The sequence below is a fragment of the Nocardioides maradonensis genome (assembly GCF_054777115.1).
On the sequence record NZ_BAAHAZ010000010.1, the window covers coordinates 112,078 to 169,748 of the forward strand.

49 protein-coding genes (1 of these 49 running past the window's edge) are annotated in these 57,671 nt (G+C 72.0%); 30 read left to right on the plus strand and 19 right to left on the minus strand.

Annotated elements, in window-relative coordinates; translation table 11 throughout:
* On the plus strand, positions 1-1,021 hold the 3' portion of the coding sequence (locus ACYVAQ_RS13700) for an MFS transporter (protein WP_460790447.1). 419 nt of this gene lie to the left of the window's left edge; only the last 1,021 of its 1,440 coding nucleotides appear in the window; the start codon falls outside the window, past its left edge; the stop codon is at positions 1,019-1,021.
* 10 nt (positions 1,022-1,031) lie between these two features.
* Here ACYVAQ_RS13700 and ACYVAQ_RS13705 read toward each other — a convergent pair whose 3' ends face one another.
* Entirely contained in the window at positions 1,032-2,279 is a 1,248-nt protein-coding gene (locus ACYVAQ_RS13705) for a glutamate-5-semialdehyde dehydrogenase (protein ID WP_460790449.1), read from the minus strand.
* A 113-nt stretch (positions 2,280-2,392) separates the two neighbouring features.
* On the opposite strand from ACYVAQ_RS13705, the gene ACYVAQ_RS13710 reads away from it, so the two are divergent.
* On the plus strand, positions 2,393-3,961 hold the full coding sequence (locus tag ACYVAQ_RS13710) for a hypothetical protein (protein WP_460790451.1): 1,569 nt from the start codon (positions 2,393-2,395) through the stop codon (positions 3,959-3,961).
* Between the two features lie 53 nt (positions 3,962-4,014).
* Here the strand turns inward: ACYVAQ_RS13710 and ACYVAQ_RS13715 are convergent, their stop codons facing one another.
* The 5 genes from ACYVAQ_RS13715 to ACYVAQ_RS13735 all read right to left on the minus strand — a co-directional run bounded on the left by ACYVAQ_RS13715 (position 4,015) and on the right by ACYVAQ_RS13735 (position 8,662).
* Entirely contained in the window at positions 4,015-5,445 is a 1,431-nt protein-coding gene (locus tag ACYVAQ_RS13715; protein WP_460790453.1) for an MFS transporter, read from the minus strand.
* Positions 5,446-5,579: 134 nt separating this feature from the next.
* Positions 5,580-6,533 carry an electron transfer flavoprotein subunit alpha/FixB family protein gene (locus ACYVAQ_RS13720; protein ID WP_460790455.1) on the minus strand — a complete coding sequence of 318 codons (954 nt, stop codon included), beginning with the start codon at positions 6,531-6,533 and terminating at the stop codon, positions 5,580-5,582.
* 11 nt (positions 6,534-6,544) lie between these two features.
* A complete protein-coding gene (locus ACYVAQ_RS13725) occupies positions 6,545-7,336 on the minus strand; it encodes an electron transfer flavoprotein subunit beta/FixA family protein (RefSeq protein ID WP_460790457.1) in 792 nt (263 codons plus the stop codon).
* A 125-nt stretch (positions 7,337-7,461) separates the two neighbouring features.
* On the minus strand, positions 7,462-7,851 hold the full coding sequence (locus tag ACYVAQ_RS13730) for a hypothetical protein (RefSeq protein WP_460790459.1): 390 nt from the start codon (positions 7,849-7,851) through the stop codon (positions 7,462-7,464).
* A 31-nt stretch (positions 7,852-7,882) separates the two neighbouring features.
* Positions 7,883-8,662: an enoyl-CoA hydratase/isomerase family protein gene (locus ACYVAQ_RS13735; RefSeq protein ID WP_460790460.1), complete on the minus strand. Its 780-nt coding sequence runs from the start codon at positions 8,660-8,662 to the stop codon at positions 7,883-7,885.
* A gap of 101 nt (positions 8,663-8,763) precedes the next feature.
* On the opposite strand from ACYVAQ_RS13735, the gene glgX reads away from it, so the two are divergent.
* The gene (gene glgX, locus ACYVAQ_RS13740; protein WP_460790462.1) at positions 8,764-10,854 is read left to right on the plus strand and encodes a glycogen debranching protein GlgX; all 2,091 of its coding nucleotides are present in this window, start codon (positions 8,764-8,766) and stop codon (positions 10,852-10,854) included.
* Positions 10,855-10,867: 13 nt separating this feature from the next.
* Here the strand turns inward: glgX and glgP are convergent, their stop codons facing one another.
* Positions 10,868-13,381: an alpha-glucan family phosphorylase gene (gene glgP / locus ACYVAQ_RS13745; RefSeq protein WP_460790464.1), complete on the minus strand. Its 2,514-nt coding sequence runs from the start codon at positions 13,379-13,381 to the stop codon at positions 10,868-10,870.
* A gap of 303 nt (positions 13,382-13,684) precedes the next feature.
* Between glgP and ACYVAQ_RS13750 the strand changes: the two genes are divergently transcribed.
* The 6 genes from ACYVAQ_RS13750 (at position 13,685) to ACYVAQ_RS13775 (ending at position 22,726) form a co-directional block, all read left to right on the plus strand.
* Positions 13,685-14,893, plus strand: coding sequence for a molybdopterin molybdotransferase MoeA (locus ACYVAQ_RS13750; RefSeq protein WP_460790466.1), 1,209 nt, complete (start codon positions 13,685-13,687; stop codon positions 14,891-14,893).
* 69 nt (positions 14,894-14,962) lie between these two features.
* A complete protein-coding gene (locus ACYVAQ_RS13755; protein ID WP_460790468.1) occupies positions 14,963-16,963 on the plus strand; it encodes a maltotransferase domain-containing protein in 2,001 nt (666 codons plus the stop codon).
* Entirely contained in the window at positions 16,960-18,645 is a 1,686-nt protein-coding gene (gene treS / locus ACYVAQ_RS13760; RefSeq protein WP_460790471.1) for a maltose alpha-D-glucosyltransferase, read from the plus strand. The genes ACYVAQ_RS13755 and treS overlap by 4 nt, the downstream gene beginning before the upstream one ends.
* A complete protein-coding gene (locus tag ACYVAQ_RS13765; protein WP_460790473.1) occupies positions 18,642-19,997 on the plus strand; it encodes a maltokinase N-terminal cap-like domain-containing protein in 1,356 nt (451 codons plus the stop codon). Before treS ends, ACYVAQ_RS13765 begins: the two co-directional genes overlap by 4 nt.
* Complete coding sequence (glgB, locus tag ACYVAQ_RS13770; protein WP_460790475.1) at positions 19,990-21,918, plus strand: 1,4-alpha-glucan branching protein GlgB; 1,929 nt, start codon at positions 19,990-19,992, stop codon at positions 21,916-21,918. Before ACYVAQ_RS13765 ends, glgB begins: the two co-directional genes overlap by 8 nt.
* Positions 21,919-21,940: 22 nt before the next feature.
* Positions 21,941-22,726, plus strand: a complete 786-nt coding sequence (locus tag ACYVAQ_RS13775; protein ID WP_460790477.1) for an NUDIX domain-containing protein — start codon at positions 21,941-21,943, stop codon at positions 22,724-22,726.
* On the opposite strand, the gene ACYVAQ_RS13780 is transcribed toward ACYVAQ_RS13775, so the two are convergent.
* Positions 22,644-23,561 carry an EamA family transporter gene (locus tag ACYVAQ_RS13780; protein WP_460790480.1) on the minus strand — a complete coding sequence of 306 codons (918 nt, stop codon included), beginning with the start codon at positions 23,559-23,561 and terminating at the stop codon, positions 22,644-22,646. The genes ACYVAQ_RS13775 and ACYVAQ_RS13780 overlap by 83 nt on opposite strands.
* A gap of 73 nt (positions 23,562-23,634) precedes the next feature.
* Here ACYVAQ_RS13780 and ACYVAQ_RS13785 point away from each other — a divergent pair, with 73 nt between their 5' ends.
* Positions 23,635-24,528: a LysR family transcriptional regulator gene (locus tag ACYVAQ_RS13785; protein WP_460790482.1), complete on the plus strand. Its 894-nt coding sequence runs from the start codon at positions 23,635-23,637 to the stop codon at positions 24,526-24,528.
* Between the two features lie 82 nt (positions 24,529-24,610).
* Here the strand turns inward: ACYVAQ_RS13785 and ACYVAQ_RS13790 are convergent, their stop codons facing one another.
* The 5 genes from ACYVAQ_RS13790 to ACYVAQ_RS13810 are packed head-to-tail and all read right to left on the minus strand — an operon-like array spanning position 24,611 to position 28,473.
* Entirely contained in the window at positions 24,611-25,345 is a 735-nt protein-coding gene (locus tag ACYVAQ_RS13790; protein ID WP_460790484.1) for an EI24 domain-containing protein, read from the minus strand.
* 5 nt (positions 25,346-25,350) lie between these two features.
* The gene (locus ACYVAQ_RS13795; protein ID WP_460790486.1) at positions 25,351-26,286 is read right to left on the minus strand and encodes a co-chaperone YbbN; all 936 of its coding nucleotides are present in this window, start codon (positions 26,284-26,286) and stop codon (positions 25,351-25,353) included.
* A gap of 24 nt (positions 26,287-26,310) precedes the next feature.
* Positions 26,311-26,835 carry a PH domain-containing protein gene (locus ACYVAQ_RS13800; RefSeq protein WP_460790488.1) on the minus strand — a complete coding sequence of 175 codons (525 nt, stop codon included), beginning with the start codon at positions 26,833-26,835 and terminating at the stop codon, positions 26,311-26,313.
* Positions 26,836-26,846: 11 nt separating this feature from the next.
* Positions 26,847-27,023 carry a hypothetical protein gene (locus ACYVAQ_RS13805; protein WP_460790490.1) on the minus strand — a complete coding sequence of 59 codons (177 nt, stop codon included), beginning with the start codon at positions 27,021-27,023 and terminating at the stop codon, positions 26,847-26,849.
* Between the two features lie 46 nt (positions 27,024-27,069).
* Entirely contained in the window at positions 27,070-28,473 is a 1,404-nt protein-coding gene (locus ACYVAQ_RS13810) for a M1 family metallopeptidase (RefSeq protein WP_460790492.1), read from the minus strand.
* Positions 28,474-28,496: 23 nt separating this feature from the next.
* Here ACYVAQ_RS13810 and ACYVAQ_RS13815 point away from each other — a divergent pair, with 23 nt between their 5' ends.
* On the plus strand, positions 28,497-29,432 hold the full coding sequence (locus tag ACYVAQ_RS13815; RefSeq protein WP_460790494.1) for an LOG family protein: 936 nt from the start codon (positions 28,497-28,499) through the stop codon (positions 29,430-29,432).
* Here ACYVAQ_RS13815 and ACYVAQ_RS13820 read toward each other — a convergent pair.
* The gene (locus ACYVAQ_RS13820; protein WP_460790496.1) at positions 29,408-30,529 is read right to left on the minus strand and encodes a glycosyltransferase family 4 protein; all 1,122 of its coding nucleotides are present in this window, start codon (positions 30,527-30,529) and stop codon (positions 29,408-29,410) included. The genes ACYVAQ_RS13815 and ACYVAQ_RS13820 overlap by 25 nt on opposite strands.
* Before the next feature lie 134 nt (positions 30,530-30,663).
* Between ACYVAQ_RS13820 and ACYVAQ_RS13825 the strand changes: the two genes are divergently transcribed.
* From ACYVAQ_RS13825 to ACYVAQ_RS13850, 6 genes are all read left to right on the plus strand, one after another.
* Positions 30,664-32,364: a TIGR03767 family metallophosphoesterase gene (locus ACYVAQ_RS13825; RefSeq protein ID WP_460790498.1), complete on the plus strand. Its 1,701-nt coding sequence runs from the start codon at positions 30,664-30,666 to the stop codon at positions 32,362-32,364.
* A gap of 236 nt (positions 32,365-32,600) precedes the next feature.
* Entirely contained in the window at positions 32,601-34,874 is a 2,274-nt protein-coding gene (locus ACYVAQ_RS13830) for a chemotaxis protein CheA (protein ID WP_460790500.1), read from the plus strand.
* Positions 34,871-35,347 (plus strand): chemotaxis protein CheW, encoded by a 477-nt coding sequence (locus ACYVAQ_RS13835; protein ID WP_460790501.1) that lies wholly within the window; start codon positions 34,871-34,873, stop codon positions 35,345-35,347. Before ACYVAQ_RS13830 ends, ACYVAQ_RS13835 begins: the two co-directional genes overlap by 4 nt.
* A complete protein-coding gene (locus ACYVAQ_RS13840; RefSeq protein ID WP_460790503.1) occupies positions 35,344-37,644 on the plus strand; it encodes a methyl-accepting chemotaxis protein in 2,301 nt (766 codons plus the stop codon). The genes ACYVAQ_RS13835 and ACYVAQ_RS13840 overlap by 4 nt, the downstream gene beginning before the upstream one ends.
* Before the next feature lie 167 nt (positions 37,645-37,811).
* Entirely contained in the window at positions 37,812-38,063 is a 252-nt protein-coding gene (locus ACYVAQ_RS13845; protein ID WP_460790505.1) for a hypothetical protein, read from the plus strand.
* Positions 38,064-38,127: 64 nt separating this feature from the next.
* Positions 38,128-38,379 (plus strand): hypothetical protein, encoded by a 252-nt coding sequence (locus ACYVAQ_RS13850; protein ID WP_460790507.1) that lies wholly within the window; start codon positions 38,128-38,130, stop codon positions 38,377-38,379.
* Positions 38,380-38,385: 6 nt separating this feature from the next.
* Here the strand turns inward: ACYVAQ_RS13850 and ACYVAQ_RS13855 are convergent, their stop codons facing one another.
* The 3 genes from ACYVAQ_RS13855 to ACYVAQ_RS13865 all read right to left on the minus strand — a co-directional run bounded on the left by ACYVAQ_RS13855 (position 38,386) and on the right by ACYVAQ_RS13865 (position 41,593).
* Complete coding sequence (locus ACYVAQ_RS13855) at positions 38,386-39,087, minus strand: response regulator (protein ID WP_460790509.1); 702 nt, start codon at positions 39,085-39,087, stop codon at positions 38,386-38,388.
* A gap of 144 nt (positions 39,088-39,231) precedes the next feature.
* A complete protein-coding gene (locus ACYVAQ_RS13860) occupies positions 39,232-39,591 on the minus strand; it encodes a hypothetical protein (protein WP_460790512.1) in 360 nt (119 codons plus the stop codon).
* Positions 39,592-39,739: 148 nt separating this feature from the next.
* Positions 39,740-41,593 carry a dolichyl-phosphate-mannose--protein mannosyltransferase gene (locus tag ACYVAQ_RS13865; protein WP_460790514.1) on the minus strand — a complete coding sequence of 618 codons (1,854 nt, stop codon included), beginning with the start codon at positions 41,591-41,593 and terminating at the stop codon, positions 39,740-39,742.
* 137 nt (positions 41,594-41,730) lie between these two features.
* On the opposite strand from ACYVAQ_RS13865, the gene ACYVAQ_RS13870 reads away from it, so the two are divergent.
* From ACYVAQ_RS13870 to ACYVAQ_RS13915, 10 genes are all read left to right on the plus strand, one after another.
* Entirely contained in the window at positions 41,731-42,816 is a 1,086-nt protein-coding gene (locus ACYVAQ_RS13870) for a ferredoxin reductase (RefSeq protein ID WP_460790517.1), read from the plus strand.
* Positions 42,817-42,866: 50 nt separating this feature from the next.
* Positions 42,867-44,057 (plus strand): fatty acid desaturase family protein, encoded by a 1,191-nt coding sequence (locus tag ACYVAQ_RS13875; RefSeq protein ID WP_460790521.1) that lies wholly within the window; start codon positions 42,867-42,869, stop codon positions 44,055-44,057.
* Complete coding sequence (locus tag ACYVAQ_RS13880; protein ID WP_460790524.1) at positions 44,054-44,401, plus strand: hypothetical protein; 348 nt, start codon at positions 44,054-44,056, stop codon at positions 44,399-44,401. Before ACYVAQ_RS13875 ends, ACYVAQ_RS13880 begins: the two co-directional genes overlap by 4 nt.
* A 7-nt stretch (positions 44,402-44,408) precedes the next feature.
* Entirely contained in the window at positions 44,409-45,233 is an 825-nt protein-coding gene (gene rsmI, locus ACYVAQ_RS13885; RefSeq protein ID WP_460790526.1) for a 16S rRNA (cytidine(1402)-2'-O)-methyltransferase, read from the plus strand.
* Positions 45,226-46,071 carry an alpha/beta fold hydrolase gene (locus tag ACYVAQ_RS13890; protein ID WP_460790528.1) on the plus strand — a complete coding sequence of 282 codons (846 nt, stop codon included), beginning with the start codon at positions 45,226-45,228 and terminating at the stop codon, positions 46,069-46,071. Before rsmI ends, ACYVAQ_RS13890 begins: the two co-directional genes overlap by 8 nt.
* Complete coding sequence (locus ACYVAQ_RS13895) at positions 46,068-46,907, plus strand: TatD family hydrolase (protein WP_460790530.1); 840 nt, start codon at positions 46,068-46,070, stop codon at positions 46,905-46,907. The genes ACYVAQ_RS13890 and ACYVAQ_RS13895 overlap by 4 nt, the downstream gene beginning before the upstream one ends.
* 255 nt (positions 46,908-47,162) lie before the next feature.
* Positions 47,163-48,323, plus strand: a complete 1,161-nt coding sequence (locus ACYVAQ_RS13900) for a transglycosylase family protein (protein ID WP_460790533.1) — start codon at positions 47,163-47,165, stop codon at positions 48,321-48,323.
* A gap of 135 nt (positions 48,324-48,458) precedes the next feature.
* Positions 48,459-49,310 (plus strand): 16S rRNA (adenine(1518)-N(6)/adenine(1519)-N(6))-dimethyltransferase RsmA, encoded by an 852-nt coding sequence (gene rsmA / locus ACYVAQ_RS13905; protein WP_460790536.1) that lies wholly within the window; start codon positions 48,459-48,461, stop codon positions 49,308-49,310.
* On the plus strand, positions 49,307-50,227 hold the full coding sequence (locus ACYVAQ_RS13910; RefSeq protein WP_460790539.1) for a 4-(cytidine 5'-diphospho)-2-C-methyl-D-erythritol kinase: 921 nt from the start codon (positions 49,307-49,309) through the stop codon (positions 50,225-50,227). The genes rsmA and ACYVAQ_RS13910 overlap by 4 nt, the downstream gene beginning before the upstream one ends.
* Positions 50,220-52,037, plus strand: coding sequence for an ABC-F family ATP-binding cassette domain-containing protein (locus ACYVAQ_RS13915; protein ID WP_460790541.1), 1,818 nt, complete (start codon positions 50,220-50,222; stop codon positions 52,035-52,037). Before ACYVAQ_RS13910 ends, ACYVAQ_RS13915 begins: the two co-directional genes overlap by 8 nt.
* 1 nt (position 52,038) lies before the next feature.
* Here ACYVAQ_RS13915 and ACYVAQ_RS13920 read toward each other — a convergent pair whose 3' ends face one another.
* A complete protein-coding gene (locus ACYVAQ_RS13920) occupies positions 52,039-52,527 on the minus strand; it encodes a MarR family winged helix-turn-helix transcriptional regulator (RefSeq protein WP_460790544.1) in 489 nt (162 codons plus the stop codon).
* 65 nt (positions 52,528-52,592) lie between these two features.
* On the opposite strand from ACYVAQ_RS13920, the gene ACYVAQ_RS13925 reads away from it, so the two are divergent.
* Positions 52,593-53,495 (plus strand): alpha/beta fold hydrolase, encoded by a 903-nt coding sequence (locus ACYVAQ_RS13925; RefSeq protein WP_460790546.1) that lies wholly within the window; start codon positions 52,593-52,595, stop codon positions 53,493-53,495.
* Positions 53,496-53,549: 54 nt separating this feature from the next.
* Here the strand turns inward: ACYVAQ_RS13925 and ACYVAQ_RS13930 are convergent, their stop codons facing one another.
* Entirely contained in the window at positions 53,550-54,440 is an 891-nt protein-coding gene (locus ACYVAQ_RS13930; protein ID WP_460790548.1) for a hypothetical protein, read from the minus strand.
* Between the two features lie 157 nt (positions 54,441-54,597).
* On the opposite strand from ACYVAQ_RS13930, the gene ACYVAQ_RS13935 reads away from it, so the two are divergent.
* On the plus strand, positions 54,598-56,250 hold the full coding sequence (locus ACYVAQ_RS13935; RefSeq protein WP_460790550.1) for a sigma-70 family RNA polymerase sigma factor: 1,653 nt from the start codon (positions 54,598-54,600) through the stop codon (positions 56,248-56,250).
* A 40-nt stretch (positions 56,251-56,290) separates the two neighbouring features.
* Complete coding sequence (mptB, locus tag ACYVAQ_RS13940) at positions 56,291-57,664, plus strand: polyprenol phosphomannose-dependent alpha 1,6 mannosyltransferase MptB (protein WP_460790552.1); 1,374 nt, start codon at positions 56,291-56,293, stop codon at positions 57,662-57,664.
* The last annotated feature ends 7 nt before the right edge of the window (positions 57,665-57,671 follow it).

A 57,671-nucleotide genomic window follows, 5' to 3' on the forward strand; every position in this document is an offset into this window, starting at 1 on the left:
GCGCGCCCAGGCGATCGGCATCTGGGGTGCGACGGTCGGCCTGAGCATGGCGCTGGGGCCGGTGCTCGGCGGCGGGCTCGTCGACGGCATCGGGTGGCGGGCGATCTTCTGGCTCAACATCCCCGTGGTCCTGGCCGCGCTCGTCCTGACCGCCCGGTGGGTTCCGGAGTCCCGTGCGGAGCGGGTACGCCGGCTCGACCCGGTCGCGCAGGTGCTGGTGGTCGTCGTGCTGGCCACCCTGACCTTCGCGATCATCGAGGGCCGCGGGCTGGGCTGGGCCTCCCCGACCGTCCTGGGGTGCTTCGCCGCGGCGGCGGTGGCGACTGTCGTCCTGGTGGGCTACGAGCTGCAGCGTGCCGAACCGCTGCTGGACCCGCGCTTCTTCGCGAGCATCCCGTTCAGCGGAGCGGTGCTCTGCGCCGTCCTCGGCTTCTGCGCGATGGGCGGGTTCCTCTTCCTCAACACCCTCTACCTGCAGGAGGTGCGCGGCCTCTCGCCGATCGCCGCCGGCCTGATGACGCTGCCCATGGCCGGCGCGACCGCCGTGATGTCCCCGTTGTCGGGCCGGATCGTCGGTGCCGTCGGCCCGCGCATCCCGCTCGTCCTCGCTGCGACCGGCATCACGGTGAGCGCGGTCCTGCTGCTGCGCCTCGAGCCGGGCACCTCGATGGTCTACCTCGGCTTCGCCTACCTCGCCTTCGGGATCGGCTTCGGCATGCTCAACGCCCCGATCACCAACTCCGCGGTCTCCGGGATGCCGCGGGCCCAGGCCGGCGTCGCCGCGGCCATCGCGTCGACGAGCCGCCAGGTCGGCATCTCGCTGGGCGTGGCGCTGCTGCCGACGATCGCCTTCGGCCACCTCGAGGGCTCGGTGCCGACCGGCCTGGCCGACGCGACCCACGCGGCCTGGTGGCTGATGCTCGGCTGCGGCCTCGCCCTGCTGGTGCTGGCGTTCGTCACGACCAGCGCGCTGGCGCACCGCACCCGGGACCGGGCCGCGGCCGCCCTGGGAGCCGCGTGAAGGAGGTCCGTCAGCGGATGTGACCGTCCCCGATGACGACGTACTTCGTGGACGTCATCTCGGGGAGGCCCATCGGCCCGCGGGCGTGCAGCTTCTGGGTGCTGATCCCGATCTCGGCGCCGAAGCCGAACTCGCCACCGTCGGTGAAGCGGGTCGACGCGTTGACGAGCACCGCGGCCGAGTCGACCTCCGCGACGAAGCGCCGGGCCGCGCCCTGGTCCTCGGTGACGATCGCCTCGGTGTGCGCGCTGGACCAGGTCTGGATGTGCTCGATCGCCTCGTCGATCGAGGTCACGACGCGGGCGGCGATGTCCAGGGAGAGGTACTCCGTGCCCCAGTCGTCGTCGGTGGCGGGCTCCGCGCCGAGCTCCTGGAAGGACGCGTCCCCGTGGACGACGACGCCCGCGGTCTGGAAGGCCGCGGTGACGCGGGGCAGAAAATCCCCCGCCACGTCCCGGTGCACCAGGAGCGACTCGGCCGCGTTGCACACCGACGTGCGGTGGGTCTTGGCGTTGATGACGATGGCGAGGGCCTTGTCGAGGTCGGCGGCCGCGTCGACGTACACGTGGCAGTTGCCGACCCCGGTCTCGATGACGGGCACCGTCGACTCCTCGACGACGGACTGGATCAGACCGGCGCCCCCGCGCGGGATCAGCACGTCGACGTACCCCCGCGCGCGCATCAGGGCCTTGACGCTGTCGTGGCTGTCACCGGGGACGAGCTGGACGACGTCGGCGGGCAGGTCGGCGGCGACGATCGCGTCGCGCATGACCGCGACGAGGGCGGCGTTGCTGGACCGGGCCGACGAGGACCCGCGCAGCAGCACGGCGTTGCCGGACTTCAGGCAGATGCCCGCGGCATCGGCCGTCACGTTGGGGCGCGCCTCGTAGATCATCCCGACGACGCCGAACGGGACCCGCACCTGGCGCATCTCGAGCCCGTTCGCGAGCACGCCACCACGGACGACCTCGCCGACCGGGTCGGCGAGGCCCGCGACGTCGCGCAGGCCCTGGGCCATCCCGTCGAGCCGGTCGGGGGTGAGCCGGAGCCGGTCGATGATGTTCGCGGGCGTACCGGCCGCCTCGGCACGCGCGATGTCCCCGGCGTTGGCGGCGAGGACCTCCTCGGCGCGGGCCTGCAGCGCGTCGGCCATCGCGTGCAGCGCACGGTCCTTCTGGGCGCGGGTGGCCAGCGCCAGCGTGCGGGAGGCGGTGCGGGCGGCCCGGGCCACGTCGATCACGTCATCGGCGATACTCACGCGCTCAGATTAGTCGTCGGCGACACGCAACCGGTCGGCGTGCTCGCGCGTCCCAGTCGGCAGACGGCCGCTCGGGCCGGCACCCCATCCATCGCTCCACCGGGAGGATCCGCATGTCCCTCAGGTTCCGCATCGCCGCCGGCGCCCTCGCCCTCGCCACACCGATCCTGTCGGCAGGGTTGGCGAGCCAGCCGGCCAGCGCCGACACCCCGCCTCCCCCGGCGCTCAAGCTCTCCGCGCCCGCGAAGCAGACGATCTACACCTACGGCAACAGCGTGTACGGCGGCTTCGGGGTGCGCCTGGTCAACTCCGGCGGCCCGTTCGAGCTGCGGGTCACGCGCCCCGACTACGACACCCCGCTGCAGGCCTTCGAGCGGATCGGCGGCACCGACGTACCGCTGTCGACGGACCTGCCGGTCACGTTCAACGCACTGGGCTCGTTCCTGTTCATGAAGTTCACGCCGCTCGGGACGACCCGCAACAAGGCGTTCTTCCACCGGTTCGACTCCTGCATCGGCCAGCAGGCCGACCGGGTCGACCCGGCGGCGCCGGGCGAGTCCGACTACCCGACCCAGTGCTACTACAGCCCGTACGCGCTCGGCGCGCTGATGGGCATCCAGCAGGGCTACGCCGCGTCGGTGACCGACCAGTTCGGCGGGCTCAACGTCCGGGTGCCCACGGGACGCTGGCAGGTCGCCATCAAGGTCAACCCGCTGTGGGCCAGGGCGCTCCAGATCCCGCTGGCGAACCGCAGCGTGACCTCGACGGTCGTGGTGAAGCGCGAGAGCGGCTGCATCGTCGACCGCACCGCCGCCCGCGGCTGCCGCACGGCTCCGCGCACCGCTCCCCGGTCGACGCCGCGCCTGGCCCAGCCCTCCGGCGTACGTCCCAGCGCGCAGCGCGCCATCACCGCGGCCGAGCTGCCGCCCGGCACGCCGCTGCCCGACCTGCGCGCCCTGCCCGCCACCGGCTTCCAGATCTCGCCGAACGGCAACTTCCTGCAGTTCTCCGCGACCGTGTGGAACGGCGGCACCTCGCCGATGGTGGTCGACGGCTTCCGCACCGGCGACCTGACCATGGACGGGTACCAGTACTTCTACGGCCCCGACGGCAAGCAGCTGCCCGACTACGTCAAGGTCGGCACCTTCGAGTGGGACGCCCGCCCCACGCACCTGCACTGGCACTTCAAGTCATTCGCGGCGTACTCGATGCTCCCGCTCGGCGTGACGCCGCAGCCGTCCGGGCACGCGCACGACGTGGGCGGCGTGGACTCCCGCAAGGAGGCCTTCTGCCTGGCCAACACCGACGCCGTGGACCTGGCCGGCCCGGGTGCCGACATGAACCCGAGCAACACCGACCTGGCGACCGCCTGCGGCGACTACACCTCGCTGTCGACGCGGGAGGTCCTGGCGGCGGGCTGGGGCGACACCTACGCCCAGTTCCGCGCCGGACAGTCCTTCGACCTGCGCAACCTGCCGAACGGTTGCTACAACGTCTGGGTCGAGGGCAACCCGGTCGTCAACGCCGCGACCGGCGCGCGGACGCTGATCGAGTCCGACACCACCAACAACCAGGCCAAGCGCCGGATCTGCATCGGCGGCACGACCGGGCACCGCACGATCCGGGGCATCCAGAAGATCGGCCTGGTCGACGACCCGGGCTACGCCTACGCCGGCGACTGACGGAGAGCGGCTGACCGAGGACGGCTGACGGAGGGCGGCCGACGACAGCAGGCTCAGGAGGTGGTCGCCCCGGCGGCCACCTCCTCGGCCTCCTCCTCGGACGCGGCCGCAGGAGCAGATCCCCACATCCGTCGACCGTTCGGCTCCTGCAGGAACACCAGCGAGACTGCCCCGACGACACCGGCTCCGATCAGGTAGTACGCCGGCCAGCTCAGGTCCCCGGTCGCGCTGACCAACGCGCCGACGACGACCGACACGGTGCCGCAGAACAGCGAGATCGCGACGTTGAACGCGACCGACAGGCCGGCGCCGCGCACCTCGGTGGGGAACAGAGAGGGAAGCGTAGAGGGGCCGGTGGCGCTGAAGCAGATCAGCGCGAAGCCCATCAGCGCCAGGCCGGCGAAGACCGCGACCGTGCTGTGCGCGCGGACGAGCAGGATCATCGGCAGCGCGAGCACGATCAGCATGACGGTGCCGGTCCACATCAGCGGCTTGCGCCCGATCCGGTCCGAGAGCATGCCGAGCAGCGGGATGAGGAGCAGCGCGATGGCCATGACCGCGATCTGCAGCCACTGCGAGGTGCTCGAGGAGATGCCACCGCCGCCCGACATGTCCGGCACGGTCTCGGTGACGTACGTCGGCATGTACGACGTGAGCATGTAGTTGGTCACGTTCCAGACGATCACCAGGCCCATGCACACCAGCAGGTACGGCCAGAGCCGGGCGAGGACCCGCGCCTCGCTGCTGGCCCGGTGGGCCCGCTCGCGCTGTTCGGAGTCGCGCTCCATCTGCTGGAACGCGGGGGTGTCGGCCAGTCGGGTCCGCAGGTAGACACCGACGATGCCGAGCGGCAGCGCCACGAGGAACGGCAGCCGCCAGCCCCACGCGTGCAGCTGGGCGCTGGTGAGCTGGGCGTCGACGACGGTGACCACGAGGGCGCCGAGGAGGTAGCCGGTGAAGGTGCCGAACTCCAGCCAGCTTCCGAGGAACCCTCGGCGCCGGTCGGGCGCGTACTCGGCGATGAACGTCATGGCGTTGCCGTACTCACCGCCGGTGGAGAAGCCCTGGACGAGCCGCGCGACGAGCAGCAGTGCGGGCGCCCAGAGCCCGATCGTCTGCTTGTCGGGGATGCACCCGATCGCGAAGGTGCCGAGGGCCATCAGGACCATCGTCGTCGCGAGCACCGTGTTGCGGCCGATCCGGTCGGCGAGGGGGCCGAAGAACAGGCCGCCGAACGGGCGCACCAGGAAGGCCACGGCGAAGAGCCCGAACGTCGCGATGGTGCCGGCGGTGTTGCTCAGCCCGTGGAAGAACACGTCCTTGATCGTCGGCTCGAAGTAGGCGTAGACGCCGAAGTCGTACCACTCGGTGATGTTGCCGATCGCGGCCGCGCCGATCGCGCGGCGGACGACGGCGGGGTCGGAGACGATGATCTCGTCGGCGGACCAGTTCCTCTTGCGCTCACGCGGAGCCAGGACACTCACGGGTGCAGGCACACTCCTTCTCGGATCGATGTGACAGACACCGGTTCCCGGTCCACCTCGCCGTATGCCCGTCAAAAGCACGACCGGGGGGCACCGTCGCGACGGTGCCCCCCGGTCGTCGGGGAGCTGGGTCCTCAGCCCTTGCGAGCGTTGATGCCCTCGGTGACCTTCGGGAGCACCGTGTGCAGGTCGCCGACGACGCCGAAGTCCACGAGCTCGAAGATCGGGGCCTCCTCGTCCTTGTTGACGGCCACGATGGTCTTCGAGGTCTGCATGCCGGCGCGGTGCTGGATCGCGCCGGAGATGCCGTTGGCGACGTACAGCTGAGGCGAGACCGTCTTGCCGGTCTGGCCGACCTGGAAGGTGTGAGGCTTCCAGCCGGAGTCGACCGCGGCACGCGAGGCACCCACGGCCGCACCGAGGGCGTCGGCGAGGGCCTCGACCGCGGTGAAGTCACCGCCGGTGCCACGACCACCGGAGACCACGATCGCGGCCTCGGTGAGCTCGGGGCGGCCCGTGGCCTGACGCGGCTGCGAGGCCACGATCTGCGCGGTCTTGGCGGCGTCCGAGATCGTCACGGAGACGTTCTCGACGGTGCCGGCGCCGGCACCCTCCTCCGGAGCGGCGGAGTTCGGCTTGACCGTGATGATCGGCGTGCCCTTGGTGACCTTCGCCTTGACCGTGTAGTTGCCGGCGAAGACCGACTGCGTGGTCGTGCCGTCGGCCTCGACGTCGATCGCGTCGGTGATCAGGCCCGAGCCGAGCTTGATCGCCAGACGACCCGCGATCTCCTTGCCCTCGGCCGAGGACGGGATCAGGACCGCGGCCGGCGACGCGGTGCCGGCGATCTGGGCGAGGACCTCGGCCTTGGGGGCCACCAGGTAGCCCTTGACCTCGGTGTCGTCGACGACGTACACCTTCTCGGCGCCGTAGCCCTTGACGGCCTCCGCGACAGCAGCGGCCTTGTCGGCACCACCGATGAAGACGGCCGAGGGCTCACCGAGCCGCTTGGCGATGGCGAGGAGCTCGTACGTCGGCTTCTTGACCGTACCGTCGACGTGGTCGACGAGAACCAGGACTTCAGACATGTTCAGCCTCCTCAGATGAACTTCTTCGAGGCGAGGAACTCGACCAGCGCCGTGGCGCCCGACCCGTCCTCGTCCTTGACGATCTCGCCGGCGGTGCGCGGCGGGCGGGCGGCGGTCTCGGTGACCTCGCTCCACGCCACGGACAGGCCGACCTCGCCCGCGTCGACACCCAGGTCGGCGAGCGAGTAGGTCTCCAGCGGCTTCTTCTTGGCCGCCATGATGCCCTTGAAGGACGGGTAGCGGGCCTCGCCGGACTGGTCGGTCACCGAGAGGACCAGCGGCATGGTGCCGCCGATGACCTCGGTCGCGGCGTCGCCGTCGCGCTTGATGCGGACCTGGTTGCCCTGCGACTCCACGACCGCGGCCTGGGAGACCTGCGGGAGGCCCAGGCGCTCGGCCAGCATGGCCGGCATGACGCTCATCATCGAGTCGGTGCCCGCGAGACCGGTCACGACCAGGTCCGGGACGCCGATCTTCTCGATGGCCTTGGCCAGGACGAGCGAGGTGGCGATCGCGTCGGAACCGGCGATCGCGTCGTCGACGACGTGGACGGCCGAGTCGGCACCCATCTGCAGCGCCTTGCGCACGGCAGCCTCGGCCGCCTCGGGGCCGACGGTCAGCGCGATGACGTTGACCTCCTCGTCGGCACGCTTCTCCTTGAGCTGCAGGGCCTGCTCCACGGCGTACTCGTCGAGCTCGGAGAGGAGCCCGTCGACGCCCACGCGGTCAACGGTGTTGTCCGACTCGAACCGCCGGTCGGCGGTCGCGTCGGGAACGTACTTAACGCACACGACAATGTTCATGGTTGTGGCCGCAAGGGCCCCTTCCTACTCGTAGGACAGCGTTGGGCAGGTTACCGCCCGGTCACCAGCACCGGCGAACCCGTCCACGTGGCCTTCGCCACGCCGGATCGGGCCGTCGGACCGCATCACCGGCGGATCAGGCGCTCCAGTGCCCGACCCACGACGAGGTACACCACCGCCGCGATGCCGTAGTTGGCGAGCACGGTCTTGGTCTCGGCATTGGCACCGGTCCCCCGCCAGATCGGGTTGCGCAGGTCGAACCACCCCAGGTCGCAGTGGTCGGCCACCTCGCGCAGCAGCTTGATCAGCGAGTTGCCCGGGTTGGCGTCGAGCGCGTAGCTGAACGCGGCGCCGGCGAGGCACAGCGCGATCACCACGCAGATCGTCCAGACCACCGACGCCACGCGGCCACGGATCTGGGCCGAGGTCAGGGCACGGCTGCGCTTCCGGGCCGGCTCCGCGTCGGCCGCGGCCTCCGGGGTCTGGGGGTCCCCGGTGTCCTGCTCATCGCTCACCGCACGCCCTCCCGCGTCGCTCGGTCCCGCGTCACTTGCCTGTGAAGGTGGCCTTGCCCGGCCCGTTCTCGACGAAGGACCTCATGCCGATGCGCGCGTCCTCGGTGGCGAAGATCGAGGAGAAGTGCCGGCGCTCGATGAACAGCCCTGTCTCCAGGTCGTTCTCGAGACCCTGGTCAACCGACTCCTTGATCGCCCGCAGCGCGTACGGCGCCGCCGTGGCGAACTGCTGCGCCCACGCGACCGCGGCGTCGTACACCTCGGCGGCCGGGAGCACCTTGTCGACCAGGCCGATCGCCAACGCCTCGTCGGCCTTCACGAACCGTCCGCTGAACATGATCTCCTTCGCCTTGGCAGGGCCGACCAGTCGCGGCAGACGCTGGGTACCCCCGGCGCCGGGGATGATGCCCAGAAGCACCTCGGGCTGGCCCAGGACGGCGTCCTCGGCGGCGTACCGGACGTCGGCGGCCATGGCCAGCTCGCACCCACCGCCGAGCGCGTAGCCGTTGATGGCGGCGACGACGGGCTTGGGGATCCGTGCGATCGCGGTGACCGCGCCCTGCAGGGCGTCGACCCGGTCCACCATCGCGGTGTAGGAGATCTCCTCCATCTCCTTGACGTCGTTGCCGGCGGCGAAGACGCGCTCGCCACCCCAGACGACCACCGCCCGGACGTCGTCGCGCGCGGAGGCCTCGGCGGCGACCGCGGTCAGCTCGTCCTGCACCTGCAGGCTGATCGCGTTCATCTTCGGACGGTCCAGTCGGATCGTCCCCACACCGTCGGCCACGTCCAGCCGGACGAACTCGGTCATCGGGTCCCTTCCCTCGAGGATGCCTGTCAGCGGCATTCTGCCGTGACGGCCACCACTGTGCAGCCCGACCCGCGAAACGACGGGTCGTCTAACGTGGCGGCGTGACCCCCGGACTGTGGCGATCTCTCGGTGAGCAGGCTCCGACGTGGCCGGGCCGCAACTGGCCCCTCGGCGCGACCTGGACGGTCGCGTCGACCAACTTCGCGGTCTACGCACCCCGCGCGACGGAGGTGTGGCTGTGCCTGTACGACGACGGGCCTGGCGAGGCCGAGCGGCGGTTCCCGCTGACCGAGCAGTCCCTCGGCATCTGGCACGGCGCCCTGCCCGGGATCGCTCCGGGCACCCGCTACGGCTACCGCGTCGACGGCCCGCACGACCCCGAGCAGGGGCTGCGGTTCGACCCGGAGGTCGTGCTGCTCGACCCCTACGGCCTGGCCGCGGGCGGCGATCCGCTGCGCAGCGTGGTCGTCGACCCGGCGTACGACTGGGGTGACGACGTCCCCATGTCGCTGCGCTGGCGCGACACCGTCATCTACGAGCTGCACGTCAAGGGGTTCACCCAGCTGCACGACCGGATCCCGCCCGAGCTGCGCGGCACGTACGCCGGGCTCGGCCACTCCGTCGTCACCGACTACCTGCGCGACCTCGGGGTCACCGCGGTCGAGCTGCTGCCCGTGCAGCAGTTCGTCCCGGAGCCGGCGCTGGTCGAGCGCGGGCTGACGAACTACTGGGGCTACAACACGATCGGGTTCTTCGCCCCGCACGCCGCCTACTCGGCCTCCGGGGACCGGGGCCAGCAGGTCCTGGAGTTCAAGCAGATGGTGCGGTCCTTCCACGCCGCCGGCATCGAGGTGATCCTCGACGTGGTCTACAACCACACGGCCGAGGCCGGGCCGGACGGACCGACGCTGAGCTTCCGCGGCCTCGACGACCGCGGCTTCTACCGACGGGTGCCGACCGCCGACGGCGAGTACGACGACACCTACTGGGACGTCACCGGCTGCGGCAACACGGTCGACTCCGAGGACCCCCTCGCGCTGCGGCTGATCCTCGACTCGCTGCGCTACTGGGTCACCGAGATGCACGTCGACGGCTTCCGCTTCGACCTGATGTCGGCCCTCACCCGCACCGCCGGCGAGGACGCGATCCGGATCGACATGGCCTGCAAGCTGCTCACCGCGATCGGCCAGGACCCGGTGCTGCGGCACGTGAAGCTGATCGCCGAGCCCTGGGACACCTCGATGGACGGCTACCTGGTCGGCGACATGCCGCCGCCGTGGGTGGAGTGGAACGACAAGTTCCGTGACACGGTGCGGGACTTCTGGCGCACCCAGACCTCGGGCATGCACGACGTCGCCACGCGACTGGCCGGCTCCTCGGACCTGTACGCCGACGACGGGCGCTCGGCGTACAACTCGGTCAACTTCGTGACCGCCCACGACGGGTTCACCGTGCGCGACCTCGTCTCCTACGAGCACAAGCACAACGAGGCCAACGGCGAGGACAACCGCGACGGCACCGACAACAACCGGTCGCAGAACTTCGGCGTCGAGGGCGAGACCGACGACCCCGCGATCGTCGCGGCCCGGCGCCGCCAGGCCGCCAACCTGATGGCGACGCTGTGCCTGTCCAACGGCGTGCCGATGCTGACCGCGGGCGACGAGCGCGGGCGCACGCAGGGAGGCAACAACAACGCGTACTGCCAGGACGACGAGCTCTCCTGGGTGGACTGGCGGCCCGACGACGCGTGGCTCGACGTCTACGAGATCACCAAGACCGCGCTGCGGCTGCGCCGCGAGCACCCGGCGCTGCGCCAGCGACACTGGTTCGAGGGGCGGCCGACCATCGTCGGTGGCGCGAAGGACCTCGCCTGGCTGCACCCGACCGGTCGCGAGATGACCGACGACGACTGGCACGACGAGGGCCTGCAGACGATCGGCATGTTCGTCTCCGGCAAGCCGCTGCGCGATCCCGGGCCGCGGGGCGAGCAGCAGCTCGACAGCTCGTTCCTGGTCTGGTTCCACGCGGGCGCCGGGGACGTGGAGCTGTTCCTGCCGGACAACGACTGGGTGCACAGCGGGTCGGTCGTGCTGTCGACCGACCCGGACCTGGCGGTCGGTACGCCGGTCCGGTCCGGTGAGTCGCTCACCATCGGGCCCCGCAGCGTCGTGGTCCTGCAGGAGGACGACTGAGCCGGGGCCGGCCTCAGGCCGTCGCGACCACCCCGAGCTCGGCGGGCGACACCAGCAACGGGTGCTTCGGCACCACCCGCACGGTGTAGCCGAACGGTCCGGAGCGGTCGAGGACGACCTCGCCGTCGAAGCGGAACCGGTTGCCGTCGTAGGACTCGGTGAGCGTGAGCGGGGTCGACGCGGTGTCGACCAGGGCGTCCTCGGCGTCGACCCGGCCGTGCACCAGCTCGACGCAGACGTCGTCGGGCGCGAGCTCGCCGAGCGCCACGTAGGCGCGCAGGGTGAGCCCGGCACCGACCGCGGGTGCGTCGCTCACGCCGTGCGACTCGACGTGCTCGACGGCCACGCCCGGCCACGCCCCGCGCACGCGGGCCTTCCAGGCGGCGAGGTCACGCGCGGCGGCGTACCCGTCGGCGACGAGCGCCGCGCCGTTGGCGGCGGCCGGCGCGTAGAGGCGGTCGACGTACTCCATCACCATCCGGTCGGCGAGCACCTTCGGGCCGAGCTCGCCCCAGGTGTGGCGCAGCATCTCGACCCAGCGCCCCGGGACCCCGTCGCTGTCGCGGTCGTAGAAGCGCGGCGCGACCTCGTTCTCGATCAGGTCGTAGAGCGCCGCCGCCTCGAGGTCGTCGCGGTGGTCGGGGTCGTCGACACCGGTCGCGGACGGGATCGACCAGCCGAACTCCACGTCGTACCACTCGTCCCACCAGCCGTCCCGGATGGAGAGGTTGAGCCCGCCGTTGAGGGCGGCCTTCATGCCCGACGTGCCGCACGCCTCGTAGGGCCGCAGCGGGTTGTTCAGCCAGACGTCGCAGCCCGGGTAGAGCGGCTGCGCCAGCGCGATGTCGTAGTTCGGGAGGAACACGATCCGGTGGCGCACCTCGGGGTCGTCGGCGAAGCGCACCAGCTCCTGGATCAGCCGCTTGCCGCCCTCGTCGGCCGGGTGCGCCTTGCCCGCGATGACCAGCTGGACCGGGCGGTCGGGGTCCAGGAGCAGGGCCTTGAGCCGGTCGGGGTCGCGCAGCATCAGCGTGAGCCTCTTGTACGACGGCACCCGTCGCGCGAAGCCGATCGTCAGCACGTCGGGATCCAGCGCGGTGTCGATCCAGGCGAGCTCCCCCGGGGTCGCGCCGCGCTTCTGCCACGACTTGCGCAGCCGGCGTCGCGCGTCGGCCACGAGCGTCTGGCGCATCCGCCACTTCGTCTGCCAGATCTCGACCGCGGAGGCGTCGCCGGGCTTCGGCCCGAGCGCCTGCAGCTCGGGCGCCACCCAGGTCGGCGCGTGCACGCCGTTGGTGATCGAGGTGATCGGCTCCTCGTCCTCGTCGAAGGCAGGCCACAGGCCGTGGAACATCTCGCGGCTCACCTCGCCGTGCAGCTCGGAGACGGCGTTGGCGCGCTGCGCGAGCCGGAAGCCCATCACCGCCATGTTGAACACGCCCGGGTCGCCGCCGGGGTAGTCCTCGGCGCCGAGCGCGAGCACCGCCTCCGTCGGTACGCCGGGCGTGACCCCGCCGGCCTCGTCGAAGTACTGCTCGATGAGGGTGCGCGGGAAGCGGTCGATGCCGGCCGGGACCGGGGTGTGCGTGGTGAACACCGTCGACCCGCGGCCGACCTCGAGCGCGGTGGCCAGGTCGAGCCGCGGGCCGGCGTCGTCCGCCGTCAGCTCGCGGATCCGCTCGACGCCGAGGAAGCCTGCGTGGCCCTCGTTGGTGTGGAACACCTCCGGCGCCGGGGTTCCGGTGATCCGAGACCAGGCCCGCAGCGCGCGCACACCGCCGACGCCGAGCAGGATCTCCTGGCGCAGCCGGTGCTCGCCGGTGCCGCCGTACAACCGGTCGGTGACGTCGCGCAGCTCGCCCTGGTTCTCCTCGACCAGGGTGTCGAGGAGCAGCAGCGGCACCCGGCCGACGTACGCCACCCAGACCTGGGCGAAGAGGTCCGCGCCGCCGGGCATCCGGATGCCGATCCGCACCCGGTCGCCGTCCGCCTCGCGCAGTGGCGAGATCGGCAGCTCGTCCGGATCGAGCACCGGGTAGCTCTCCAGCTGCCAGCCCTCGCGCGACAGCGACTGCTTGAAGTAGCCGTGCCGGTAGAGCAGGCCCACACCGACGATCGGGACACCCAGGTCGCTGGCGGCCTTGAGGTGGTCGCCCGCCAGGATCCCGAGACCGCCGGAGTACTGCGGCAGCGCCGCGGTGATGCCGAACTCCGGGGAGAAGTAGGCCACCGTGTGGTCGAAGGCCGACGGCCCGGAGAGGTACGCCGCCAGGTCGCCCCGCGCCTGGGCCACCCGGCCCACGAACTCCTCGTCGGCGGCCAGCTCCGCCCAGCGCGCGGGCTCGATCTCGCCGATCAGCCGCGTCGGGTCCTGCCCGACCCGCTCCCAGGCGTCCGGGTCGATCTCCGCGAACAGCTCCTGGGTGGGCGGGTGCCACGACCAGCGCAGGTTGAGCGCGAGCTCGCCGAGGGCGGCGAGGGGCTCGGGCAGGACGGGCCGGACGGTGAAGCGTCGGATCGCGCGCATGCCTCGAACGTAGCCAGCCTCTGTTGCCCGAGCCAACGTCTCCACGTGACGGGGGCATGTCGCGGGGCGCTGAAACTTTTGCCGTAACCAGTGACGCGGTGTCGCGTTATCCGATCAGCAGCGGGCGAGACGGATCATGGGGGCCGGCTCGCCCGCCGCGCTTTCACGCCGCCGCGACCGGCCGAGCGGAGCGAGGCCGGGCGCGGATCTCGGCGGGAGGTCGAGTAGCCGCGCGGCCGCGAGCCTGCGAGCGGTCGCGACCGGCGTATCGAGACCACACGCCGCCGCGCCTAGGCTGACGCCGTGCCGCTCGTCCCCGTTCCCACGCACCAGGCCGCCGTCGCGGCACTCCTCGACCACGCTCCCCGGACCGAGCAGGTCCCCGTGCCCGAGTCCCTCGGCCGGGTCCTCGCGGAGGCGGTGACCGCCCCGGAGTCGCTCCCGTCGTTCGCCAACTCCGGGATGGACGGGTACGCCGTGCGGGCCGTCGACGTCGCCGGCGCGTCCGAGCACTCCCCCGTTCTCCTGCCCGTCACGGGCGACATCCCCGCCGGCGCGCCGGTCGGGACGCTCGACCCCGGCACCACGCAGCGCATCATGACCGGAGCGCCGATCCCGCACGGCGCCGACGCGGTCGTCGAGGTCGAGGCGACCGACGGCGGCACGGTGCACGTGCAGGTCCGCGCCGCGCGCGAGCCGGGCAGCTTCGTGCGCGAGGCCGGGAGCGACGTACGGGTCGGGGCGGAGGTGCTGGCGCCCGGTGCGCTGATCGGTGCCGCCCAGCTCGGCGCGCTCGTGGCGTTGGGTGTGACCACCGTGACGTGCGTACGCCGCCCGCGGGTGCTCGTCCTCTCCACCGGCTCCGAGCTCACCGACGACCCGGAGCCGGGGGCCGGTCAGATCCGCGACTCCAACGGTCCGATGCTCGCCGCCGCCGTCACCGAGGCGGGCGCCACGGCCGTCCGCACGCTCACGTCCGCCGACGACGTACCCACCTTCCTGGCCGTCCTCGACGAGGCGCTGGCCGACGGCGCGATCGACCTGGTCCTCACCTCGGGCGGGGTCAGCGCCGGCGCCTACGAGGTCGTCAAGGACGCCTTCGGGTCGCGCGGCGTGACGTTCACCAAGGTGGCCATGCAGCCCGGCATGCCCCAGGGCCTCGGCACGTACGCCGATGTGCCGGTGGTCTGCCTGCCCGGCAACCCGGTCAGCTCGCTGGTGTCCTTCGAGGTCTTCGTCCGCCCGGCGCTGCGCCGGCTGGCGGGCCTGCGCCCGGGCCGACCGGTCGTCACCGCGACCGTCGGCGAGGCGCTCACCTCGCCCGCGGGCAAGCGTCAGCTGCGCCGCGGACGGCTCGACCGGGACGCGGGCACGGTCCGTGCCTGGGGACCCGCCGGCAGCGGCTTCCTCGGGTGGTACGCCGGCGCCGACTGCCTCATCGACATCCCGGACGACACCACCGACCTGGCCGTCGGGGCGAGCGTCGAGGTGTGGGACCTGACCCTGGGCTGACACCGCCACAGACGACCGCGACACGCGGAAGGCCTTGTCCCGACGGACCGGGCCCGCTTGGCTGGGTGCATGGTCGGACGCATCCCCGTGACCGATGTGACGCCCGTTCTCGGTGAGGGGCGGCCGGTGAAGGCCGCCGTCGGCGAGCCGTTCCCCGTCGCCGCCACGATCTTCCGCGAGGGCCACGACCGGCTCGGCGCGGAGGTCGTGCTGGTCGACCCCGGGGGCACCCGTCGACCGCCGGTGCGGATGGAGCAGCTGCCCGCCGTCGACCGGCACACGGTCGACCGTTACCAGGCGTGGGTGACGCCGGACGCGCCCGGCGACTGGGAGTTCGAGATCCAGGCGTGGTCCGACCCGGTGGCGACCTGGCACCACGCCGCCGAGGTGAAGATCCGGGCCGGCATCGACGTGGAGCTGATGTTCGCCGAGGGCGACGCGCTCCTGCGGCGGGTGGCCGCGGGTCTCGATACGCCGCTCGCTGGCGCTCGCGGCTACTCGACCAACGACAGGGCGGCGATCACGGCGGCGATCGCGGCCTGCGAGGACACCGGGCGACCTGCCCTGGCCCGGCTCGCGGTGCTCACCTCCCCCGAGGTGGTCGCCGCGCTGCGCGCCCACCCGCTGCGCGAGCTGGTCACGGTGGCCGGCCCGTTACCGGCGTACGCCGATCGCGAGCGTGCCCTGTTCTCCTCCTGGTACGAGTTCTTCCCGCGCTCCGAGGGCGGATTCGCGGGGGCGACCAAGCGGTTGGACGCCATCGCGGCGATGGGCTTCGACGTGGTCTACCTGCCGCCGATCCACCCGATCGGCGAGGTCAACCGCAAGGGGCCGAACAACACCGTCCTCCCCGACGGCGAGCCGACACCGGCGGACTGGACCGGGTCGCCGTGGGCCATCGGCAGCAGGTACGGCGGCCACGACGCCGTCGCGCCCGAGCTCGGCACGATCGACGACTTCGACGCGTTCGTGGAGCACGCCACCGACCTCGGCCTCGAGGTGGCGCTGGACCTCGCGCTGCAGTGCGCCCCGGACCACCCCTGGGTCACGAGCAACCCGGAGTGGTTCACGACCCGGATCGACGGCTCGATCGCGTACGCGGAGAACCCGCCGAAGAAGTACCAGGACATCTACCCGCTCAACTTCGACAACGACCCCGAGGGCATCCGGGCCGAGATCCTGCGCGTGGTCCGCTACTGGATGGACCACGGCGTGCGCATCTTCCGCGTCGACAACCCGCACACCAAGCCGGTCGACTTCTGGGAGTGGCTGCTCGGCGAGATCCGCGCGACCGACCCCGACGTGCTGTTCCTCGCCGAGGCGTTCACGAAGCCGCCGATGCTGCAGACCCTCGGCTCGATCGGCTTCCACCAGTCGTACACGTACTTCACCTGGCGGGTCGACAAGGAGGAGGTCGAGGACTACCTGCGCGAGGTCAGCACGGAGTCGGCGCACCGGATCCGGCCGAACTTCTTCGTCAACACCCCCGACATCCTCCACGAATTCCTGCAGTACGGCGGACCCGCGGCGTTCAAGATCCGTGCGGTGCTCGCCGCCCTGGGCTCGCCGAGCTGGGGCGTCTACTCCGGCTACGAGCTGTACGAGCACGTGGCCGTCCGGCCGGGCAGCGAGGAGTACCTCGACTCGGAGAAGTACCAGCTGCGGCCCCGCGACTGGGACGCCGCCGAGGCCGAGGGGCGCTCGCTGGCGCCGTACCTGACCCGGCTCAACGAGCTGCGGCGCACCCACCCGGCCCTGCAGCTGCTGCGCAACCTCACGGTCCACCCGACCGACGACGAGCACCTGCTCTGCTTCTCCAAGGTCTCGACGGGCTCGACCACCGACGAGGGGGACGACGTCGTGCTCGTGGTGCTCAACCTCGACCCGCACGCCGCCCACGAGGGCACCGTCCACCTGGACCTCGACGCGCTGGGCCTGCCCCCGGGCGCCACCTTCCACGTGCACGAGGAGCTCACCGACCAGGACTGGACCTGGAGCGAGCACAGCTGGGTGCGCCTCGACCCGGCGGTGGAGCCCGCCCACGTGCTGACGGTGAGGTCGCTGCCGTGACGCTCGACCACGACGACCCGGAGTGGTTCCGCACCGCCGTCTTCTACGAGGTGCTGGTCCGCAGCTTCCGCGACAGCGACGGCGACGGCACCGGCGACTTCAAGGGCCTGACCGAGAAGCTCGACTACCTGTCCTGGCTGGGCGTCGACTGCCTGTGGGTGCCGCCCTTCTTCGCCTCGCCATTGCGTGACGGCGGCTACGACATCGCGGACTACACCGCGATCCTGCCCGAGATCGGCACGATCGAGGACTTCCGCGACTTCGTGACGGCCGCGCACGAGCGCGGCATCCGGGTGATCATCGACTTCGTCATGAACCACACCTCGGACCAGCACCCCTGGTTCCAGGCCTCGCGCAGCGACCCCGACGGCCCGTACGGCGACTTCTACGTCTGGTCCGACACCGACGAGCTCTACCAGGACGCGCGGATCATCTTCGTCGACACCGAGCCGTCGAACTGGACCTGGGACCCGGTCCGCCAGCAGTACTACTGGCACCGCTTCTTCCACCACCAGCCCGACCTCAACTTCGACAACCCCAAGGTCCACGACGCCATGCTCGAGGCGATGTCGTTCTGGCTCGACCTGGGCCTGGACGGCTTCCGGCTGGACGCCGTGCCCTATCTCTACGAGCGCCCGGGCACCAACGGCGAGAACCTGCCCGAGACCCACGCCTTCCTCAAGAAGGTCCGCAAGTACGTCGACGACCACTACCCCGGCCGGGTCCTGCTGTGCGAGGCGAACCAGTGGCCGACCGACGTGGTGGAGTACTTCGGCGACGGCGACGAGTGCCACATGGCCTTCCACTTCCCGGTGATGCCCCGCATCTTCATGTCGGTACGCCGGGAGTCGCGCTACCCGATCTCGGAGATCCTCGACCAGACCCCGCCCATCCCGGACGGCTGCCAGTGGGGCATCTTCCTGCGCAACCACGACGAGCTGACCCTGGAGATGGTCACCGACGAGGACCGCGACTACATGTGGGCCGAGTACGCCCAGGACCCGCGGATGAAGGCGAACATCGGCATCCGCCGCCGCCTCGCTCCCCTGCTCGACAACGACGTCAACCGGATGGAGCTGTTCACGGCGCTGCTGCTGTCGCTGCCCGGCTCGCCGGTCCTCTACTACGGCGACGAGATCGGGATGGGCGACAACATCTGGCTGGGCGACCGCGACGGCGTACGCACCCCCATGCAGTGGACGCCGGACCGCAACGCCGGCTTCTCCTCCGCGACGCCCGGCAAGCTGCACCTGCCGGTGATCCAGGACCCCGTCCACGGCTACGAGGCCGTCAACGTCGAGGCGCAGCTGCAGAACCCGTCCTCGCTGCTGCACTGGACCCAGCGGATGGTGCACGCCCGCCGCCAGCACCACGCCTTCGGCCTGGGCAGCTTCACCGACCTCGGCGGCTCCAACCCGTCGGTCCTCTCCTACGTCCGCGAGCACACCGATCCCGCGACCGGCCAGACCGACTCGATCCTGTGCGTCAACAACCTCTCGCGGTTCCCGCAGCCGGTCGAGCTCGACCTGCGTCGCTTCGTCGGCTGCGTCCCCGTGGAGCTCCTCGGCGGCGTCCCCTTCCCGCCCGTCGGGGAGCTCCCGTATCTCCTGACGTTGAGCGGGTACGGGTTCTACTGGTTCCGACTCACCCATCCCGACCCCTCGGGGAGGCCCGTCCTGTGATCGAAGACTTCCTGGCCCGCAGTCGCTGGTTCGGCGGCAAGGGCCGCACGTTCACGGTGACCGGACGACGGGAGGCCGCGAGGCTGGCCGGCGACCCCGAGGTCGTGCTGCTGCTCGTCGAGGTCACCTACGACGACGGCGACGTCGAGCTCTACCAGCTGCCGTTCGCGCTGTACGACGAGCAGCAGCCGCGCCTCGACCACGCGATGGTCGGACAGTGGCCGGACGGGCGCACGGCGTACGACGCGGTCCACGACTCCGCCGCCATGCACGTCCTGGTCCGCGCCGACTGGCAGCGGCTCGCGGGCTGGCCCGAGCTGGGCGACGACGTGCTGGCCTCGGCGTTCTCCGGGGAGCAGTCCAACTCGACCGTGCTGTTCGGGGAGGATGCCGCGCTCAAGATCTTCCGCAAGGTCACCCCCGGCGAGAACCCGGACATCTCCACGCACCGCGCGCTCACCGAGGCCGGCTCGACGCACGTCGCGGAGCTCTACGGCTGGCTCGAGGTCACCGACGGCGAGACCCTGCAGCTGGCGCTCCTCCAGCAGTTCCTGCGCACCGCCACCGACGGCTGGGAGCTGGCCCTGGCCAGCGTGCGCAGCCTGTACGCCGAGGCCGAGATGCACACCGGCGAGCACCTCCGGGTCGGCGACCTCGGCGGCGACTTCGCCGGCGAGGCCGCGCGGCTGGGGGCGGCGCTGGCCGAGGTCCACGAGCAGCTGCGCGACGCCTTCCCGACGAGCACCCTTCCCGCCGCGGACGTCGTCGCCGGCATGCGCGCGCGGCTCGCCTCGACGGCCGCGGTGGTGCCCCAGCTCGACCCCTTCGTCTCCGCCCTCCAGGACCGGTACGACGCCCTGCTCGGGATCGGCGACCTCGCCGTCCAGCGCATCCACGGCGACCTGCACCTGGGCCAGACACTGCGCACGGTGGTGGGCTGGAAGCTGGTCGACTTCGAGGGCGAGCCGGCCAAGCCGCTGCCCGAGCGGCTGCGGCCGGACACCCCCTGGCGCGACGTCGCCGGGATGCTCCGATCCTTCGACTACGCCGCCCACGCGCTGTTCCCCGCCGAGCAGGAGCAGGACGAGCCCGAGCTGCAGGCGGCCCGCCTCGAGGGCGCGCGGGAGTGGGCGCACCGCAACCAGGTCGCCTTCCTGGCGGCGTACACCGGCGGCGACCCGGCCACCCTGATCCCCGCCCGCGAGCTGACCCCCGAGGAGGACGCGATCGTGACCGCCTACGTCGCGGACAAGGCCGTGTACGAGTGCCTCTACGAGGCCCGCAACCGACCGGGGTGGCTCGACCTCCCGCTCGGGGCGCTGGCCCGGCTGGCGGGGGTGGGCGATGCCTGAGCAGACCTTCGCCCCCACCCTCGGCGAGATCGACCTGCACCTGGTCGGCGAGGGCCGCCACGAGCAGCTCTGGCAGGTCCTGGGCTCGCACGTCCGGTCCCTGCCCGGCGCCGACGGCGACCCGGTCGTCGGCACCTCGTTCGCCGTCTGGGCGCCGAACGCCCGGTCGGTGCGGGTCGTCGGCGACTTCAACGGCTGGGACGGCAACGCCACGCCCCTGCGGCTCCTCGACGGGTCGGGCGTGTGGGAGACGTTCGTGCCCGGTGTCGGCTCCGGTGCGACGTACCAGTACGTCGTCGAGGGCGCCGACGGCGTGTGGCGGCACAAGGCCGACCCGTTCGCGACGTACGCCGAGGTGCCGCCCGCCCACAGCTCGAAGGTGTTCGAGAGCAGCCACGTCTGGCACGACGAGGAGTGGCTGCAGCGGCGCGCGCGCCGGTCGGCCGTGCACGAGCCGATGTCGGTCTACGAGATGCACCTGGGCTCCTGGAAGCGCCACCCGGACGGCTCGTTCTGGAGCTACGACGAGCTGGCGGCCGACCTGCCGGCGTACCTCTCCGGGCTGGGGTTCACCCACGTCGAGCTGATGCCGGTGATGCAGCACCCGTTCGGCGGGTCGTGGGGCTACCACGTGACCGGCTACTTCGCGGCCGACAGCCGGTTCGGCGACCCCGACGGGCTCCGCCGGCTGATCGACGCGCTGCACCGCGCCGGCATCGGCGTCATCCTGGACTGGGTGCCCGGTCACTTCGCCACCGACGAGTGGGCGCTCGCGCGCTTCGACGGCACCGCCCTCTACGAGCACGACGACCCGCGCCGCGGCTGGCACCCCGAGTGGGGCTCCTACATCTTCAACTTCGGCCGCCACGAGGTCCGCAACTTCCTGGTGTCCAACGCGATCTACTGGGCCGAGGAGTTCCACGCCGACGGGCTGCGCGTCGACGGGGTCGCCTCGATGCTCTACCTCGACTACGCCCGCAAGGACGGCGAGTGGGTGCCCAACAAGTACGGCGGGCACGAGCACCTCGAGGCGGTCAGCTTCCTGCAGGAGGTCAACGCGACGGTCTACAAGCGGGTGCCGGGCGTCGTCACGATCGCCGAGGAGTCCACCGCCTGGCCCGGCGTCACGCAGCCGACCTCGACCGGCGGCCTCGGCTTCGGCTTCAAGTGGAACATGGGCTGGATGCACGACACGCTGCGCTACCTCGAGCACGACCCGATCCACCGCGCGCACCACCACGGCGAGATGGCGTTCACCCTCGCCTACGCGCACGCCGAGAACTACGTGCTGCCGCTCAGCCACGACGAGGTCGTGCACGGCAAGGGGTCGCTGGTCGCGAAGATGCCCGGCTCACGGGAGGAGCAGCTGGCCACGCTGCGCGCCTACCTGGCCTACCAGTGGGCGCACCCCGGCAAGCAGCTGGTGTTCATGGGCACCGAGCTGGCCCAGGAGCGCGAGTGGGCCGAGGCGCGCGAGCTCGACTGGTGGATCCTCGAGCGGGCGGGTCACGCCGGCGTCCAGGCGCTGGTGCGCGACCTGAACAGCGTGTACGCCGCCCAGCCCCCGCTCTGGCAGCGCGACAACGAGCCCGACGGGTTCGCGTGGATCGACGCGAACGCCGCCGGCGCCAACGTGTTCGCGTTCCGCCGGCTCGACCACCAGGGCAGCGAGCTCGTCTGCGTGTCCAGCTTCTCGGGGAGCGAGCACAGCTCCTACCGGCTCGCGCTGCCGTCGACCGGCACCTGGGTCGAGGTGCTCAACACCGACGCGTCGGCGTACGACGGCGGCGGGCGGGGCAACCTCGGCCGGGTCACCGCCGTCGCCGCGTCCGAGCTCGCGTCCCGGGCGCCCGGCGGGCTCCCGGCGTACGCCGACGTGGTGCTGCCGCCGCTCACGACGCTCTGGCTGCGACCGGCCTGACCCCGCCGCATAGGGTGGGGCCGTGACCGAGCACTCCGCGGACCACCGCACCGTCGACGACGGCGTCGCGCGGATCAGCTGGTCGCCCGAGCTCGCCGAGCGGGGCTGGCAGGCCGCCGTGGACGTCGTACGCCGCCAGGTGGCCGAGGCGCTCAGCAACCACCACCGCGTGGAGGCCAAGGTGCCCGCCGACGACGACGAGGCGAACCGGATCGCGACCTGGTCGGGCCTGCGTCGCGAGGGTGTCGAGCGCCGGGTCACCGGCGACCTGGTCGTCTACGGGCGGCTCGCCGACGACATCCCCGTGCACGAGCCGGGCGGCTTCCGGGCGATCCTCAACGCCTTCCTCCCGCGCAAGCGCGGGATCAGCCAGATGCTGATCCGCTCGGCTGATGCACCCGCCGACGACCCGCACGTGCTGCTGTGCAACCTGACCTACAAGACCGACTGGGACCTCCCCGGCGGCGTGATCGAGGTGGGTGAGTCCCCGCGCCTCGGCGTCGGCCGCGAGGTCGAGGAGGAGCTCGCCCTCACCATCGAGCCAGGCCCGCTGCTGCTCACCGACTGGCTGCCGCCCTGGGGCGGCTGGGACGACGCGCTGTGCCTGGTCTTCGACGGCGGAACGCAGCCGTCGTCCATCGTGGAGCAGATCGTGCCCCAGGCCCGGGAGATCCGTCAGGCGGCGTTCCTCTCGCTCGCCGAGATCGACGAGCGCGCGACCGACTTCACCGCGCGGCGGATCCGCTCGGCACTGGCCGCGCTGGACCCGTCCGGTCCTCGCTACACCGAGTCGGGGCGGGGCGCATAGTCACCAGCACCCCCACGACCAGCAGCGCGCCGCCGGCGAGCTCGGCCACGGACGGCCGCTCGCCGAGCAGCAGCCAGGCGGAGCCGATCGAGACCGGCGGCACCAGCAGCACCCACGGCACGACGGCCGAGGAGGGGTTGCGGGCGAGCAGGCCGTTGAAGATGGCGTAGCCGGTCAGCGAGGCCAGCCCCGCGGTGTACAGCGTCGAGACCAGGGCCTTGACGCCGAACGCGTGGGAGGCGACGGCCACGGTGTGCGGGCCGTCCAGGGCCACCGCGAGGACGAGCACGGGGACCGGGACCACCAGCGCCGACCAGACGGTCAGCGCGAGCCCGCCGGTGGCGCCCGACGCCCGCGACACGACGTTGCCGATCGCCCACATCAGCGCGCCCAGCAGGCACAGCACCAGCGCGACGAGCGGGACGTGGCCGCCACGGCCCAGACCGACCACGACCAGGCCGGTGACGCCGAGGGCGACCCCGATGGCCTGGGCGGCCGTCGGCCGCTCCTTGAGGACGACGGCCGCGATCAGGATGGTCAGCACCACCTGGGCCTGCAGCACGAGACCGGCGAACCCGGGCGGCATGCCGCGGTCCATCGCCACGTAGAGGAAGGCGAACTGGCCCAGCGACATGAACGCGCCGACGCCGACGATCGTGCGCCAGGGCAGGTCCGGCTTCGGGATCAGGAGGACGGCGGGCACGAGCACCGCGGTGAAGCGGATCGCCACGAAGACCAGCGGTGGCACCGCGCCCATCCCCCAGTCGATCACCACGAAGTTGACGCCCCAGATGGCGGCGACGAGGGTGGCGAGGAGGCAGTCGCGTCGGCTCATGAATCCATCCTCGGCGCTGACGTCCATGCAGCACCAGCGAATAGAAGTGCGCATCTTCATGTAGCGTTGCTGCATGATCGATCTCGACGCCCTCGCGGCCCTGCGGGCGGTCGCCGACACCGGCTCGGTGATCGCCGCCGCGACCGCCACCGGCTACACACCCAGCGCCGTGTCGCAGCAGGTCAAGCGGCTGGAGAGGCAGACCGGCGTACCGCTGCTGGAGCGGGTGGGCCGCGGCGTGATGCTGACCAGCCAGGGCCGCTACCTAGTCGAGGCGGGGCAGCGGGTGCTGGCCGACCTGGAGGAGCTCGAGTCCGACCTGCGCGCCAGCGCGGGCGAGGTGAGCGGACGGGTCCGGCTGGCCGTGTTCTCGACCGGCGTGCGCGGGCTGGTCGCTCCCGTCGTACGCCGGCTGCGGGACGCGCACCCCGACCTGAACCTCGTCATCGACGAGCGTGAGCCCTGGGACACCGTCGACCTGGTCGCCGGCGGGCAGGCCGAGATCGGCATCGTGCACCGCTGGGGCGGCGTACCCCTCGCCGTACCCGAGCACGTCAGCACGCACCCCGTCGCGCGCGACCTGGCCGACCTGATCGTGCCCCACGACCACCCGCTGGCAACGCGCCGGCGGGTGACAGCGCACGACCTCGTCGACGTCGACTGGATCGCCACCCCCGAGGGCACGATCTGCCGGCAGTGGCTGCACCGCATGTACGACGGCACCGGCCGCCCACCGCGGATCGCCCACGTGTCGGCGGAGTTCGAGTCGCACCTCGCCCTCGTCGCCGCCGGTCTCGGCGTCGCGCTCATCCCCCGCCTCGGCCGGGCCGCGCTCGGCCCGGACGTCGTCGCCGTCGAGGTTCGCGACCCCCAACCCGTCCGCCTCATCGACGCCCTGCACCGCCGCAGCATGGCCGCCGACCCCGCGATCAGGGCCGTCCTCACCGCCCTCCCCGCGAGTTCCTAGCTCTGGTCGCGCGAATCCGGCCTTGTGGTCACGCGAGTCCGGCCTTGTGGTCGACCGAAACTGGCGATTCGGTCGACCACAACTACGGATTCGCGGTCAGGGCCTCGCGGGCGAGGTACGTCGCGCCGGCCACCGCACCGGGCATGACGAGGATCGCGCCGAGGGGTACCAGGAAGCACAGCTGGACCCCGACGCCGAAGCCGAGCAGTTCTCCACGACGGGACCGCAGCAGGGCGGCACGCGCCGCCCGGTCCATGCCGCGGGCCTCGAGCGGCCGCGAGACGAGCTCCCCGGCCAGCATCCGGCCGGACACGACCACGCCGAGGACCGCACCGACCACCGCGCCGACCACGGGCAGCAGCCCGAGCAGGAAGACCACGACCGAGGCGGCGATGCCGTAGAGGACGAGCACCAGACCGTCCAGCGCGCCCCGCAGCCAGCCGACGCCGCGCTCGGGCACGTCTCCCCCGACCTCGTGCTCCACGGCCATCCAGATCCGCTCGTAGAACGGGTCGCCGACGGCGAGCGTGAGCCCGGTGAAGGACACGACGAACAGCAGCAGGCTGCCGAGCACCGCGACCACCTCGAGGGCGGCACGGAAGACCGAGCGCACCGCCGACGCCCAGCCGTCGGCGAACGGCGTGGCCCAGCCGACCAGGTCGTCGACGTACAGGAGCAGGGTGACCAGCAGCGCCGCCATCACGACCGCCACCAGGGCGGCCGGCACGAGGCCGAGCAGCATCAGCCCGGGGCGGCGGCGCCACAGGCCCTGCCCGCGGAGCAGCAGCGCGACGCCGTGCCCGAAGCCGGTCAGCACCGGGATCAGAACAGCGCGGAGGCCAGGGCCTGGCGACCCTTCAGGACCCGCGGGTCGTCGTTGCCGACCGCCGCGAAAAGGCCGAGCAGGTGCTCGCGGACGCGGTCCCGCTCCTTGTCGGAGGTACGCCGGACCAGCTCCACCAGCCGCGCGAAGGCGTCCTCGACGTGGCCGCCGAGCATGTCCAGGTCGGCGACCATGATCTGCGCGTCGACGTCGTCGGGTGCCGCCGCGGCAGCCGCGCGCGCCTCGTTGAGGTCGACGCCGCGAGTGCGCTGCAGCACCTTGGCCATGGCCAGGCCGGCAGCCGCCTCGGCGTCGGCGGGGTTGGCGCTCGCGAGCTTCTCGTACTCCGCCACCGCGGTGTCGATGTCGCCGGCGGCGAGCGCTTCCTGGGCCGGCGCGTAGCGCGGGTCGACCTGCGGCTCCTCGCCGTCCTCGGCCGGGCCGGCCTGGCTGAGCGGCTGGTGGCGGCCGGTGAGCCCCGAGGCCGTGAGCTGCTGCGCGAGCTGGTTGAACATGGCGCGGATGTCGTCGATCGGCGCTGCCCCCGGGATCGGCTGGGTCGCCGGCTGGCCCTCGACGAGCACGAGCATCAGCGGCACCTGCTGGACCTGGAGCGCCGAGGCGAGCTGCGGGTTGAGGTCGACGTCGACCTTGGCGGCGAGGAAGCGGCCGTCGTACTCGTCGGCCACCCGGGCGACGTCGTCGGCGAACGCGACGCTCTCCGGCACCTGGCCGCTGGAGAAGAACACCAGGACCACCGGAGCCGTCATCGACGACTCCAGGACTGTCTGGACGTTCTCCGGCGTCACCGCGACGGAGTACGCCGACGAGCCGGCCGCGCCGGCTCCGGGAGTGCTCGTGGGCGCCGGCGCACTGGTCCGCTTGAGCCCCGACAGGTCGATCGCGCCGGGGCGCGAGAACGGCTGCTGCGTCATGCCGCCGAGTCTATTGAGGTCGGGTCAGTTGGGAATGCGGGGGCCGCGCAGGCCCGCCCGCTGGACGACCCGCTGGATCGCGAGATCACGCTCGTCGGGGCGACCGACGTACCGGATGTCGCGCAGACCCTGGTCCTGCGCGGCCGACTCGAAGACGAAGTGCCCGTAGCCGAGCAGCCGGCCGAGCAGCGGCTTGGTGACGGTGATGTCGAGGATCCGGCTCAACGGCATCGTGGCCAGCTGGGAGGACAGGACCCCGTGCACGCGGAAGACCCGCATGTTGGTGATGACGAACCGGTCCCGCTTCGCGCCCAGCGCGAGCCAGGTCGCGTGCGCGAGCAGGCCGAACGCCACCACGAGCAGCACCCACGCCACCTGCACCGGCACGACCGTGCTGAGCACCAGCACGACCACCCCAAGCGCGGACTCGACGGCGGGCCGCACGTAGGCCATCCAGTGCTTGCAGACCTCGTCGACGATGACCTCGCCCTCGTCACGCAGCAGGTGCTTGCCGATCCCGGGATCGGTGACCGCGTCCAGGAGACCCACAGCGGGTCAGCTCACTTCTTCGAGAAGGCACCGACGAAGTCGATGATGCCGGTGAACGCCTGCGTCGCCAGGTGCCAGCCGTGGGAGCCGGCCTCCTTCGCGGTGACCGCCAGTCCGTTCGGGTCGGTGAACATCCAGAACCCGAGAAAAACGACGATGACGACACCGATGAGCTTCTTGGCGTCCATGACCCCCTGTCTAACAGCAATCACTCCCGTCACGCGGGAGGCGCGCTCACCAGCCGTTGGCCGCCGTGCGTGCGGGACGCTGGGGGGTGACCAGCCAGGCCGTGAAGAAGCCCCCGAGCCGCTGCCCGGAGACGCGCGTGGCGAGGGCCTGGAACTGGGCCGTCGTGCCGTGCCCGTAGCGGTGCTGAGCGACCCAGGACCGGAGCACGGTGCGGAAATCGGCCGTCCCGATCCGGTCGCGCAACGCGGCGAGGGTCATCGCACCCCGCTGGTAGACCTGCGCGTCCCAGATGTGGCTGACGCCCGGTGAGGCGACGGAGAAGTCCCAGAACGAGGGCGACTCGGCGGCGTACGCGTTGTGCAGCCAGCGGCGCGTGGAGGCACCGCCGTGCGCCTCGCGCCACCGGTGCTCCAGGTACGTCGCGAACCCCTCGTTCAGCCAGATGTCCTGCCACCGACGGATCGAGACGCTGTCGCCGAACCACTGGTGGGCGAGCTCGTGCACCACCGTGGTGTGGTCGATCCAGCTGCCCGGGTACGTCGGCCGCGTCTGGTTCTCGAGCGCGAACCCCGGCTGCAGGTCGGTGACCACGCCGCCCGTCGAGTCGAACGGGTAGGTGCCGAGCTCCTTCTGCAGCCAGTCGGTGATCGCGCCGCTCTGGCTCATCAGCTGCCGGCCACGGGCGGCGTCGGCGGAGCCGAGGCCGTTCGACACGGCCGTGGTCCACGGGATGCCGGCGGCGGACGTCCCCGTGCGGACGGTGAAGTGCCCCGCCGCGAAGAAGGCCAGATAGGTCGCCATCGGCTTGCTCTCGCGCCAATGCGTGGTCGCGAGGCTGCCGTCCGTTGCGCGGGAGACCCGGGTGCCGTTGCCGATCACCTGCATCGCGCTGTCGGTGGTGATCGACACGTCGAAGGTCGCCTTGTCGGCCGGGTGGTCGTTCGACGGGAACCACCACGGCGCCATGTGCGGCTCGTTCATCGCCACGACCTCGGAGGAGCTCGAGGAGAGCCGCCAGTTGCTCTCGTTCGCGTAGGAGTACCGACGGGGGTAGCCGGCGTACGTCACGGTCACGGTGAAGCGCTCGCCACGCGGGATGGGCGACGTGGGTGTCACGACGATCTCGTGCCGCTGGGGCCGGCTGAGACCCGCTCGCACGCCGTCGACGCGCACTGCCGTGACCGGCAGCAGGAAGTCGAGGTGGAAGGCCGACAGCCCCTCCTTCGCCCGGATCCGCATCGTCGTCGTGCCCGACAGGTGGGAGGTCCCGAAGTCGTAGGTGTCCGCGATGTCGTAGTGCAGCACGTCGATGCCGCCGTTGCCGTCGAGCGGGAAGTAGGGATCGCCGATCCCCGCCGACCCGGCCACAGGGGTCGTGGTCGTGGCCGAGGCCACCGACCCACTCAGCAACATCGCGGCCGCCACCGCACCAACCAGGAGTCTGCGCACCCGCCCAAACTACGCTGTCGCGGGTGAGGAAGACCCGCGGCCACCGCATCCGGATGCGTCCGCCGACCGCGACCGACGCCCAGGTCGCCCAGCAGCTGGCGGTCCCCTTCGACCCGCACCGCACCACGCTCTACACCGCGCGGGACCTGTACGACGCCGAGCCGTACGCCGACTCGCTGGACGCCCGCACCTACGCCTGGTCCCGCGAGCCGGTCCGCCCCGAGGGCGCGCTGGCCATGGTGCTGCACGACGGCTCCATCGACGCGGCCCTCGCCGCGTGGATCCAGGGCCGCTCGCTGGTCGGGGTGATGGGTGGCCACGCGGTCGAGCGCGGGCAGGACGCGTACGACGACACGGCCCGGCTCGGCCACCTGCTCGGCGCGACCCACGTCGTCGCGACCGGCGGCGGGCCGGGGGCGATGGAGGCCGCCAACCTGGGCGCGCGGCTGGCCGGCCTGCCCGCCGAGACGGTCACCGACGCGAGCCGCATCCTGGCGCACACCCCGGGCTTCCGGCCGTCGATCGACGAGTGGGTCGCGCGGGCCCGGCAGGTGTGCGAGCGGTTCCCGTCGGACCGGCCCTCGCTCGGCGTACCGACCTGGTTCTACGGGCACGAGCCGTCGAACCTGTTCGCCACGGCGATCGCGAAGTACTTCCGCAACGCGCTGCGCGAGGCGATCCTGCTGCAGATCTGCAGCGCCGGGATCGTGTTCATGGAGGGCGTCGGCGGCACCGTCCAGGAGATCTTCCAGGACGCCTGCGAGAACTACTACGCCGCCGAGGCCGACGTGGCCCCGATGGTGCTGGTGGGCCGGCGCTACTGGACCGAGACGCTGCCCGCATGGCCGCTGCTGCAGGCCCTCGCGAAGGGGCGGCCGATGGAGCCGCACATCCACCTCGTCGACTCCGTCGACGAGGCAGCGGAGGTCCTCGGTCAGCTGGCGATGCGCAGCGACTGACCCGGCCCCATCACCGCGAGGTAGTGCCCGATGAGCTGCTCGTTGATCGCGTACCAGGTGCGCCCCTGCACCTTGGCCAGCCCGGCAGCAGCCATCCGGGCGCGCATCGCGTCGTCGGCGACCAGCGTGGTGACGATCCGGTGCAGGGCTCGCCGGTCGCCGGGGGCGTAGAGGAACCCGTCGACCCGGTCCGCGACCACGTCGACCGGTCCGCCGTTGCGCGGCGCGACGACGGGTACGCCGGAGGCCAGCGCCTCCTGGGCCGACTGGCAGAACGTCTCGTGCCGGCCGGTGTGGACGAACACGTCGAGCGAGGCGTAGGCCTGCGCGAGCTCCTCGCCATGCAGCAGGCCGAGGAAGTGCGCGTCCGGGAGCAGCGCGCGCAGCCGCTGCTCCTCCGGACCACCGCCGACCAGCACCAGTGCGTGGCCGGGGTCGTGGGCGATCGCGGTGAGCAGGTCGAGCTCCTTCTCGGCGGCCAGGCGGCCGACGTACCCGACCAGCTTCTTGCCCGGCGCGATGGCGGCCCGCAGCTCCTCGCTGCGGGCCGACGGGCGGAAGAGCACGGTGTCGACACCCCGCGCCCAGCGGTGGACCTCGGGCACGCCGAGCTCCTCCAGCTGCGCGATGCTCGCGCTGGACGGCGCGAGCGTGCGGTCGACCTGGGTGTGGATCCGACGCGTGAGGGCCGCGGCGGCACGCGCGCCCCCGGGGACGTCGTACCGCTCGGCGAAGCCGACGAGGTCGGTCTGGTAGATCGCGACGGTGGGGATGCCGAGCTCACGCGCCGCCCGCGCCGCCTGGTAGCCGAGCGTCGCCGGCGAGGCGATGTGCACGACGTCGGGCCGGAACCGGAGCATCACCGCTCGCAGCCGGCGCTGGGTCTCCAGGCCGATCCGGAAGTCCTTGTAGAACGGCAGGTTCGCGCCCCGGGCACGGGTGATCGGGAAGCCCGCGTACGTCGCCGGCCCGGTCGGCGCGACGAGCTCCGCGTCGTGCCCCTCGGCCGCGAGGTGCTCCAGGACCCGGCGGACCGAGTTCGTGACGCCGTTGATCTGCGGGAGGAACGATTCGGTGACGACCAGCACTCTGACCATGCCTCGGACGCTAGGGACCACGTCGGAACGGTGGCTCTCGCCTCCGGGTGTGTCCGGTGGACGGCGGGTGAACGGCCGATCGGCGGTTGCCCGATTCGCGTGACGCGCGTCGCATCCTGTGGTTGGTTTCCCCTGTGACCCTCTCCCGTCGCGACCTCTTCCGTGCCGGCGCGGCCCTCGGCGCCGCAGCCGCGGTCGGCAAGGTCGTCTCCCAGCCCTCGCTCGCCCAGGCCGCCGTGGCGCCCCGCACCACGGCCTCCCAGACCTACGCGCTCGGCCCGGCGAACGCGCTCGGCTACCGCACGATCGTGCCCGCCGCGGGCGAGCCGCGGATCGTGCGGACCGACCTCGGCGTCGCGGCGGGTGCCGGCCGCGCCGACAACCGCAAGCCGCTGTTGTCGTTCGTGCAGCTCAGCGACGTGCACGTCGTCGACCACCAGTCCCCCGGGCGCCTGGAGTGGGTGGACCGGGTCGAGACGACGGGGTTGTTCTCCTCGTCGTACCGACCGCAGGAGATGCTCACGGCGCAGGTCGCGGACGCGATGGTGCAGGCGGTGAACGCCCAGCGGCACGGCCCGGTGACGGGGCTGCCCTTCTCCTTCGCGATCGAGACCGGCGACAACTCCGACAACTGCCAGTACAACGAGGTGCGCTGGAATATCGACATCCTGGACGGCGGCACGGTCCGGCCGGACAGCGGCTCGACCTCCGCCTACGAGGGCGTGATGGACCAGAACACCGGCTACTACGACGGCCACTACTGGCACCCGGGCAGCGTCCCGCTCGGCAAGCAGGCCGACCAGTACAAGACCCAGCACGGCTTCCCGACCGTCAACGGCCTGCTCGACGCCGCGCGGCGACCCTTCACGGCGCCGGGTCTCCAGATCCCCTGGTACACCTGCTTCGGCAACCACGACGGGCTGATGCAGGGCAACTTCCCGCACACGATCCCGACCTCGCTGCTCGGCACCGGGCTGCTCAAGATCATCTCGCCGCCGACCGGCCTGTCCGACACGGACCTGCAGACGGCGCTGACCGGGCTGAACGTCGACGCGCTCGTGGGCGGGCTCGTGCTGTCGCCGTACGTCCGACTCGTGACGCCGGACCTCAACCGCCGCACCGTCACCCGCCAGGAGATCGTCGCGGAGCACTTCACGACCACGGGAGCGCCGGTGGGCCACGGGTTCACCGCCGCCAACAGGGCCGACGGGACGGCGTACTACTTCTTCGACGCGGGCAGGTTCCGCCACGTCGTGATGGACACCGTCAACCCCAACGGGTACGACGACGGCTCGATCGACAGCACCCAGCTGGCGTGGCTGCAGGCCACCGTCGAGGGCGCGGCCGGCAAGGCGGTCATCGTCTACAGCCACCACACCTCGGACACGATGGAGAACCCGCTGGTCGGCACCGGCGGCGACCTCGCGCTGCCGCGCGTGCTGGGGCCGGCGGTCGTGGACTACCTGCTCACCCAGCCCCGGGTCATCGCGTGGGTCAACGGCCACACCCACAAGAACCAGATCTTCGTGCACGCCCGCTCCGACGGGTCGGGCGGCTTCTGGGAGATCAACACCGCCTCGCACTGCGACTACCCGCAGCAGGCGCGGATCATCGAGGTGGCCGACAACAACGACGGCACGCTGTCGATCTTCACCACGATCCTCGACCACGCCGGCCCGGCGTCGTACGGCGGCGACCTGAGCAGCACGCTCACCCTCGCCAGCCTGTCGCGCGAGCTCTCGGCCAACGACCCGCAGACCGACCTGGCCGCGCACGCCGGCCTGGCGAACGCCCGCAACACCGAGCTCCTCGTCGGGCGCCCCGCCGACTTCTAGGGCATGTCTCCTTACTCAGCGCCGTAGCGGGCGGCGTTTGCGGCCGATGCGGCAAGGCGGAGACGCGACGGCATGCTGGATCGCACGTCGAGCGGCTCCAACGCAGCCGCATCGAGTCGGAAACGTCGCGTAGTAGGCGGTGAGTAAGGAGCCATGCCCTCGCGCACAGCTCGTCACCGCGAGCACTCAGACGTCCCTCCCCGCAGCCGATCAGAGGCTGCGAAGGGAGGGACGCTGTGGCCCAGAACGACGAAGACGCGGAGATCATCGCCGAGTTCCTCGTGGAGTCCCACGAGAACCTCGACCAGCTCGACCGCGACCTGGTCGACCTCGAGCGCGAGCCCGGGTCGCGTGAGCTGCTCTCGAGCATCTTCCGCACGATCCACACGATCAAGGGCACGAGCGGCTTCCTCGCCTTCAACCGGCTCGAGCAGCTGACGCACGTCGGCGAGACGCTGCTGTCGCGGCTGCGCGACGGTGTGGAGCAGATGTCCCCGGAGATCGCCGAGGCCCTGCTGCACATGGTCGACGCGACCCGCGCCCTGCTCGAGGCGATCGAACGTACGGGAGCCGACACCGACCCATCGGTCGAGGTCGCTCCCGTGGTGCAGGTGATCGAGCGGTTGCTCGCCGGCGATCCCGGCACGACGACCACCCCGATCGAGCCTGCGCCCACCCCTGCGACCGGCAGCGTCGACGACCCCATCCAGGTCGGCGCCCCGGCAACCGTGTCCCCGGACGGGTGCGCGCCGGCGCTGCCGGTCGCAGTGGAGGAGGCAGCCGCGGACGAGCCTGCGGCCGACGACGCCTGGGACGGCGTCGAGCGACGCGGCGTCCAGACCCCGGACTCCGCCGAGTCCTGGGACGGGACGGACCGGCGTACCGTCGTCGACGCCTCGGTCCGCGTCGACGTGGACCTGCTCGACACGCTCGTCGACCTCGTCGGTGAGCTCGTCCTGACCCGCAACCAGCTGCTCCAGCGCACGCTCGCGGCCGAGGACGTCGAGCTCGTCCGCGCCAGCCAGCGCCTCGACCTGGTGGCCAGCGAGCTGCAGGAGTCGGTCATGAAGACCCGCATGCAGCCGATCGGCCAGGTCTGGTCGAAGATGCCGCGGGTCGTCCGCGACCTCGCCCACCAGCTGGGCCGCGAGGTCGAGCTGGTCATGGAGGGCCACGAGACCGAGCTCGACCGCAGCCTGCTCGAGGCGCTCAAGGGCCCGCTCACCCACCTGGTCCGCAACTCCATGGACCACGGCATCGAGCTACCCGCCGAGCGCGTCGCCGCGGGCAAGACCGCCAAGGGCACCCTGGTGCTGCGGGCCTTCCACGAGTCCGGCCAGGTCGTCGTCGAGATCAAGGACGACGGCAAGGGCATCGACCCGGAGCGGATCGCGGCCGTCGCGCTCCAGCGAGGTGTGGCCACCCGCGAGCAGCTCGCCCGGATGGACACCCGCGAGATCCTCAACCTCGTCTTCCGTCCCGGCTTCTCCACCGCCACCGAGGTCTCCAACATCTCCGGTCGCGGCGTCGGCATGGACGTCGTCCGCACCAACATCGAGCGGATCGGCGGCAGCGTCGACCTGCAGAGCGACGCTGGCCGCGGTACGACGGTGCGGGTCCGCATCCCGCTGACGCTGGCCATCATCCCGGCGCTCGTCGTGGGGGAGGGCGCCGAGCGCTACGCCATCCCGCAGGCCAACCTGGTCGAGCTCGTCCGGCTCGAGGGTGAGGACCTGCGCCGCCAGGTGGAGCACCTGGCGGGCGCGCCCGTGTTGCGTCTGCGTGGACGGCTGTTGCCCCTCGTGCATCTCGCCGAGGCCCTCGGCGGATCCGCCGAGGAGGCCGAGGCGCTCACCGTCGTCGTGCTCCAGTCCGACGACACCCGCTTCGGGCTGTGCGTCTCCGAGGTCCACGACACCCAGGAGATCGTGGTCAAGCCGATCGGTCGCCAGCTCAAGTCGCTCGGCATGTACGCCGGCGCGACCATCATGGGCGACGGCCGGGTCGCGCTGATCCTCGACGTCGCGGGGATGGGCGCGGAGGCCGGCATCGGGAGCGTGGTCGCCGAGACGACCGACACGAGGACAGAGGTCACCGCCGACCACGCGTCGCTGCTGGTGCTCGAGGTCGCCGAGGGCCGCCGCGCGGCGCTGCCGCTCGGTGCGGTCGCCCGGCTCGAGGAGTTCGCCGTCGACCGGATCGAGCGGTCCGGAGTGGCCGAGGTGGTGCAGTACCGCGACGGCATCCTGCCGCTCGTCCGGCTCGCCGCCGCGATCGGCCTGCCCGACACCAGCCACCTGCAGGAGCAGCTCAGCGTCGTCGTCCACGAGCGGGAGGAGGGCGCGGTCGGCATCGTCATCGACCGGGTCCTCGACGTGGTCGACACGTCCGTCGTCCCGACCGAGGTCGGCCGCCGGGCCGGCGTGCTCGGCAGCGCCATCGTCCAGGACCGCGTCACCGACCTGGTCGACCTGGCCGCCGTCGTGGCCCGGGCAGGAGGAGCCGCATGAGCACCGCCGCCGTCGCTCCCACGCTGGAGCAGTTCTGCACCTTCTGGGTGGACGACCTCTTCTTCGGCGTCTCGGTCGCCGAGGTCCAGGAGGTCCTCCGGGCCCAGCCCATGACGCCGGTGCCCCGCGCCGCCGAGGCCGTCACCGGCCTGATCAACCTGCGCGGTCAGATCGTGACCGCGGTGGACCTCCGGGTGCGCCTCGGCCTGCCGCCGCGCGACCCGGACATCCTGCCGATGAACGTCATCGTGCGCAGCCGTGGCGAGGTGGTCAGCATCCTCGTCGACGACATCGGCGACGTCATCGACACCGCCGGCATCGAACCCGAGCCGGTCCCCTCGAACATGCCGTTCCAGCTGCAGGAGGTCGTCTCCGGGGTCCGTCCCCTGGCCGACACGATCCTGCTCGTCCTGGACGCAGACCGTGCGGTCGACGTCTCGACCGTGCTCGACACCAGCGGAGGAAAACCGTGACCGAGACCCTCAACAGCCCGGCGTCCGCGAACGGCGCGACCCGCCCGTCCTCGCGCAGCAAGGCCGAGCCCGCCGGCGTACCGGCGGCTGTCGACCTGTCCCGCCTGCCCGACGTCCTGGACTCGATCCCGACCCGGGTGATGCTCGCCGACCGTGACTTCACCATCACCTACGTCAACCGCGCGACGATGGAGGGCCTGGAGAAGCTGCGCGAGTTCCTGCCCGTGACGCCCGAGCAGGTCGTCGGCTCGAACCTCGACGTCTTCCACAAGAACCCCGCCTACCAGCGCGGCCTGCTCGCCACCTCGGACCACCTCCCGCGCCGGGCCTACATCCACGTCGGCCCCGAGACCCTCGACCTCAACGTCGCCGCGATCCGCGACGAGCTGGGCGAGTACGTCGGCGCGATGGCCACCTGGGACGTCGTCACCGAGAAGCTCGAGCTGGAGAAGCGCGTCGCGCAGGTCAGCTCGATGATGGAGAACTCGCCGACGAACATGATGTTCGCCGACCGCGAGTTCGTCATCCGCTACATGAACCCGACGTCGCTGGAGACGCTGCGCAAGCTCGAGGCCCACCTGCCGGTCAAGGCCGACGACGTGGTCGGCTCGAGCCTCGACATCTTCCACAAGACGCCGTCGTACCAGCGCGGGATCCTGGCCGACGAGAAGCAGCTGCCGCGCCGCGCCAACATCAAGGTCGGTCCGGAGACGCTCGACCTCCTGGTCAGCCCGATCCACGACAACGAGGGCGCCTACATCGGTGCGATGGCGACCTGGGAGGTCATCACCGACCGGCTGCGTGACGAGCAGTTCCGGGCCGAGGCGGAGGCGGACACGGCGGCGGTCAACAAGCTGCTCTCCAGCCTGTCGGCGGCGAGCGACGTCGACGCCGCGGTGCAGACCGCGCTCGACACCGTGCGCGGCGAGTTCGGCTGGGCCTACGGCTCGTACTGGACCGTCGACCCGGCGGACCGGCTGCTCAGGTTCGACCGCGAGTCCGGTGACGCCGGCCCGGAGTTCCGGGCGGTGACGCTGAGCGCCTCGTTCGCCGAGGGTGTCGGTCTCTCCGGCCGGGCCTGGGCGCAGCGGGACCTCTACTTCACCCAGGACATCGGCGAGATGACCGACTGCGTGCGGGCGCCCGTCGCCCAGGCGGTCGGCGTGAAGTCCGGCGTCTGCTTCCCGATCATGGTGGGCGGGGAGGTCGTCGGCACGATGGACTTCTTCGCCACCGTGACCCTGGAGCCGAGCGAGCAGCGGCTCGCCGCCCTGCGCAACGTCGGCCGGCTGGTCTCCCAGGCGATCGAGCGCATCCGTCGCGAGGCGTCCGAGCGCGAGGCCGCGGCCGACCTGGCCACCAAGGTCCAGATGATCCTCGACGTCGTCTCGGCGGCCGCGGCCGGCGACCTCACCCGCGAGCTCGACATCGAGGGCGAGGACGCGGTCGGTCAGGTGGCCCAGGGCCTGCGCACGCTGATGTCCACCCTGCGCAGCTCGATGGGCAACATCGGCGGTACGGCGGAGACGCTCGCCGCCGCGGCCGACCAGCTCACCGGGCTGGCCCAGGGCATGGGGCAGGGTGCCGCGATGACCTCGGACCGGGCCGGGTCGGCGTCGTCCGCGTCCGTCCAGGTCTCCGCGTCGATCCAGACCGTCGCCACCGCCGCCGAGGAGATGACCGCGTCGATCCGGGAGATCGCCAAGAACGCCACCGAGGCGGCCACCGTGGCCACCGACGCCGTGACCGTCGCCTCCGAGGCGCAGGGCACCGTGGCCTCGCTGGGTGAGTCCAGCGCCGAGATCGGCCAGGTCATCAAGGTGATCACCTCGATCGCCCAGCAGACCAACCTGCTCGCCCTCAACGCCACCATCGAGGCGGCGCGCGCCGGCGACGCCGGCAAGGGCTTCGCGGTGGTCGCGAACGAGGTCAAGGAGCTGGCCAAGGAGACCGCCAAGGCCACCGAGGAGATCGGCCAGAAGATCGAGGCCATCCAGTCCGACACCCAGGGAGCGGTGTCGGCGATCAGCCGGATCACCGAGGTCATCGCCCGGATCAACGACATCCAGTCCACGATCGCCTCCGCGGTCGAGGAGCAGACGGCGACGACCAACGAGATCGCCCGCTCGGTCACCGAGGCGGCCGCCGGTGCCAACGGCATCGCCGAGGACGTCACCCAGGTGGCGACCGCCGCCGCCGAGACGCGCTCGGGTGCCGAGGACACCCTGACGTCGGCCACCGAGCTGACCGGCATGGCCGGCGAGCTCAAGGACCTGGTCTCCCGCTTCCGGCTGTGACGCAGTCCTGACCCCCGGCGGCCGGACGTACGACGCCCCCCGAGTCGTCCGGTCGCCGGCCCGAACCGCCGTGCCCGAGGGGTCTGGTACGGCATCGCAAGGCCCCCGCGAGCTCGGCTCGCGGGGGCCTTCGCGCATGCCCACCGGTACGCCGGGTACGGGGCGCCATGAGCAGCTCGAGCGTCAGCGCGACGGTCGTCTTCGCGCTGTTCGCCTTCCTCTTCATCGGCGTGATGCTCGCCGGCGCGTTCGTGATCGACCGGCGCCGGGTCAAGGACGTCCAGGACAGCATCCCGGAGCGGATCGACGCCGCCCGCGACGCCCGTGAGCGCGTGGAGCAGGCCCGCGGGCCCGCTCACATCGAGGTCCACCTGGCACCGGACCCGAACCGTCGGCACGGCGCGTCGGACGCGGGTTGAGGGGTCGGGCAGCCCCGGCGGGCTGCCCCCGCGTCCGCGAGCCCGTTGTGGGTACTGCGTACCCATGACCAGCCTGATGAGCTCCAGCGCCTCGACGATCGTGTTCGCCGTCTTCGCCGTCCTGGTGGTCGGCGCGCTGATGGTGGGGGCCTTCGTGTACGACCGGCGCCGCTCCCAGGAGGTGCGCCACGACGTCCCGGAGCGCATCGCCGAGGGTCTGGAGCACCCGGAGGAGCGGGCGCGATCGACCGAGGTGCTGCACGAGCACACCTCGGAGCAGGACTCCGCCCGGGGCTTCCGGGACGGTCCCGCCTGACAAGGGTCAGACGGCGGACGCGATCCGGTCGCCGGGGGCCTGTCCGCTCGGGGCGGCGGGCGTCTGCGACTCGCGGAGCCGTACGGCGAGCAGGGCCGCCTGGGTGCGGTGCTCGAGCCCGAGCCGGGCGAGCAGGCCGGTGACGTGGTTCTTGACGGTCTTCTCGGCGAGGAACATCTTCTCGGCGATCTGCCGGTTGGTGAGCCCCTCGGCGATGAGGAAGAAGATCCGTCGCTGCTGCGGCGTCAGCTCGCAGATGACGTCCAGGGAGCGCTTCTGCAGCTCCATCTGCTCCAGCACCCGCGCCGCCACGGTCGGGTCGATCAGCGAGTGGCCGCCGGCCACCAGCCGCACACCGCTGACCAGCGAGGCGCCCTCGATCCGCTTGAGCACGTAGCCCGAGGCCCCCGCGAGGATCGCGGCCGAGATCGCGTCGGGATCGTCCTGGGCGGTGAGGACCAGGCCCTTGATGTCCTGGTCGACCGCCCGCATCTCACGGCACAGCTCGATGCCGCTGCCGTCGGACAGCTGGGAGTCCAGGATCACCACGTCGGGCCGCAGCTCGAGGATCTCGGGCAGGGCGCGCGCGTAGCTGCCGGACTGGCCGACGACGACGAGGTCGTCGGCGGTCTCGAACAGGCTGGTGATGCCGCGGCGTACGATCTCGTGCTCGTCGACGAGGTAGACGCGGACAGGGTTGGATTCCACGGACCTGATTCTGCCTACGGAAATGGGTCCCAGGACCGGGTCCGGGAGAGGTCTGGGCGGACGACTTGTGCGGTATCGCCCGTTCGGACTATGCGCTCGGTCCGGTCGGTGGATGCCTACCGGCGAGTACGCCGAAATCGGCCCTCAGACCAGCTCGGCGAAGGCCGTCTCGACGCTCGCCGAGCTCTTCCGCAGGGCGCCGAGCAGCTCGACGATGTCGCTGGTGGTGACCCAGTCGGCGGGCAGGGACCCGTCCGGCCGGGACCAGTCGGCCGCCTGCTCGGCGCTGATCCGGCTGCCCAGCTCGAGACGGTACGTCGTGTCCTCGAGCTCGAAGTCGACGTCGGCGACGACGGCCGTGTGGTCGATCCCGGAGACCGGGTCGTGCACCAGCACGTGCTCGCCGTGGTCCAGTCCGCGGGGGAGGCCCGAGGCCACGTGGCTCACGCGCAGCGACCCGCTACGGATCGTGAACGGGGTCAGCGGGGTGCTGATCTGCTGCATGGTTCCTCCCAGTGAGCGAGGGGCCTCGGCGTGGCCGTCCTGCTGTGCTCAACGGGTCCGATCGGCAGCTGTTACTAGGACCTTAGTCCTCTCGTGAGATGTTCGATCGGTATTTTCGGTTCCGGATATCCGAGCAGGAGCCGACGGCTCAGATCCAGCGCGAGAACCAGATCCGCTCCAGCCACTGGGAGTGCGTGATCAGCCCGTTGGTGTAGATGGGCCAGAACCACGCGAAGCACAGCAGCGCGAGGATCACGTAGGCGCCGCCGACCACCACCCCGGTCGTCCGCCGCGACGACGGCAGCCGGCTCGGCCCGATCAGCTGGCCGATCAGCAGCGTCAGCGCCAGCACCATGAACGGCAGCGTCGCGATCGCGTAGAAGATGAAGATCGGCCGGTTGTCGAAGTGCAGCCACGGCAGCCAGGTGACCAGGGTGCCGACCACGGCGACGCCGTACCTCCAGTCCCGGGCGCCGACCCACAGCGCGACGGCGGCGAGCAGGGCCAGGCAGCCGCCCCACCAGACGACCGGGTTGCCGAGCAGCAGGACCTGCCGGATGCAGGTGTCGCCGGCGGCCGCCTCGCAGCCGTCGGTGCCGGGCTTGATGTCGTTGGTGACGGCCACGCCCACCGGCCGGTTGAGCAGCAGCCAGCTCGACGGCTTCGACTGGTAGAAGTGCGTCGCGCAGTTCAGGAAGTGCGTGTGGAACGTGTAGACGTCCTGGTGGTAGTACCAGAGCGAGCGCAGCGACCGCTCGAAGCCGGCGAGACCGGTCGGCCGGTGCTCGCCCTCGGCCAGCGCCGTGGGCCACTTCTTGTTCGGGTCGGTGTTGTAGTCGACGAAGTCGTGGTCCTTGTTGCAGTGGCCGCCGCCCGTGAACTGCCGGTACTGGGTGGCGCTGAGGTGCTCCTCGTACTGGCCGGCGTGCGCGATCCAGCCCGCCCAGGTCGCGACGTACACGACGAACGCGAGGACCACGAGCGAGAGGAACGCGGGGATCCCGTCGAGGAGGCCCTTGAGGAACCACAGCGGCAGCCGCAGCGAGCGCCGCGCGCCGATGCTCCACACCACGCACAGGACCCCGAAGGCCGCGAGCGAGTATGCCGCGTCCCACTTCGAGCCGCACGCCAGGCCGAACGAGACCCCGCCGGCCAGCAGCCACGGCCGCACGACGACCGTCCGGCGGCAGAACCGCCGGAACCGCCGGCCCAGCAGCCATCCCGCCCGCAGGGCGCTCTGCACCCAGCGGACCGGCGCGGACGAGGCCGGCACGATCGGTGCCAGCGCGATGTCGTACGCCGGCTCCAGCCGTCGTGCCAGCCGGGCTCGGTGCCAGTCGCGGTCGGCAACGACGCACGCCACCCCGCACAGCAGCCAGAACCCCAGGAAGATGTCGAGCAGCGCGAGCCGCGACAGCACGAACTCCAGGCCGTCCACCATGAGCAGCACGCCGGCCACGCAGCCGAGCAGCGTCGAGCCCGTCATCCGGCGCGCCAGCCGGGCCATGACGAGCACCATCAGCGAGCCGACGACGGCCGACGCGATCCGCCACCCGAACGGGTCCATGCCCCAGAAGTGCTCGCCGAGCGCGATCATCCACTTCCCCACGTCGGGGTGGACCGCCAGCGACGGGTCGCCGGTCCACACGTTGTGCACGTGGCCGGCGAGGATGTCGGTGTTGATGTCGGTCTTGGGGTGCCCGTCGGCGTCGGCCTTGTAGGTCTCGATGTAGCCGTTGTTGAGCAGCGACCAGGCGTCCTTGGCGTAGTACGTCTCGTCGAAGGCGAACAGCCGGGGCGTTCCGAGGTGGTAGAGCCGCAGCCCGAACGCGACCAGCGCGACACCGATCGGAGCCAGCCAGCCCACCAGCCGCTGCTGCCCGGAGAGGCGGCGGATCGGGCTGATCGCCCGCTCGCGGGCCGACGGCACCGGCGACCCGTCCGCCCTCGTCGAGAGGCCGACCACCGACGCGGCGGGCGGGCGGTCCTCGACGGCGGTCACGGAGGACAACCCTAGGGCGCAACCCCTGGCGCCGTGTCCAGAACGTGGCCGTCCGGCGCGTTGTGTGGGACCGGCGGTTCTGGGTACGGGGCACGGCGACGAATTCAGGAAACAAGTGTTCACTGGAAGGCCCGACCATGGTGACGCAGACCCCCGAGGCGGTGTCGTGGGAACGCCTGCGCCGCGTGGGCAGCAAGCTGACCACGCCGCTGCTGCCCGACGACTACCTCCAGCTCCTCAACCCGCTGTGGAGCTCGCGCGAGCTGCGCGGCCGCGTCGAGGAGGTGGTGCCGGAGACCGAGGACGCCGCCACGCTGGTGATCCGGCCCGGGTGGGGCTGGCGCTACCACCACCGGCCGGGGCAGTACGTCGGCATCGGCGTGCAGGTCGACGGCCGCTTCGTCTGGCGCTCCTACTCGATCAGCTCGCCACCCCGGCGGCGCGGACGCACGATCGCGATCACGGTCCGCTCGATGCCCGAGGGCCGGCTGTCCAGCCACCTGGTGCGGGGCCTGGAGCCCGGCACGATCGTGCGGCTGGCGCTGCCCCAGGGCGACTTCGTCCTCCCTGACCCGCCGCCCGCGAAGCTGCTCTTCCTGGTGGCGGGCAGCGGCATCACGCCGGTGATGTCGATGCTGCGCACCCTCGACCGGCGCGGCACCATGCCCGACGTCGTCCTGCACTACTCCTCGCCGACCGCCGAGCGGATGATCTTCCGCGACGAGCTCGGCGCGATGGCCGAGCGCCACCCCGGCCTGACGTTCCACCGGCTGCACACCGACACCGACGGCATGCTCGCCCTGGCCGACCTCGACCACATCTGCCCGGACTGGCGCGAGCGCGAGACGTGGGCGTGCGGGCCGGCGCCGATGCTGGACGCGATCGAGGCGCACTTCGCGGACGCCGGCCTGGAGGAGCGCCTGCACCTGGAGCGGTTCTCCCTCGACCTGGCCGGCGACGCCGACGGCGGCGGGACTCTCACCTTCCGCAACTCCGGGAAGACCGTCGACGTCGACGGGGCGACCACCGTGCTGGAGGCGGGCGAGGCGGCCGGTGTCGGCATGCCCTACGGCTGCCGGATGGGCATCTGCCACACCTGCACGGTGACGCTCGTGTCCGGCGCCGTGCGCGACCTGCGCAGCGGCGCGGTCTCCGACCAGCCCAACGAGCAGGTGCAGACCTGCGTCACCGCGGCGCAGGGCGACTGCGTGCTCGACATCTGACCCACCGAACATCGACCAGACCTCATCCATCGACACACCGGAGGACACCCATGGCCATCGCCGACGTCAAGGAGTACACCCACCTCACCCCCGAGGACGTCGAGCAGCTCGGACGCGAGCTGGACGCCATCCGCGCGGAGATCGAGGAGTCACGCGGAGCCGCCGACGCGGCGTACATCCACCGCATGATCAAGGTGCAGCGCGGCCTGGCGTTCACCGGACGCGTCCTGCTGCTGCGCAGCAGGAACAGGCTCGCGTGGGCCGGGGGAACGGCCGCCCTCGCGCTCGCGAAGATCCTCGAGAACATGGAGATCGGCCACAACGTCATGCACGGGCAGTGGGACTGGATGAACGACCCCGAGATCCACTCCTCGAACTGGGAGTGGGACACCGCCCAGCCGGCAGAGCAGTGGAAGCACAGCCACAACTACGTGCACCACCAGTTCACCAACGTGCTCGGCCACGACAACGACATCGGCTACGGGATCCTGCGGATGGCCCGCGAGCAGCGATGGAGCCCGGCCAACCTCGGTCAGCCGGTCTACAACGCGCTCCTCGCGGCCCTGTTCCAGTGGGGCGTCGCGCTGCACGACCTCGACATCGAGGCGATCCGCCGGCGCGAGAAGGACCCGCGGGTGATGGCGCGCCAGCTCAAGCAGATCTGGCGCAAGGGCCGCAACCAGGTCCTCAAGGACTACGTCGTGTACCCGGCGCTGTCGGGCCGCTCGTGGCGGAGCACCCTGACCGCCGACGCGACCGCGAACCTGCTGCGCAACCTGTGGGCCTACGCGATCATCTTCTGCGGCCACTTCCCCGACGGAGCCCTGGTCTTCACCGAGGAGGAGCTCGAGGACGAGACGCGCGCCGAGTGGTACCTGCGGCAGATGCTGGGCTCCGCCAACTTCGAGGGCGGCCGCCTGCTGCACATCGTGTCCGGCAGCCTCGGCTACCAGATCGAGCACCACCTCTTCCCCGACCTGCCGAGCAACCGCTACCCCGAGATCGCGGTGAAGGTGCGCGCGCTGTGCGAGAAGTACGGACTGCCGTACACGACCGGGCCGTTGCACCGTCAGTACGGCCAGGCCCTGCGCACCATCATGAAGCTGACGCTGCCCAACCGGTTCACCACGCCCGACAAGCACGAGGTGAGCGAGGTCGAGGTGCCGCACGGCCGGAAGAGCGACAGCGAGCGTCCCTCGCGACGGGCCGAGACCGGTGCCTACTACCGGACCGGGTCGTGACCGAGCCGTTCGCGTGGCGCGAGGTCGGGGCCGACGACGGCTTCGAGGGGGTGGGCGGTCTCGACCGCGCGCGGGTCGTGCAGTGCGCGCTGAGCCGGATCTGCGGGGTGTGCGGGGAGTCGCTCGGGCGTCCGATCGCGTTCGTCGGGACCAGCGCCGAGGAGGGCCGCAACGCCTTCCACTGCCCGCCGCTGCACGTCTCCTGCGCCGCGGCGCTCGCCGCCCGCCCCGACGCCGACCCCGGCTGGCGGCTGGTCACCACGCCGGCGTACGAGTTCGTTCGGCCCGCCACGGAGGACGCCGACCGCCGCCCCCGCTTCGAGCCGCACCGGCAACTGTCATGATCGGGACGTGCTCGTGCTGGCAGGGACCCCGATCGGACGGCCGGGGGACGCGTCGCCGCGGCTCGCGGAGGAGCTCGCGACCGCCGACGTGATCGCGGCCGAGGACACCCGGCGGCTGCGCCGGCTCGCGAGCGACCTCGGCGTCGAGCTCACCGCGCGGATCGTGTCGTACTTCGAGGGCAACGAGCAGGCGCGCACCCCGCAGCTGGTCGAGGCGCTCCAGGCCGGCGAGCGGGTCGTGCTCGTCACCGACGCGGGCATGCCGAGCGTGTCCGACCCCGGCTACCGCCTGGTCGCGGCCGCCGTCGAGGCCGAGCTGCCGATCACCGCCGTACCGGGGCCGTCGGCGGTCCTCACCGCCCTCGCGGTGTCCGGTCTGCCCGTCGACCGGTTCTGCTTCGAGGGCTTCCTGCCGCGCAAGGCGGGGGAGCGGGCCCGGCGCCTCGCCGACCTCGCCACCGAGCAGCGCACGATGGTCTTCTTCGAGTCCCCGCACCGCACCGCCACCTCGCTCGAGGCGCTGGCCGAGGCCTTCGGCCCCGAGCGGCGCGCGGCGGTCTGCCGCGAGCTCACCAAGACCTACGAGGAGGTACGCCGCGGCGGTCTCGCCGAGCTTGCCGCCTGGGCCGCCGACGGGGTGAAGGGCGAGATCACCCTCGTCGTGTCCGGTGCCGAGGCCGTCGCGAGCCTCGCGACCGACCCGGCTAGCCTCAAGGCGGCGGTCGCCGCGCTCGAGGCCGAAGGCATGCGGCGCAAGGAGGCGATCGCGGAGGTGGCGGTCCGAGCCGGGCTGCCGAAGCGCGAGGTCTACCAGGTGGTGCACGTTGACTGAGGCAGAGCTGATCCAGGTCGAGCGCGACGGGCTGGTCTTCGACGTCCGCGACGACGGACCGCGCGACGGCGAGGTGGTCGTGCTGCTGCACGGCTTCCCCGAGCGCGCCACCTGCTGGCGGTACGTCGCCCCGCTCCTCAACGCTGCCGGCTACCGCACCCTCGCGATGGACCAGCGGGGGTACGCGCAGGGCGCCCGCCCGCCGCGACGTCGCGACTACCGCGTCCCCGAGCTGACCGCGGACGTGCTGGCCGTGGTCGACGAGCTCGTCGGTCCCGACGCCCGCGTGCACGTGGTCGGCCACGACTGGGGCGCGATGCCCGCGTGGATGCTGGCGCTGCACCACCCCGAGCGGGTCCGCACCCTCACCGCGGTGTCCGTGCCCCACCCGCAGGCGTTCCTCAAGGCGATGGTCCGCTCCACCCAGGGCCTGAAGTCGTACTACATGGCGCTCTTCCAGCTGCCGCGCCTCCCCGAGCTCAGCGCGCGCAAGGGCCCGGTCTTCCGTCGCGCGCTGCGCGACGCCGGCATGACCCACGACGACATCCGCCGCGTCTACGAGGAGGTCGTGCACGACGGCGCCCTCCCCACCGCCCTCAACTGGTACCGGGCCCTGCCGCTCGGCGACCCGCGCTACATCCGCGGGCAGGTGACCGTGCCGACGACGTACGTCTGGAGCGACGGGGACGTCGCCCTCGGCCGCTGGGGTGCGGAGCACTGCACCGACTACGTCGACGCCGACTACACCTTCGTCGAGCTGCCCGGCGTCAGCCACTGGATCCCGACCCAGGCTCCCGAGCAGCTCGCCGAGGCGATCCTGGAGCGGGTGCGCGGGTGAGCCAGGAGCGGCCGCCGGCGCCCGAGCCGCTCCCGCACCCGGTCGTCGACAACCACTGCCACCTCGACATCGCGCGCGGCGAGGAGCCTGCGACCCCCGTCGAGCAGGCGCTCGCCGAGGCCGCCGCCGTCGGCGTCCCCCGGATCGTGCAGATCGGCTGCGACCTGCCGACCGCGCGCTGGGCGGTCGAGGTCGCCGCGCGGCACGACGCGATCGTGGCCGGCGTCGCGCTGCACCCCAACGAGGCGCCCCGGCTGGCGGCTCAGGGCCGGCTCCAGGCGGCGTACGACGAGATCGAGGCCCTCGCGCGCACCCACGACGAGGTGCGGGCGATCGGGGAGACCGGCCTGGACGCCTTCCGCACCGGCGAGGACGGGCGGGCGGTCCAGCGGGAGAGCTTCGCCTGGCACGTCGACCTGGCCAAGCGGCTGGGCAAGACGCTGGTCATCCACGACCGCGACACCCACGACGAGGTGCTCGATCTCATCGACGCCGTCGGCGCGCCCGACCGGTGGGTCATGCACTGCTTCTCCGGTGACGCCGACTTCGCGCGGGCGTGCCTCGACCGGGGTGCCCATCTCTCCTTCGCGGGCACGGTGACCTTCGGCAACGCCGAGCCGGTCCGGGAGGCGCTGCGGATCGCGCCGCGTGACCGGATCCTGGTCGAGACCGACGCCCCGTTCCTGACGCCGACCCCCTACCGGGGTCGCACCAACGCGTCGTACCTGATCCCGCTGACGATGCGTCGGATGGCCGCCGAGCGCGGTGACGACCTCGCCGAGCTGTGCGCCGCGGTCGACGCGAACACCGAGGTGGCCTTCGGCGGAGCCTGGTGACCCCCTCGGTGTGACCCGTGTGACGGAAGTGGCCCTTTTCGGGTGACTCCGCTCACCTGGACGGGCCAAAGTGCTTGCTGGAGTTTGCGTTTGACCCGTGTATCGGGTGCCCTAGTGGGTAACGGCCGGGATCGGGAAGCACCACCTCCAGCCAGCAACCCAGCGTCACGGAGCACCACGCGTGGCCCAGGGAGACCTTCTTCGGGGAGGGTCGCTGGTTGCCCGAGGCCCGGGGAGCACTACGTCTGGAGCCCCGTGCGACATCCGCGGACCCTCACCACGACCACCCTCACCTCAACCTTCAAGCGCCTCATCCAGAGCCGCACCGCCTTGGCCGTGACCGCCGCGTTCGTGCTGGTCGCCGTGGCGGGTGTGACGGCCGGATACCGGGCGATGACCACCTCGGTCACCCTCTCCGTCGACGGCAAGGACCGCCAGGTCCGCGTGTTCGGCGACACCGTCGGCGACGTGCTGTCCGCCGAGGGCATCCACCTCGGCAGCCGCGACCTCGTGCAGCCCGCCGTGGACGAGACGGTCCACGACGGCTCGAAGATCGCCGTGCTCTACAGCAAGCCGATCACCCTGACCGTGGACGGCAAGAAGTCCACCCACTACGTCACCGCGTCGTCGGTAGAGGGCGCCCTGGAGCAGATCGGCACCGTGTACGCCGACGCCCAGCTCTCGCTGAGCCGCGGACTGTCGCTGGACCGCAGCGGCGCGACGATCGACGTCATCACGCCCAAGAAGCTGCACCTCGCGATCGCCGGCCACAAGGTCGTCACCCGCAAGGTCCCGGCCCTGACCGTCGGTGACGCGCTCGCCGCGGCCGGCGTCCACGTGGACAAGCGCGACATCGTCAAGCCGGGCCGCGCCACGCGCGTGCACACCGGCGAGAGGATCACCTTCACCAACGTGACGGTCAAGACCGTCAAGGTGAAGGACGAGAGCTACGAGCTCGCCGCCATCCACCACGAGGACTCCTCGGCCTGGAAGGGCACCGAGACGGTGGTCCGCCAGGGCAAGCCGGGCACCCGCGACGCGACGTACCGCGTCGTCCGGCACAACGGCAAGGTCTTCCGTCGCGTGCTGGTGACCTCGAACGTGCTCCGCCCGGCCGTCGCCGAGGTCGTCAACGTCGGCACCAAGCAGGCCAGCTCCGGCGGTGGCATCAACCTCGCGAACGCCGCCATGTGGGACCGCATCGCTGCCTGTGAGTCGGGCGGCAACTGGTCGATCAACACCGGCAACGGCTACTACGGCGGCCTGCAGTTCGACATCGGCACCTGGCTGAGCGCGGGTGGTGGCGACTTCGCCCCGCGTGCCGACCTGGCCAGCCGCGCCGAGCAGATCACCGTGGCGAACCGCGTCTACGCGAGCCGGGGCCTCTCGCCCTGGGGCTGCGCACACGCCGCCTGATTCGCCGAAAGAAGGGTTCTGGCCCTTCGAAAGACGGCTTGTGGCCCACCGAGATCGCGATCTCGGTGGGCCACAACGCTTCTTTCGGCATCTCGGATGCTCGGCGCGACGAGGCGGGCCCCTAGGCTGACCCGCATGGTTCGGCTGCTGGGTCCCGCGGAGGTACGCGAGCTCGCCGCCCGGTTCGACATCCGGCCGACCAAGCAGCGCGGGCAGAACTTCGTCATCGACGCCAACACCGTGCGCCGGATCGTGCGCGAGTCGGGGGTGGCCGAGGACGAGGTGGTCCTCGAGGTCGGTCCCGGCCTGGGTTCGCTGACCCTGGCCCTGCTCGAGGTGGGCGCCAGCGTCACCGCGGTCGAGCTCGACGACGCCCTCGCGGCCGCGCTGCCCGGCACCATCGCCGACTTCGCGCCCGACGCGGCCGACCGCCTCCGCGTCGTCAACGCCGACGCGCTCAAGGTCACCGAGATCCCCGGTCCGCCGCAGACGGCGCTCGTCGCGAACCTCCCGTACAACGTCTCGGTGCCGGTCCTGCTGCACCTGATGGCGCTGCTGCCGAGCCTGCGGCACGGCCTGGTGATGGTGCAGTCCGAGGTCGCCGACCGGCTCGCCGCGCCCCCGGGCTCCAAGACCTACGGCGTCCCGTCGGCCAAGGCCGCCTGGTTCGCCGACGTACGCCGGGCAGGCGCGATCGGCCGCAACGTCTTCTGGCCCGCCCCCAACGTCGACAGCGGTCTCGTCGCGTGGACCCACCACGACCCGCCGACCAGCGCGGTCTCCCGGGAGGCCGTCTTCGCGGTCATCGACGCGTCCTTCGCCCAGCGCCGCAAGGCGCTCCGTGGTGCGCTGCGCACGCTGGCCGGATCGGCTGAGGCCGCCGAGGCGGCCCTCGCCACGGCCGGCATCGACCCGCTCGCCCGCGGGGAGTCGCTCGGCATCGACCAGTTCGTCGCCATCGCCGAGGCGCTCGAGGCCCAGCGATGAGCGCCGCCGTCTTCGACGACCCGGAGCCGAGCGTCACGGTCCGCGCGCCTGCGAAGATCAACCTGCAGCTCGCCGTCGGTGCGCCCCGGCCGGACGGCTTCCACCCACTCGCCACCGTCTACCAGGCCGTCGCGCTGTACGACGACGTCACCGTCAGCGAGGCCGAGGACTGGTCGGTGCGGCTGGCCGAGCCGATCCCCGGCGTACCCCTCGATGGGGACAACATCGCCCTCCGGGCCGGCCGCGCCCTGACCGCCCACCACGGCACCGAGCTCGCGGCCGAGATCGTGATCGCGAAGGGCATCCCCGTCGCCGGCGGGATGGCCGGGGGGTCCGCCGACGCGGCTGCCACGCTGATCGCCCTCGACCGGCTCTGGGACCTCGAGACCTCCGACGAGGACCTGCTCGCCATCGCGGCCACCCTCGGCAGCGACGTCCCCTTCGCGCTGCTCGGCGGCACCGCCAGCGGCATCGGTCGTGGCGAGCTCGTCACGGCCGTGCCCGACGCCACGCAGTGCTGGTGGGTCGCGGTGTTCTCCCACGAGGGCCTGGCGACGCCCCAGGTCTACCGGCACTACGACGTGGTCGCGCCGGACGCCGACCCCGAGCCGGCGCTCGACCAGGACCTGATCGGCGCCTTGGCGCTCGGCGACGTCGCCGCCGTCGCCGCGCACCTGAGCAACGACCTGGCGGCCCCCGCGCTGGCGCTGCGGCCCGACCTCGCCGCGACCGAGGCGGCGCTGCGGGCGACCGGCGCGCTCGGCGTACTGCTCTCGGGGTCGGGCCCGACCATGCTCGCCCTGTTCGACAACGGCTTCTCCGCGCGCGGGGCGCTGGCCGAGCTCCAGGAGCAGGGCCACGACTGCGCGATCGCGACCGGTCCGGTCGCCGGCGCGCACCCGGTGATCTATGGCTAACTTGCTCAACCTCGAGAAGGTCTCCAAGTCCTACGGCGTCCGCCCGCTGCTCACCGAGGTCTCCCTCGGCGTCGGCGCGGGGGAGCGGATCGGCATCGTGGGTCGCAACGGCGACGGCAAGACCACGCTGCTGCGGGTGATGACCGGCGAGGAGACGCCGGACACCGGGCGGGTCAGCCAGCAGCGCGGGCTGCTCGTCGGCTTCCTCCGCCAGCGCGACGACTTCGTCGACACCCACACCGTCCGCGAGGTGGTGCTCCAGGGCAAGGACGACCACGAGTGGGCCGGCGACGCCCGGCTGCGCGAGATCGTCGAGGTGCTGCTCGCCGGGGTCGACCTCGATCGACAGGTCTCCGGTCTGTCCGGTGGCGAGCGCCGTCGGTGCGCGCTGGCCGCCCTGCTGCTCGGCGACCACGACCTGATCATCCTCGACGAGCCCACCAACCACCTCGACGTGGAGGCGGTCGCTTGGCTCGCGAGCCATCTCGCCGACCGGCCGTCCGCGCTCGTCGTGGTCACCCACGACCGCTGGTTCCTCGACGCGGTCTGCCAGCAGACCTGGGAGGTCCACGACGGGGCCGTGGACACCTACGAGGGCGGGTACGCCGCCTTCGTGCTCGCCAAGGCCGAGCGCCAGCGCCAGGCCGCCGCCTCGGAGGTACGCCGCCAGAACCTGGTCCGCAAGGAGCTGGCCTGGCTGCGCCGTGGCGCACCGGCCCGTACGTCGAAGCCGAAGTTCCGCATCGACGCGGCCAACGCGCTGATCGAGGACGTCCCGCCGCCGCGGGACCGGATGGAGCTGCAGAAGTTCGCCACCCAGCGCCTCGGCAAGGACGTCGTCGACCTCGAGGACGTCGACTTCCGTCGCGGCGAGCGGGTGCTGCTCGACCACGCCACGTGGCGGCTGGGCCCCGGCGACCGGGTCGGCATCGTCGGCGTCAACGGGGCGGGGAAGACCTCCGTGCTGTCGCTGGTCGCCGGCACCGCCGAGCCGCAGCACGGCAAGGTCAAGCACGGTCGGACGGTCGCCCTGGAGCACCTCCACCAGCACGTCGACTTCGTCGACCCCGAGGCACGCGTCCTCGCCACCATCGAGGGCATCCGTCGCGTCACGAAGACCGCCGACGGCGAGATCACCGCGACCTCGATGCTGGAGCGGTTCGGCTTCACCGGCGACAAGCTGACCGCGCGCGTCGGGGACCTGTCCGGTGGCGAGCGCCGCCGCTTCCAGCTGCTCCGGCTGCTGCTCTCCGAGCCCAACGTGCTGCTCCTCGACGAGCCCACCAACGACCTGGACATCGAGACCCTCAACGTCCTCGAGGACTTCCTCGACGGCTGGCCGGGCACCCTCGTCGTGGTCTCCCACGACCGCTACTTCCTGGAGCGGGTCACCGACTCGGTCTGGGCCCTCATGGGTGACGGCAAGATCTCGATGCTGCCCCGCGGGGTGGACGAGTACCTCGAGCGCCGTACCCCCCGAGACCCGGGTTCTGGTGTGTCGAGACCCGCCTCCGGGTCGACCGAGACCCGGGTCTCGACCGGCCAGGAACCGGGTCTCGAGACACCAGAACCCGGGTCTCGGGTGAGGGCCGGCTCCGCCGAGGAGCGGGCCGCGAAGAAGACCCTGGCCCGCCTCGACAAGGTGCTCGAGCGCCTCGCCGAGCGGGAGGCGGAGCTGACCGAGGAGATGGCGGCGCACCTCTCCGACCCGGCCAGGCTGACCGAGATCAGCACCCAGCTCGGCGAGCTGCACGCGGAGAAGGAGGCCGCCGAGCTGGAGTGGCTCGAGGCCGCCGAGGTGCTCGGGTAGGTCAGTCGGCGTACGGGAGCAGCAGCCGGCGCAGCAGGCCGGCCAGCGTCTTCTGGTCGGCGGCCGAGAGGCCGCCCAGCAGGACCCGCTCGGCGTCGAGCAGAGCCCCGAACGCGCCGTCGACGGCGTCCTTCCCCTCGGGGGTCAGGCGGACGAGCACGCCGCGCCGGTCGGAGGGGTCGGGGTGACGCTCGACGAGGCCACGCGATGCGAGCCGGTCGACCCGGTTGGTCATGGTCCCGCTGGTCACCAGGGTCTCGCGCAGCAGCCGCCCCGGAGAGAGCTCGTACGGCGCTCCCGCCCGGCGCAGCGCCGCCAGCACGTCGAACTCCCACGACTCGATGTCGTGCGCGGTGAACGCCGCGCGACGCTCGCGGTCGAGGTGGTGGGCGAGCCGCGAGATCCGGCTGAACACCGCCACCGGCGCGAGGTCGAGGTCGGCACGCTCGCGCGCCCATGCCTCGACCAGCTCGTCGACCTCGTCCCGCATGGCGCAACTCTAACGGCGCCAAAGAATCTCGATGTCGAGAGATGGCCCTGGCTACGCTCGCACCCGTGGACCAGCCCTCGCGCACCACCGACCTCGGGACCGTCTCCATCACGTCGCTTCTCTGGGGCGACACCGACGGCACCAGCCGTCCGCTCGCGCTGCTCCTGCACGGGTTCCCCGACACCGCGCACACCTGGCGGTACGTCGCCCCGCTGCTGGTCGACGCCGGCTACCGGGTCGTCGCGCCCTTCACCCGCGGCTACGCGCCGTCCGCGATCCCGAGCGACGGCAGCTTCCACGTGCCGGCGCTGATGAGCGACGTGCTGGCCCTGCACGCGGCGTACGACGGCGACGAGCGCGCGCTGCTGGTCGGCCACGACTGGGGCGCGATCACCGCGAACGGGATCGCCGCGATGGACCAGCAGCCCTTCGCAGCGATCGCCGCGCTGGCGGTCCCTCCGCTCTCGGCGATGACCCCGACCGGAGGAGGCCTCGCCATCCTGCCCCGCCAGGCGACGATGAGCTGGTACACGCTCTTCAACCAGCTGCCCGTGCTTCCGGAGCGGACCTTCGACCGGCTGGTCGCCCACCTGTGGCGGCGCTGGTCGCCGCACTACGACCCGACCGACGAGCTCGCGCTCCTCGCGGAGTCCGTGCCCGATCAGGAGCACCGCAGCGCCGTCATCGGCTACTACCGCGCGCAGCCCCGGCCGTGGCAGATGCCGGCGACGTACGCCGACCTCCACCCGGTCTGGACGCGACCGCCGCAGGTGCCGGTCCTCTACCTGCAGGGTGCCTTCGACGGCTGCCTCGACCCGCGCTGGACGGGCGTCGTCCAGGACCGGCTGCCGGCGGGCAGCCGCACGTTCCTCGTCCCGAGCGCCGGGCACTTCCTGCAGCTGGAGCAGCCGCGCGTCGTGGCGAACCACGTGCTCGGCTTCGTCGAGGCGCGCCAGGCGTCGCGGTAGGGACAGGCAGCCACCGGGGCCCTGCGGATGGGATGAGCCAACCCGAAGAATGGCTCATCCGTGCTGCGTGGCACCCCCCAGATGCCTCGCAGGCACACCCGCAGGTGCCCCGGTGCTGCCCTCGGCGGCCTCCCGGCCGTTGAAGGCCCGGAACGGCGCCCCCACGCCGTTCCGGGGGTCTTGTTCCCGACACAGGTCGATGAGCGCGACGACGAGCGCCGCGGTGTGGTCGTCGCCGGTGTGGGCGGCGAGCTCGACGAGCCGGGTGGAGTACGCCGACCAGGGGTCGGCCACGAGCAGCGCCATGTGGTGACGCCACTCGGCAACCGTCCCGTGCCGGATGATGTCGACGACCTCTTCCGGGGCGTCGATGAGCGGCACGCTCCAGCGCGGGTCGAGGCCCTGGGTCAGCAGCGCGTGACCGCCACGCAACGACGTGGCGGCGACGCCGGAGGCGATCGTCAGGGAGCACCCGTCGGCGATCAGCCGCGCGCGCAGCTGCGGCGCCAGCATCCGGCGGATCGCCCGCGTGGTCAGCGGCAGCGCGAGGTGGTTCTCCAGCACCGCGGAGTGCCCGTGCTGGAGCCTGGCCAGGTGGTCGTGGCCGAGCAGGTCGGCGAGGTCCGCGAGTGCCTCGTGGTCGAGGACGTCGTCGAACGCGGCCAGGGCGAAGAGGTTCGCCGCTGCCGCGGTCGCCGCCAGGGCGTTGCTGGCGTCGCTGCCGTCGCCGTCCGCGACGAGGTCGAGGAGGCGCTCCCAGGCGTCGAGGTCGCGCGGGCGTACGCCCGCGGCCCGGTCGAGCACCTCGGTGAGGATGGTGAGGGGCCGCTGGTGGCCCGGCGCCACCCTCCGTCGCCGGGCCACCAGCAGCTCCCGCTGGACGCTCGCCCGTCGGGCGAGCGCGTGAGGACGCAGGTCGATGACGCGGTGAGCCGGTGTGCTCATCGGTTCTCCTCTCGTCATCGACGACCCCTAGCGGGCCTCACACCGGACAAGACGCGTGACGTTTCGGAACATCACGCCGTTTTCTCGGGAATCCACGAAAATCTCGTGAAGTGGCAAGATCGAGGCAGCACAGCACCGGGACCGGGGGGTCAGAGGCATGGCGGACGACGCGGGAGTCGCGCTCGAGGAGCAGCTGCTCCAGCGCGTCCGCGCGGGCGACTCCGGTGCGTTCCAGCAGCTGTACGACGACCACGTCGACGGGGCGCTCCAGCTCGCGCGCATCCTGGTCGGCCGCGACGGGGCCGACGAGCTCGTCTCGGAGTCGTTCGCGCGCGTCCTCTCGGCCCTCTCCGGCGGAGGCGGCCCCACCACGAACTTCCGCGCCTACCTGCACGTCACCATCCGCAACGGCTACCGCGACACCTTCCGCACCGCGCAGGAGGCGCCGGTCTCCGACCAGCCGTGGCTGCTCGACGAGGCGACCCCGACCGTCGAGGAGATGGTCGACGGGCTGGACGAGAGCGTCGCCACCGATGCGCTGACCACGCTCCCCGAGCGCTGGCAGCAGGTGCTCTGGCACGTTGAGGTCGAGGGCCGCAAGCCCGCCGAGGTCGCCGAGCTGATGGACCTCTCGCCGCGGACCGTGTCCTCGCTGGCCCACCGGGCGCGCGAGGGCCTCAAGCAGGCCTACCTCGACCTGCACGCAGGCCCGGAGCCGGCAGCGGAGGAGTGCCAGTGGGTCCACGCGCGGATGAGCAAGTCCGCACGCGGTGACCTCAGCGCCCGTGCCCAGCGCAAGCTCGACCAGCACCTCGACGAGTGCGACGACTGCGCGGCCGCGTTCCTCGTCGTCGATACGGTCAACCAGCGGCTCGCGGCGTACGTGCTGCCCCTGGTGCTGCTCGGCATCGTCCCGGCCTCCGGCAAGGTCGTCGTCTGGCTGGCCGCGGCCGCGGGCGGCACCGCGGTCGCCGGTGGGGTCGCGGGTGGAGCGACGACCGGTGCGACCGGTGGAGCGGGTTCGGCCGGTTCGGCCGGGTCCTCCGCAGGCGGGCCGATCGCCGCGGCGGTGGCGGTCGCCGCGGTCGTGGCGGGTGTCGCAGGCGGTTCCTGGGCGCTCGTGGCGCACCTGAACGGCAGCAAGGCCCCGGCCGCGGCGAACGCCCAGGTGTCCGCACCGGCCACCACGGGTGCGGCTGCGACGCACAGCACCGCCCCCCGCTCGAGGTCGACGCACTCGGCGGCGGCCCGGCCGGTCGTTGCACCGACGTCGGTCGCCCCGGTGGCACGTCCGAGCTCGGCGCCGACGTCCGCACCGACCTCCGCGCCGACGTCCGCACCGACGTCCGCACCGACGTCGGCGCCGACCTCTCCGCCCACGACGCCGACCACCCCGACGAGCGCGCCCGCGACGACCCCCACCACGCCGTCCGCCACCTGCGGCGCTGACGTCGTGTGCACGCTGCTGACCTCGGTCTCGCGGATCGTGGAGTCGGCTACCGGCATCCAGCTCGTCACCCAGGTCGGCACGAACGGCGGCCCGGCCCGCGTGGTCACGGTCTCCTTCGCGTTCGACCGCCCCGCCTCTGTAGCCGCCCGCCCGAGCGACTGGACCTGTGCGGACGGCAAGAAGGGTGGTGCCCTGGGCAACGGCCGGGTGACCGACGTTGCCTGCACCTTCCAGTACGCCGGCACCCAGCCCCCCGCGCTGACCCTGGACGTCGCGTACCCGTCGAGTCAGCAGCCGCTGAGCGGGACCGTGACGATGCAGTCGGGCGGGGACACCGCGACCCAGTCCTTCACCGGCTGATCCGGCAGCGGTGGGCCAGGCGGTTGCCGGGCGCGCTCCGGTGGGCGCCCGTGTCCTCGGAGCGGTCGGCTCGGTGCTGCTCGTCGTCGGCAGCTACGCCTTCAACCGGCTGCCCCAGGGCACCTGGAACGACCGGTCCGCGCTGCTGCGCCAGTGGCGGGGCCTCACCCACGCGGAGACCTACGGTCTGCTGCTGTGTGCACTCGGCCTGGTGCTGCTGACGCTCGCCTGGGCACTGTTGGTACGTCGCGTCCGCGGCCGCCCCGACGGCGTACGCACCGTGGTGGTGACGCTCCTCATCTGGGCGCTGCCGCTGTTCCTGGCAGGACCCGTGTTCAGCGGGGACGGCTGGAGCTACGTGGCCACCGGGTTCCTCACCGGCCACGGGCACGACCCCTATCACGTCGGTGCCGACACGCTGCCGCTGCGGCTCCGGTCGGGCGTGAGTCCCGCATGGCTGAGGACGCCCACGCCGTACGGGCCGGTGCCGCTGCTCTGGGGTGCGGTGTTCTCACGCGCGACCTCGGACCCGTGGCTGCTGTTCGGTGCCTACCGCCTGCTCGCACTCGGTTCGCTCCTCGGGCTCGCCTGGGCGGTGGCCCGACTCGCCCGGAGGCAGGGGATCGACCCGGGCGTCGCGGTGGCCCTGGCCTGCGCGAGCCCGTTCGCGGTCGCGCACGGCATCGGTGGCCTGCACAACGACGTGCTGATGGTCGCGCTCGGTGCGGCTGCCCTGGCGATCGCGGGGGAGCGGCACTGGGCGTTCGCTGCGGTGCTGGTCGGTGCGGCTGCCGCGGTGAAGATCCCCGGCGCGCTGTTCGCGGTCGGGGTGGTGCTGATGTCGCTCCCGGCGGGTGCGTCGTTGCTCGCCCGGCTGGCGCGGGCGGCGCAGGTGGCGGTGGTCGCCGTCGTCGTGCTGCTCGTCTCGGGGCTGCCGGCGGGCTTGGGCATCGGGTGGCTGTCCGCCTTGAGCGTGCCTGACTCCGGTCGGGTCCACCTGTCGTTCCTGGCGATGATCGGTGCGGCATTCGGGGCGAAGGTGCCGACGTACGTCTCGACGGGGATCGGCCTGCTGATCGCCTCCGCGATCCTGCTGCGCTGGCGCACCGGTCCGGACCGCAGCGCACTGGTCGGCGGGGCGCTGGCGATGCTGGCGATGACGGTGTTCAGCCCGGTGGTGCACTACTGGTACTTCCTGTGGTCCGTCCCGGTCCTGTGCGCCCTGCGGCTCTCGCGGACCTGGACGGCGGCCGTGGTCGCCGAGGTGGCGGCGCTCGGGCTGACCGCGGTGTGCGATCCCGCGCTGCGGATCGGCTGGCTGAGCGCACTCGGCGTCGTAGGCGTGTTCGGTGCGCCCGTGGCGGCGTACTACGTGACGCAGGCCCGGTTGAGGACCGTAGTTACCGACGAGTAACGTTCGC

Coding starts and splice junctions, on each gene's coding strand:
- ACYVAQ_RS13710 (WP_460790451.1), top strand. CDS start 2,393: ATGTCCCTCAGGTTCCGCATCGCCGCCGGCGCCCTCGCCCTCGCCACA.
- ACYVAQ_RS13720 (WP_460790455.1), bottom strand. CDS start 6,533: ATGTCTGAAGTCCTGGTTCTCGTCGACCACGTCGACGGTACGGTCAAG.
- ACYVAQ_RS13725 (WP_460790457.1), bottom strand. CDS start 7,336: ATGAACATTGTCGTGTGCGTTAAGTACGTTCCCGACGCGACCGCCGAC.
- ACYVAQ_RS13735 (WP_460790460.1), bottom strand. CDS start 8,662: ATGACCGAGTTCGTCCGGCTGGACGTGGCCGACGGTGTGGGGACGATC.
- glgP (WP_460790464.1), bottom strand. CDS start 13,381: ATGCGCGCGATCCGACGCTTCACCGTCCGGCCCGTCCTGCCCGAGCCC.
- ACYVAQ_RS13755 (WP_460790468.1), top strand. CDS start 14,963: ATGGTCGGACGCATCCCCGTGACCGATGTGACGCCCGTTCTCGGTGAG.
- glgB (WP_460790475.1), top strand. CDS start 19,990: ATGCCTGAGCAGACCTTCGCCCCCACCCTCGGCGAGATCGACCTGCAC.
- ACYVAQ_RS13780 (WP_460790480.1), bottom strand. CDS start 23,561: ATGAGCCGACGCGACTGCCTCCTCGCCACCCTCGTCGCCGCCATCTGG.
- ACYVAQ_RS13785 (WP_460790482.1), top strand. CDS start 23,635: ATGATCGATCTCGACGCCCTCGCGGCCCTGCGGGCGGTCGCCGACACC.
- ACYVAQ_RS13795 (WP_460790486.1), bottom strand. CDS start 26,286: ATGACGCAGCAGCCGTTCTCGCGCCCCGGCGCGATCGACCTGTCGGGG.
- ACYVAQ_RS13805 (WP_460790490.1), bottom strand. CDS start 27,023: ATGGACGCCAAGAAGCTCATCGGTGTCGTCATCGTCGTTTTTCTCGGG.
- ACYVAQ_RS13820 (WP_460790496.1), bottom strand. CDS start 30,529: ATGGTCAGAGTGCTGGTCGTCACCGAATCGTTCCTCCCGCAGATCAAC.
- ACYVAQ_RS13835 (WP_460790501.1), top strand. CDS start 34,871: ATGAGCACCGCCGCCGTCGCTCCCACGCTGGAGCAGTTCTGCACCTTC.
- ACYVAQ_RS13845 (WP_460790505.1), top strand. CDS start 37,812: ATGAGCAGCTCGAGCGTCAGCGCGACGGTCGTCTTCGCGCTGTTCGCC.
- ACYVAQ_RS13850 (WP_460790507.1), top strand. CDS start 38,128: ATGACCAGCCTGATGAGCTCCAGCGCCTCGACGATCGTGTTCGCCGTC.
- ACYVAQ_RS13860 (WP_460790512.1), bottom strand. CDS start 39,591: ATGCAGCAGATCAGCACCCCGCTGACCCCGTTCACGATCCGTAGCGGG.
- ACYVAQ_RS13870 (WP_460790517.1), top strand. CDS start 41,731: ATGGTGACGCAGACCCCCGAGGCGGTGTCGTGGGAACGCCTGCGCCGC.
- ACYVAQ_RS13875 (WP_460790521.1), top strand. CDS start 42,867: ATGGCCATCGCCGACGTCAAGGAGTACACCCACCTCACCCCCGAGGAC.
- rsmA (WP_460790536.1), top strand. CDS start 48,459: ATGGTTCGGCTGCTGGGTCCCGCGGAGGTACGCGAGCTCGCCGCCCGG.
- ACYVAQ_RS13910 (WP_460790539.1), top strand. CDS start 49,307: ATGAGCGCCGCCGTCTTCGACGACCCGGAGCCGAGCGTCACGGTCCGC.
- ACYVAQ_RS13915 (WP_460790541.1), top strand. CDS start 50,220: ATGGCTAACTTGCTCAACCTCGAGAAGGTCTCCAAGTCCTACGGCGTC.
- ACYVAQ_RS13920 (WP_460790544.1), bottom strand. CDS start 52,527: ATGCGGGACGAGGTCGACGAGCTGGTCGAGGCATGGGCGCGCGAGCGT.
- ACYVAQ_RS13930 (WP_460790548.1), bottom strand. CDS start 54,440: ATGAGCACACCGGCTCACCGCGTCATCGACCTGCGTCCTCACGCGCTC.
- ACYVAQ_RS13935 (WP_460790550.1), top strand. CDS start 54,598: ATGGCGGACGACGCGGGAGTCGCGCTCGAGGAGCAGCTGCTCCAGCGC.